Source organism: Hyphomonas sp., assembly GCF_041689225.1.
In the GTDB taxonomy this organism is placed as follows: domain Bacteria; phylum Pseudomonadota; class Alphaproteobacteria; order Caulobacterales; family Hyphomonadaceae; genus Hyphomonas.
This window is the reverse complement of sequence record NZ_JBDNGN010000091.1, coordinates 1-43,661: the sequence shown is the minus strand read 5'-3', so window position 1 is coordinate 43,661 and position 43,661 is coordinate 1. Positions and strand designations below refer to the sequence as shown.

46 protein-coding genes and 1 tRNA gene are annotated in these 43,661 nt (G+C 61.6%); 17 read left to right on the top strand and 30 right to left on the bottom strand.

All coding sequences use genetic code 11. The features are described from left to right. Window positions 1-186 precede the first annotated feature (186 nt). From ACESNB_RS08610 to ACESNB_RS08560, 11 genes are all read right to left on the bottom strand, one after another. Entirely contained in the window at window positions 187-963 is a 777-nt protein-coding gene (locus ACESNB_RS08610) for a sulfite exporter TauE/SafE family protein (RefSeq protein WP_373006312.1), read from the bottom strand. A 10-nt stretch (window positions 964-973) separates the two neighbouring features. Further along, on the bottom strand, window positions 974-2,173 hold the full coding sequence (locus ACESNB_RS08605; RefSeq protein ID WP_373006310.1) for a molybdopterin molybdotransferase MoeA: 1,200 nt from the start codon (window positions 2,171-2,173) through the stop codon (window positions 974-976). After that, the gene (moaC, locus tag ACESNB_RS08600) at window positions 2,170-2,652 is read right to left on the bottom strand and encodes a cyclic pyranopterin monophosphate synthase MoaC (RefSeq protein ID WP_373006308.1); all 483 of its coding nucleotides are present in this window, start codon (window positions 2,650-2,652) and stop codon (window positions 2,170-2,172) included. Before moaC ends, ACESNB_RS08605 begins: the two co-directional genes overlap by 4 nt. A gap of 5 nt (window positions 2,653-2,657) precedes the next feature. Beyond that, the gene (gene moaB, locus ACESNB_RS08595) at window positions 2,658-3,188 is read right to left on the bottom strand and encodes a molybdenum cofactor biosynthesis protein B (RefSeq protein ID WP_373006306.1); all 531 of its coding nucleotides are present in this window, start codon (window positions 3,186-3,188) and stop codon (window positions 2,658-2,660) included. Between the two features lie 4 nt (window positions 3,189-3,192). Beyond that, window positions 3,193-3,651, bottom strand: coding sequence for a molybdenum cofactor biosynthesis protein MoaE (locus tag ACESNB_RS08590; protein WP_373006304.1), 459 nt, complete (start codon window positions 3,649-3,651; stop codon window positions 3,193-3,195). Window positions 3,652-3,653: 2 nt separating this feature from the next. After that, on the bottom strand, window positions 3,654-3,902 hold the full coding sequence (locus tag ACESNB_RS08585; RefSeq protein ID WP_373006302.1) for a MoaD/ThiS family protein: 249 nt from the start codon (window positions 3,900-3,902) through the stop codon (window positions 3,654-3,656). A 3-nt stretch (window positions 3,903-3,905) separates the two neighbouring features. Further along, window positions 3,906-4,937 (bottom strand): GTP 3',8-cyclase MoaA, encoded by a 1,032-nt coding sequence (gene moaA / locus ACESNB_RS08580; RefSeq protein ID WP_373006300.1) that lies wholly within the window; start codon window positions 4,935-4,937, stop codon window positions 3,906-3,908. Further along, window positions 4,930-5,529, bottom strand: coding sequence for an NTP transferase domain-containing protein (locus tag ACESNB_RS08575; RefSeq protein ID WP_373006298.1), 600 nt, complete (start codon window positions 5,527-5,529; stop codon window positions 4,930-4,932). Before ACESNB_RS08575 ends, moaA begins: the two co-directional genes overlap by 8 nt. Beyond that, window positions 5,522-6,478 carry an XdhC family protein gene (locus tag ACESNB_RS08570; RefSeq protein ID WP_373006296.1) on the bottom strand — a complete coding sequence of 319 codons (957 nt, stop codon included), beginning with the start codon at window positions 6,476-6,478 and terminating at the stop codon, window positions 5,522-5,524. Before ACESNB_RS08570 ends, ACESNB_RS08575 begins: the two co-directional genes overlap by 8 nt. A 32-nt stretch (window positions 6,479-6,510) precedes the next feature. After that, window positions 6,511-6,861: a winged helix-turn-helix domain-containing protein gene (locus ACESNB_RS08565; protein ID WP_373006294.1), complete on the bottom strand. Its 351-nt coding sequence runs from the start codon at window positions 6,859-6,861 to the stop codon at window positions 6,511-6,513. Window positions 6,862-7,254: 393 nt separating this feature from the next. Next, on the bottom strand, window positions 7,255-7,590 hold the full coding sequence (locus ACESNB_RS08560; protein WP_373006292.1) for a hypothetical protein: 336 nt from the start codon (window positions 7,588-7,590) through the stop codon (window positions 7,255-7,257). 22 nt (window positions 7,591-7,612) lie between these two features. Between ACESNB_RS08560 and ACESNB_RS08555 the strand changes: the two genes are divergently transcribed. After that, entirely contained in the window at window positions 7,613-8,086 is a 474-nt protein-coding gene (locus tag ACESNB_RS08555; protein ID WP_373006290.1) for a universal stress protein, read from the top strand. A 20-nt stretch (window positions 8,087-8,106) separates the two neighbouring features. Here the strand turns inward: ACESNB_RS08555 and ACESNB_RS08550 are convergent, their stop codons facing one another. After that, window positions 8,107-9,849, bottom strand: a complete 1,743-nt coding sequence (locus ACESNB_RS08550; protein ID WP_373006288.1) for a PHA/PHB synthase family protein — start codon at window positions 9,847-9,849, stop codon at window positions 8,107-8,109. Window positions 9,850-10,007: 158 nt separating this feature from the next. Here ACESNB_RS08550 and ACESNB_RS08545 point away from each other — a divergent pair, with 158 nt between their 5' ends. The 13 genes from ACESNB_RS08545 to ACESNB_RS08485 all read left to right on the top strand — a co-directional run bounded on the left by ACESNB_RS08545 (window position 10,008) and on the right by ACESNB_RS08485 (window position 21,754). Beyond that, window positions 10,008-10,442, top strand: coding sequence for a hypothetical protein (locus tag ACESNB_RS08545; protein WP_373006286.1), 435 nt, complete (start codon window positions 10,008-10,010; stop codon window positions 10,440-10,442). Then, complete coding sequence (locus ACESNB_RS08540; RefSeq protein ID WP_373006284.1) at window positions 10,439-11,647, top strand: LL-diaminopimelate aminotransferase; 1,209 nt, start codon at window positions 10,439-10,441, stop codon at window positions 11,645-11,647. Before ACESNB_RS08545 ends, ACESNB_RS08540 begins: the two co-directional genes overlap by 4 nt. A 104-nt stretch (window positions 11,648-11,751) precedes the next feature. Then, the gene (locus tag ACESNB_RS08535) at window positions 11,752-13,035 is read left to right on the top strand and encodes a homoserine dehydrogenase (protein ID WP_373006282.1); all 1,284 of its coding nucleotides are present in this window, start codon (window positions 11,752-11,754) and stop codon (window positions 13,033-13,035) included. Window positions 13,036-13,089: 54 nt separating this feature from the next. Further along, the gene (gene glpX, locus ACESNB_RS08530; protein ID WP_373006280.1) at window positions 13,090-14,043 is read left to right on the top strand and encodes a class II fructose-bisphosphatase; all 954 of its coding nucleotides are present in this window, start codon (window positions 13,090-13,092) and stop codon (window positions 14,041-14,043) included. An 81-nt stretch (window positions 14,044-14,124) separates the two neighbouring features. Then, the gene (gene recJ, locus ACESNB_RS08525; RefSeq protein ID WP_373006278.1) at window positions 14,125-15,918 is read left to right on the top strand and encodes a single-stranded-DNA-specific exonuclease RecJ; all 1,794 of its coding nucleotides are present in this window, start codon (window positions 14,125-14,127) and stop codon (window positions 15,916-15,918) included. Window positions 15,919-15,997: 79 nt separating this feature from the next. After that, window positions 15,998-16,072: transfer RNA gene (locus ACESNB_RS08520), tRNA-Glu, on the top strand. A 133-nt stretch (window positions 16,073-16,205) separates the two neighbouring features. Then, the gene (locus tag ACESNB_RS08515) at window positions 16,206-16,718 is read left to right on the top strand and encodes a cold shock domain-containing protein (RefSeq protein WP_373006276.1); all 513 of its coding nucleotides are present in this window, start codon (window positions 16,206-16,208) and stop codon (window positions 16,716-16,718) included. A gap of 62 nt (window positions 16,719-16,780) precedes the next feature. Beyond that, a complete protein-coding gene (locus ACESNB_RS08510) occupies window positions 16,781-17,236 on the top strand; it encodes a DUF192 domain-containing protein (protein ID WP_373006274.1) in 456 nt (151 codons plus the stop codon). Between the two features lie 13 nt (window positions 17,237-17,249). Continuing rightward, window positions 17,250-17,663: a PaaI family thioesterase gene (locus tag ACESNB_RS08505; RefSeq protein WP_373006272.1), complete on the top strand. Its 414-nt coding sequence runs from the start codon at window positions 17,250-17,252 to the stop codon at window positions 17,661-17,663. Window positions 17,664-17,755: 92 nt separating this feature from the next. Then, window positions 17,756-19,174 (top strand): cytochrome ubiquinol oxidase subunit I, encoded by a 1,419-nt coding sequence (locus ACESNB_RS08500; RefSeq protein ID WP_373006270.1) that lies wholly within the window; start codon window positions 17,756-17,758, stop codon window positions 19,172-19,174. A gap of 10 nt (window positions 19,175-19,184) precedes the next feature. Beyond that, complete coding sequence (cydB, locus tag ACESNB_RS08495; protein WP_373006268.1) at window positions 19,185-20,234, top strand: cytochrome d ubiquinol oxidase subunit II; 1,050 nt, start codon at window positions 19,185-19,187, stop codon at window positions 20,232-20,234. Continuing rightward, window positions 20,227-20,388, top strand: coding sequence for a DUF2474 domain-containing protein (locus ACESNB_RS08490; RefSeq protein WP_373006266.1), 162 nt, complete (start codon window positions 20,227-20,229; stop codon window positions 20,386-20,388). The genes cydB and ACESNB_RS08490 overlap by 8 nt, the downstream gene beginning before the upstream one ends. 97 nt (window positions 20,389-20,485) lie before the next feature. Continuing rightward, window positions 20,486-21,754: a cytochrome P450 gene (locus ACESNB_RS08485; RefSeq protein WP_373006264.1), complete on the top strand. Its 1,269-nt coding sequence runs from the start codon at window positions 20,486-20,488 to the stop codon at window positions 21,752-21,754. Between the two features lie 21 nt (window positions 21,755-21,775). Here ACESNB_RS08485 and ACESNB_RS08480 read toward each other — a convergent pair whose 3' ends face one another. Then, a complete protein-coding gene (locus ACESNB_RS08480) occupies window positions 21,776-22,948 on the bottom strand; it encodes an alpha/beta hydrolase (RefSeq protein ID WP_373006262.1) in 1,173 nt (390 codons plus the stop codon). 81 nt (window positions 22,949-23,029) lie between these two features. On the opposite strand from ACESNB_RS08480, the gene ACESNB_RS08475 reads away from it, so the two are divergent. Next, window positions 23,030-23,725, top strand: coding sequence for a VOC family protein (locus ACESNB_RS08475; protein WP_373006260.1), 696 nt, complete (start codon window positions 23,030-23,032; stop codon window positions 23,723-23,725). On the opposite strand, the gene ACESNB_RS08470 is transcribed toward ACESNB_RS08475, so the two are convergent. From ACESNB_RS08470 to ACESNB_RS08455, 4 genes are all read right to left on the bottom strand, one after another. Continuing rightward, entirely contained in the window at window positions 23,722-24,888 is a 1,167-nt protein-coding gene (locus ACESNB_RS08470) for a CaiB/BaiF CoA transferase family protein (RefSeq protein ID WP_373006258.1), read from the bottom strand. The genes ACESNB_RS08475 and ACESNB_RS08470 overlap by 4 nt on opposite strands. Window positions 24,889-24,931: 43 nt before the next feature. Next, window positions 24,932-26,554 carry an acyl-CoA synthetase gene (locus tag ACESNB_RS08465; RefSeq protein WP_373006256.1) on the bottom strand — a complete coding sequence of 541 codons (1,623 nt, stop codon included), beginning with the start codon at window positions 26,552-26,554 and terminating at the stop codon, window positions 24,932-24,934. A 98-nt stretch (window positions 26,555-26,652) separates the two neighbouring features. Further along, on the bottom strand, window positions 26,653-27,438 hold the full coding sequence (locus ACESNB_RS08460; RefSeq protein WP_373006253.1) for an SDR family oxidoreductase: 786 nt from the start codon (window positions 27,436-27,438) through the stop codon (window positions 26,653-26,655). Window positions 27,439-27,530: 92 nt separating this feature from the next. Beyond that, entirely contained in the window at window positions 27,531-28,142 is a 612-nt protein-coding gene (locus ACESNB_RS08455; protein ID WP_373006251.1) for a CocE/NonD family hydrolase, read from the bottom strand. Between the two features lie 140 nt (window positions 28,143-28,282). Between ACESNB_RS08455 and ACESNB_RS08450 the strand changes: the two genes are divergently transcribed. Then, window positions 28,283-29,518, top strand: coding sequence for an acyl-CoA dehydrogenase family protein (locus ACESNB_RS08450; RefSeq protein WP_373006249.1), 1,236 nt, complete (start codon window positions 28,283-28,285; stop codon window positions 29,516-29,518). 5 nt (window positions 29,519-29,523) lie between these two features. On the opposite strand, the gene ACESNB_RS08445 is transcribed toward ACESNB_RS08450, so the two are convergent. The 13 genes from ACESNB_RS08445 to groES all read right to left on the bottom strand — a co-directional run bounded on the left by ACESNB_RS08445 (window position 29,524) and on the right by groES (window position 42,056). Beyond that, window positions 29,524-31,383 carry a hypothetical protein gene (locus ACESNB_RS08445; RefSeq protein WP_373006247.1) on the bottom strand — a complete coding sequence of 620 codons (1,860 nt, stop codon included), beginning with the start codon at window positions 31,381-31,383 and terminating at the stop codon, window positions 29,524-29,526. A 98-nt stretch (window positions 31,384-31,481) separates the two neighbouring features. Beyond that, complete coding sequence (locus ACESNB_RS08440; protein WP_373006245.1) at window positions 31,482-31,850, bottom strand: hypothetical protein; 369 nt, start codon at window positions 31,848-31,850, stop codon at window positions 31,482-31,484. A 183-nt stretch (window positions 31,851-32,033) separates the two neighbouring features. Next, complete coding sequence (locus ACESNB_RS08435; RefSeq protein ID WP_373006243.1) at window positions 32,034-32,216, bottom strand: hypothetical protein; 183 nt, start codon at window positions 32,214-32,216, stop codon at window positions 32,034-32,036. Continuing rightward, a complete protein-coding gene (locus tag ACESNB_RS08430; RefSeq protein ID WP_373006241.1) occupies window positions 32,213-32,995 on the bottom strand; it encodes a hypothetical protein in 783 nt (260 codons plus the stop codon). The genes ACESNB_RS08435 and ACESNB_RS08430 overlap by 4 nt, the downstream gene beginning before the upstream one ends. Then, window positions 32,992-33,747, bottom strand: a complete 756-nt coding sequence (locus tag ACESNB_RS08425; protein ID WP_373006239.1) for a hypothetical protein — start codon at window positions 33,745-33,747, stop codon at window positions 32,992-32,994. The genes ACESNB_RS08430 and ACESNB_RS08425 overlap by 4 nt, the downstream gene beginning before the upstream one ends. Then, entirely contained in the window at window positions 33,744-34,523 is a 780-nt protein-coding gene (locus tag ACESNB_RS08420) for a hypothetical protein (protein ID WP_373006237.1), read from the bottom strand. Before ACESNB_RS08420 ends, ACESNB_RS08425 begins: the two co-directional genes overlap by 4 nt. Next, window positions 34,520-35,260, bottom strand: a complete 741-nt coding sequence (locus tag ACESNB_RS08415) for a hypothetical protein (RefSeq protein WP_373006235.1) — start codon at window positions 35,258-35,260, stop codon at window positions 34,520-34,522. Before ACESNB_RS08415 ends, ACESNB_RS08420 begins: the two co-directional genes overlap by 4 nt. Further along, the gene (locus ACESNB_RS08410) at window positions 35,257-35,913 is read right to left on the bottom strand and encodes a hypothetical protein (RefSeq protein WP_373006233.1); all 657 of its coding nucleotides are present in this window, start codon (window positions 35,911-35,913) and stop codon (window positions 35,257-35,259) included. Before ACESNB_RS08410 ends, ACESNB_RS08415 begins: the two co-directional genes overlap by 4 nt. 164 nt (window positions 35,914-36,077) lie before the next feature. After that, window positions 36,078-37,439 (bottom strand): PepSY-associated TM helix domain-containing protein, encoded by a 1,362-nt coding sequence (locus ACESNB_RS08405; protein WP_373006231.1) that lies wholly within the window; start codon window positions 37,437-37,439, stop codon window positions 36,078-36,080. A 4-nt stretch (window positions 37,440-37,443) separates the two neighbouring features. Then, window positions 37,444-39,450, bottom strand: coding sequence for a TonB-dependent receptor family protein (locus ACESNB_RS08400; protein WP_373006229.1), 2,007 nt, complete (start codon window positions 39,448-39,450; stop codon window positions 37,444-37,446). Between the two features lie 72 nt (window positions 39,451-39,522). Then, window positions 39,523-39,957, bottom strand: coding sequence for a hypothetical protein (locus ACESNB_RS08395; protein ID WP_373006227.1), 435 nt, complete (start codon window positions 39,955-39,957; stop codon window positions 39,523-39,525). Between the two features lie 116 nt (window positions 39,958-40,073). Next, window positions 40,074-41,708 (bottom strand): chaperonin GroEL, encoded by a 1,635-nt coding sequence (gene groL / locus ACESNB_RS08390; RefSeq protein ID WP_373006225.1) that lies wholly within the window; start codon window positions 41,706-41,708, stop codon window positions 40,074-40,076. Between the two features lie 57 nt (window positions 41,709-41,765). Further along, window positions 41,766-42,056 (bottom strand): co-chaperone GroES, encoded by a 291-nt coding sequence (groES, locus tag ACESNB_RS08385; RefSeq protein WP_373006223.1) that lies wholly within the window; start codon window positions 42,054-42,056, stop codon window positions 41,766-41,768. Window positions 42,057-42,271: 215 nt separating this feature from the next. Here groES and ACESNB_RS08380 point away from each other — a divergent pair, with 215 nt between their 5' ends. Further along, complete coding sequence (locus ACESNB_RS08380) at window positions 42,272-43,456, top strand: DUF3137 domain-containing protein (protein WP_373006221.1); 1,185 nt, start codon at window positions 42,272-42,274, stop codon at window positions 43,454-43,456. Window positions 43,457-43,661: the final 205 nt, after the last annotated feature.

Genomic DNA, 43,661 nt, shown 5'->3' with positions numbered 1-43,661 from the left:
GCGCTGGCGACGCACGCAAGCCTCAAGCTCAATACGGTCTGATGAGGAAAGAAAGCCGGTGCGGATCATGGGCATAGCTGAATCGTTCCAAGCCCAGCCGTCAAGCCATCAAATTCGGCTTCCGCAGGACTCGGAGTATATTGTTTCGAGCGGTTTGAAATGCCGTGCCGGGGCCTTGCGTAACGTCTAACCAACCAGACCTGAAAGGCTGGTCCAGCGCAGGAGCAGTCGACAAGCAACATAAAGAATCAAAACCGCCGTAAGGCGCTTGATCCAATTGGCCTGAAGGCCCTGGGCCGCGAACCATGAGCCGATTTGTCCGCCGACAAGCACCGCAGGCAGCAGCGGCCAGTAAGGCAATACAAGAGAAAGGACATCGGTGTCCTGAAGCTTCATGATCTGTCCGGTGAGGCCGGAAAACGAGTTGGCGAGGATGAAGAGGCTGCAGGCCGCCGCAATCTGGCGTGGAGGCCCCCATTTCAACATGTACAATACCGGTGCCAGGAAGATGCCGCCGCCGATGCCGACTAGGCCCGACACAAGGCCAATGCTCCCACCGACGGCGAGACCGATGATGGCGGAGACTTTGTTTTCATTCTCATCCGACGTTGCTTCCGGGGCGGATTGGAATACGAGGTGCAGGCCTGACAACAAGAGCGCCCCGCCGAGCAGGCCGACAAACATGGTTTCTGAAACCGGCAAACGCCCGCCAAGCCAGGCTGCGGGAATGGATGCGGCAAGGAAGGGAACGAGACGCGCGATCCGCAGGTGCCCCGCCTGCCAGAACCGAATGACCCCGCCCGTGACAACGATGATGTTGCAGCCCAGCGCGATCGACGGCAGAATCCGGTAGTCGGTCCCATTCAGGACGAGCAGGGCATTATAGGTCGATCCGCCACCGAAACCGACCGCAGCATAGAAACTGGCAGTAATGAAAAAGAGGATCGCTAGCAGGATGGGCAAGGGGCGGGACCTATTCGAGCGGCGCGATCATCAGGACTTCGACGAGATCGCCTGCCGCCACAGGCGGCGCATCGGCAAGCCTGCGGATCAGGGCATTGGCCGTCAGGAACGGACGAATGAGCGAGCTGTCCTGATTGACGGCGGCCTCCACGCTGAGCACGCCATCAGTGTCGGCATGCACGCACGCGCGGAGATAGGTCTCTCTGCGCCCCGGACCCGGCAACGCGCTGACGGATCGCGCATTGAGAAGCGCGCGTCGCATTCCGCCTTCGATCAATGGCCTCAGGAACAGGTGAGCACAGACGAAGGCTGACGCGGGATTGCCGGGCAGCCCGAGGACGCGCCGGTCACCCCGCGTGGAAAACCATGTCGGTTTGCCTGGCTTGACGGCGACTTTTTCGAAGACGGGCGTGAAGCCGGCGTCAGCGAAAGCGGGCCGCATCAGGTCATGATCGCCGACGGATGCGCCACCGACCGGCAGGAAAATGTCGATACCCGGTGCCGCGCCGATCCTGGTGCGGATCGAGTCCATCGCGTCATCGGCGACGCCCAGGTCAACCGGCTCGCCGCCCCATTGCCGGATAAGCGCGCCCAGCCCTTCGGGATTGGAATTGACGATCTGTCCGGGTTCAAGGGCCGATCCCGGTTCGCGCAATTCATCACCATTCGCGAGGATGCCCACGCGGGGACGCCGATAGATGCTGAGCGTCCCATGATTGGCTGCTGCTGCAATGGAGAGCCCTGCCGGGCCGACCAAGCAGCCTGCGCTGAGCAATTCGTCGCCTTCGGCAAAGTCGATGCCGATAGCGCGGACGAATTGCGCTGTATCATAGGCCTTGTGACAGACCAGCGTATCGTCGTTTCGGTCTACGTCTTCCTGGATGACCACGTGGTCGGCACCTTCGGGAATGACAGAGCCGGTAAAGATGCGCAGGGCGTCACCTTTTCCGACGGTGCCTGCGAAAGGTCGGCCAGCCGGGGCGTCGCCGATGACGCGCAATCGCGCGCCGGGCGCGCCGACATCCGACAGCTGAACGGCATAGCCGTCCATCGCCGACACGGCTGCAGGCGGCCGCGATACCTTTGCCGTGACAGGGGTGGCCAGCCTTGCGCCGAGCGCAGCAGCCAGGGGTATTGTCTGGACCGGAAGGGTGAGGGCATGTTGCGCGAGAAGCGCCAGCGCCTCGTCGACGCTGATCAATCCGCTCATGACGACGGTTTCCGGTAGTCGCGAGACTTCCCGCCGGTCTTTTCGATCAGTTCGATACCTTCGATGACCATCGACTTGTCGATGGCTTTCAGCATGTCGTAGAGGGTGAGACAGGCAACGGACACGGCAGTGAGCGCTTCCATTTCCACGCCCGTCCTGCCGGTCGTCTTAGCCGTGGCGATCACGCGCAAGGCATCCGCATCACTGTCGCGTTCGATGGATACCGTCACGCTGGTCAGGGGCAGGGGGTGGCAGAGCGGGATCAGGTCCGAGGTGCGTTTGGAGCCCATGATGCCTGCCAGTTCGGCAATGGCAATCGGATCGCCTTTCTTGGTGTCGCGGCTGAGCGCCCGCTGCAACGTGTTCGGCGCCATGCGCAAGAGTCCCGCCGCTATCGCGGTACGCTCGGTCTCCACTTTGCTGCCAATGTCCACCATGCGGGCGCGGCCATCGGGGCCGATGTGAGACAGGTCGTTCATATCGTTCAACGCTCCTGCAGGCGCGGCATGAGTTCGACGAGGTTGCAGGGCTTGTGGCGGCTGTCGAGCTGCAACGAGATAACCTTGTCCCAACCATCCTTCACCGCGCCATTCGAGCCCGGGAGGCAGAAGATGAATGTCCCGCCCGCAAGCCCTGCGACGGCGCGCGACTGCAGTGTCGAGAGCCCGACGCTCTGGAAGCTGGCCTGATGGAAGATGACGGAAAAGCCGTCGATGGTCTTTTCAAACAATGGTGTGACCGCTTCGGGCGTGACGTCGCGCCCGGTGAGGCCCGTCCCGCCGCTGGAAATGACCACATCGACATCCGGATCTGCGATCCACGCCGATACCGTGCTGCGGATCGCGGTCACTTCATCGGCCACGATTCGGTGGTCTGCCACTTCATGGCCCGCCGACCGGATGCGATTGGCCAGCAGGGTGCCGGACGTGTCGGTCTCAACCGTTCGCGTATCGCTGACGATCAGAACGGCAATTCGTACCGGGATGAATTCCAGGGATTCATTTATGCCATGCATCAGTTCAGGTTCCTGTCTTTGACCAGCGATCGCGGTCTGCGTAATCTTCAGGTCGCGGTTCGACCCAGTGTGCGCCAGAGTCCGTCGTTTCCTTTTTCCAGAAAACGGCTTCGGTCTTGAGATAGTCCATCAGGAAATCGGCGGCTTCGAAAGCAGCGCGCCGGTGTGCCGAGGCGGTCGCGACGAACACGATGGGTTCTCCCGGTGCGAGGTCGCCCGTGCGATGAATAACCGTTAGCGCATCAAGTGACCAACGTGCGTTCGCGTCCGCTGCTGCCTTTGCGATGCCGCGCTGGGTCATCGGGGCATAGGCCTGCAGGTGGAGCATCTTCACCTTGCCGAGCTTGCTGGTGCCCCGGACGAGGCCGGAAAAACTCACAATTGCGCCTGCGCCGATCGCGCGTTTTTCAAAGTCGCGAAGCGCTTCTGCCGCATCAAAAGGGGAGTCCGTTAGCGTGATCACGCTCACCCTCCGCCGACCGGAGGCAGGAAAGCGATCTCGTCGCTATCGGCTATGGGCCACGGCTCAGACACGATCGTGTCGTTTATGGCGACCCGAACGGTCTTTTCCAAGAGAATGCCGCCTAACTGACGGTCATTGTCCAGCCATGACCTGAGAGCAGACGTGTCAGCAATGTTGGCAGGCAGGGCGAGTGTTTCGTTGCTGGTGCCGAACGCATCCATAAGCCGCCCGAAGAAGAGGAGACGTGCCATCGCTCAGCCTCCCGTCGTGGACATGTGACGCGGAAGCGCTGGCGCGCTTCCGCGCCGTTTGATTTCGAAATCGTGCTTTTCCGGCTTGGCGAAAAGCGCCTTGTCGAGAGCGGCATCAAGCGCCACGGACGGGTCTGCCGCCTCGCGCAGGGCGGAGCGCAGGTCAACATGGTCATCCTGCCCGAGGCACATGTAGATGCGACCTGTGCACGTGACGCGAACCCGGTTGCAACCTGCACAAAAATTGTTGGTAAGCGGGGTAATGAAGCCAAGTCGTCCCCCGGTTTCCTTGACGCGCACATAGCGGGATGGTCCGGCGATCGGATCGCGACTGGTTTCCTCGGTAAGGGTCCAGCGCGTTTCCAGAACGTCGCGAAGCATCGGCAGTGGAATATATTGGTCGATACGGTCTTCGCCCGTGTCGCCAAGCGGCATGACCTCGATCAGTGTCATATCCATGCCGCGCGCGTGGGCCCATTCAACCATGTCCGGTATTTCGGACACATTCTGGTGCTTTAGCGCGACCGTGTTGATCTTGATCTTGAGGCCGGCTTCAAGCGCAGCATCGATGCCGTTCAAGACCTTTGAAAGGTCGCCGCGCCGGGTAATCTCCGCAAAGTTGGCAGGGTCCAGAGAGTCCAGTGAGACATTCACCCGGCGTACGCCGGCGCGCATGAGGCCGTCGGCATGGTCAGCCAGCAGCGTGGCGTTCGTCGTCAGGGTCAGCTCGTCCAGCCCCTGGCCCTTGAGGCGCCCGAGACGGTCGATCAGGTATCCGACGTCCTTGCGGACGAGCGGTTCTCCGCCTGTCAGCCGAATCTTGCGAACGCCCCGTTCAACGAAAGCCGTCGCGACCCGGTCCAGTTCATCCAGCGAGAGAAGCTCTGCCTTCGGCAGGAATTTCATGATTTCGGACATGCAGTAGGTGCAGCGCAGGTCACAGCGATCAGTCACAGACAGGCGCAGGTAAGTGACCTGCCGCCCATATCGGTCAATCAGCGGGGCCTTTCCCGGAAGTACCAAACCGTCAGCCATTCAGCAGCTCCTCTGCGCGTTGAAGGTCGAGGCCGCAATCAATGTCCATCAGCAAGTCAGGGGCGGCCGCCACGACTTGTCTCGCCGGGATGGTCTCGAAGATCCGGCGTGCCCCACGGTCTCCCGTAACAGCCGCCAGTTGGTCGAAGTGATCACAACGGAACACGGCAGGGGGCGAAAGCCTGCCTCCCGTTTCCGACATCGCCGCGCTGGCGCCTTGTGAAAGAGCTTGCGCCAATCCTTCAAGATGCGTGTCCGTCACGAACGGCATATCGCCAAGCAGGATCAACACGCTGTCGGCCTCTGTCGCGTCGCGGACATATCGGCTGCCGATCGCCAGTGTGCGGCCCTGACCGTCCTCAGGTGCCGGATTGAGGACAATCTCGAAGCCCAGGGCTTCAAGGCAGGCCGCGCGTGCACCCTGGTCCGTGCCGACCACGGCGACACGCTTGGCAACGGGGCGATTGGCGAGGGCGCCAGCGGCGCGCGCGAGCACGGGACGGCCATCAAGATCGGCCATCAACTTGTCACCCGTGCCGAACCGGGAGGACAGGCCGCTTGCGAGCAGCAGGATTGCAGTGCGATCAAACATGGACTGCCTCCTTTGTGTGGAAGGCATCAACGATCTCGGCAAGTGTGGAGATGGCGAGCATCGACGCATCGCGCATGGATGGCACGAGACCGACAGGCCCCCGGATTCGTTGGATGTCGCGTTTGGACATCCCAGCCGCTCTCAGGCTCTCGCATCTCTTGGCATGGGTTTTTGCACTGCCGACAGCGCCAATGAAGAAGGCCGACCCACCCAGCGCCTGTTTGAGCAACGCAGCTTCCCAGTGCGCATCATGGAACATCAATACGAACGCCGTCGAGCTATCGTCTTCGACGGGCGCGAGACTGCACGGCGTGGTGAGGCGCTCTGCGCGTCCGATACCCGCAGTTCGAACTGCTTCGAAGTCGGCTTCGTCGGGGAGCTGAAGGTGCAAATTCAACCCGCTGGCAGATGCGAGCCGCGCCAGCGCGATACAGTCGGCGCCGCGACCAGCGATCCTCAACGACAGCTTCGGATAGTAGACCGTCTGGAACAGGGGCGCCTCACCGGGTGCGACGTCGAGTTGGATATCACCCGCGGCCAGCACGGCGAACCGCATAGTCTTTCTGTTGTCGAGCCGTTCGTGCATCCCGGCGATCGTTTCCAGAGTGACGTTCGGCACAATTAGGATTTCGATGGCGCCGCCGCAGGGCAGGCGGATATCGAGGAAGGGTGAGCCCGCGCCGTATCGCAGTTTGCGCAACTGGCCGGAATTCAATGCCTCCATGGCGTTCAGGCGGACATCGGCATCGATACAACCGCCTGAGACATAGCCTGCAGAATCGCCTCTCCGGGATACAGCCATCAGGGCGCCGGGGGTCCGCACCGCGCCGCCTTCGGTCGCCGTGACGATGACAAGCGCAACCTCGGCACCCGATTTCGCAAAGCCGAGCGCTGCGCCGAGCACGTCCTGGGGGTGCTCATGTGTTACCAGGGGCGAGGCTGAACGCATCCCATCGTTCTAAATGGTGATTTATATCGATACTAGCCCCTTGGAGGCTTTATCATCGATGCGATCTCGCTGCGGCTCGCTTTTGTTGCCCGCGCCGCGTGCTGGCAAAGCGCATCATACAATGCGAGCACTTTGAGCCCCTGTTCAGTAAGCACGGCGCCGCCGCCATCCTTTCCGCCATGGCTCGACTCAATCAGGGGCGAGCAAAATAACACGTTCATGCTCTCGACCAGTTTGAGCGCGCGCGGATAGGACATGCCAAGCGCGCGCGCAGCGCCGGCAATGGAACCGGACGTTCGTATCGCTTCAAGCAGGGCAGCCTTTCCCGGGCCAAACCGGCCCCCGGTAGGGGTATCAAGGCGTATGCTCAGCTTCAATTTCATATCGGGATGTCCTGGTTGCCGGCGCTGTTGCCACCTCGAAGGATGCCGGCTCAATCCCATACAAATTTCCCTCGGCGGTCTGTCAAACGAAAGGTGACTGAAACTTGCCGCTCTCCCGAGCCAGAGCGCGCCTTGCTCGTCGCTAAGGGCTCGCGCGTTCGGGAAAACGGAGGCTGGTTCATTTTTGTCTCAAAGGTTGGATTTGATAGAGAACAACAACTGAACGCTGAGCGACTGTAGGCTGAACGTGTTGGGAGATCTCGATGAAAACGATATTAGTGCCGTTGACAGGACAACACGATCTGGAAAGTCCGGTCGAGGTGGATCGATTGGTACTGGACGCCGGTTTCGATCTCGCGCGCCGGTTCGAGGCGCATGTCAAAGTCGTATCGCTCATTGACCAGCCAACAGCATCATCAAGGAAATGGCCGATTTGGTGGCCCAGCGGCGGTGCAGGCGAGCTTCTGGACTGGATTGGCCGCGTCGGCGCGGGCAGCCGCAGCCGCGATTCCGTTTCTGCGCGCAGCGCGGGAGATTACAGTGTTCTGTTGCGATGAGGCCGGGAAAGGCGACGCCGATCCTGCAGACATGGTTGAGTATTTGGAATGGCGCGGACTGGAGGCAGGCAGTTCCAATATCAAACTCGGGGACCAGCGCCACGGTCAGGCGATCATCGATGCGGCACTGGAGCGAAATTGCGATCTTGTCGTTTTGGGCGCTGGTCTGCATTCGCGCACCCGATAAATCGGAGGTGCAGCCCCATGCGGACATGCTGGAAGGCGTGCTGATGGGCGGCGGTCGTCCGGTTCTGGTTCTACCCGCAGACTGGACCGGCGAGACAGTCGGTAACCGCGCGGTCGTTGCTTGGGATGCCAGTCGCGAAGCGGCTCGCGCCCTGCATGACAGCATGCTGGTCCTGTCGGATGACGCGAAAGTCTGGATTGCAGCGGTCGACGCGAATCCGGGTGAAACAGGTTACGGTCAGGCCCCCGGTTGGGATGTCGGAGCGCACGTCTCCCGGCACGGATACAAGGTCGAGGTCCGCAACGAGGACAGTACAGGTCGCTCAGTTCCGCATGTCCTTCTAGATCTGGCGACATCCTGTGACGCTGACCTGATCGTCCTTGGCGGCTATCGGCATTCGCGTCTTCAGCAATCCGTCCTGCCGGGCGTGACCCGAACATTGCTGCGCACATCGAAGGTCCCGCTTTTGCTGTCACACTGAACGGGCACCGCCACTGGACGCTATTTCAACGGTAGTTTGATGTCCTGGAGGCGCACGCGAACGTAAGAGCCGGGCGCGGCGCCAAGGCCCATGTCCTTCGGCGCCACAGCGGGCTTCTTCTTGCCGGACTTTGGCCGTAGCCAGTCCCACCAATACGGCCACCAGGAACCCGGGTGCTCCTCGGCCGTCTCCAGCCATTCGGCGCCGGTCGGCGTGATCGCGCCGCCAGTCCAGTGCTGGTATTTCTTGCTGGCCGGATGGTTCACCACGCCGGCAATGTGACCGGAGCCTGAGAGTACGAATTTCGTGTCGCCGCCGAACACGGTGGCTGTGCGATAAACGCTCTCGAACGGACAGATATGGTCATCGCGGCTGGCCTGCACCATGACCGGGATCTTGACGTCCTTCAGGTCGATTTTTTCGCCAAGCAGGTTGAAATGACCGCTGGACATATTGTTGTCGGAATAACAGTCCTTCAGGTAGCGCTTGTGCACCTCGCCCGGAATGTTGGTCTGATCGGCATTCCAGTATAGCAGGTCGAACGGGCGCGGAGCCTTGCCCAGCATATATTGGTCGATCACGTAGCGCCATACGAGGTCGATCGGGCGCAGCCAGTTGAAGGTCTCGTACATCATCGCGCCAGGCATCACGCCGCCATTGTCGTCGATGACGCTTTCAAGATAGGCGCGGCCCGGGCCGTCGGTGAAGACTTTCAGGTCACCCGCCAGTTCGAAGTCAGATTGCGAGGCAAAGAAGGTGGCCGATGCGATGCGATCGTCATCATGCGCAGCCATGTGCGCCAGCGTGCCCGACAGCAGCGTGCCACCGATGCAATAGCCGACCGCATTCAGCTTCTTGGAGCCGGACGCCTGAAGTGCCGCCTCAACCGCCGCGTAGACGCCGTTCTTGCTGTAGTCGTCCCAGGTATAATCCTTGGTCACGGCGTCGGCTGAGCGCCACGAGACGACGAACACGGTCAGGCCCTTGTCGACCAGCCAGCGGATCATCGAATTTTCTTCGCGCAGGTCGAGAATGTAGAACTTGTTGATCCAGGGTGGGAAGATCAGCAACGGCCGCGAATAGACAGTTTCCTGCGTCGGCGCATATTGGATCAGTTCGATCAGGTCATTGCGGAACACCACCTTGCCGGGCGCCGTAGCAATGTTCTTGCCGATCTCGAACGGGGTTTCGTCGGTCTGGCTGATGTGCAGCTTGCCGCCAGCTTTCTTAACGTCGGCGCGGGCCAGCCGGATGCCGTTCAGCACGCTCTCGCCGCCGCTCTCCATGAAGGCGCGCAGGGCTTGCGGATTGGTGCCGAGATAATTGGTCGGCGACATGATGTCGGTCAGTTGCTGGGTGAAGAACTTGGCGCGCAGGTGGATATTGTCCGGCAGGTCAGGCGCGTGGTCGGCCAGGCCCATCAGCCAATTCTTGTTCACGTCATAGGCCTTGCGGATGAATTTGAAGCCGGGGTTGGTCTGCCATTCCGGGTCGGCAAAACGCTTGTCGGTTTCTTTCGGCGGTTCTGCGCCGACTACTTCGGTGGCCATCTCCTGCCACAGGTTCATCCAGCCTTTCATCAGTTCCAGATTGGCGTTCATGAGGGCCATCGGATTCTGGGCGAGGCTCTTGCCAACGGCACGGAAGGCATCGCCAGCCCCCATCGGGTCGCCCTGGGCCACGGTTCCGATCGGTCCCGATCCCATCAATACGTCGCTGATCAGTGACTGCGATTCTGTATTGGCCAGCGCAAGCGTTGTCATTAACACCTGCATTTGCAGGGGATTTTGCTCGGCGATCAGGGATCCAAGTGATGGAAGTGCAGCTTTTTCTGTCTTATTGCTGCTCATCGGTCCCAATATCGCCTGTTTGTTGATGCGTTACTATTAATCAGAATGTTTGTGATTTAGTGAGTTTAACCATGAAAAACACGGCGATTCCCCTCTTAGGCGTGTCATGCCTGCTACTCGTTGGGTGCACCAACTCGTTCACGAACGTCCGCGACGCCGTCAATCAGGCGCCGGACTGGTATGAGACCCGTCGCCAGGAGATCCGCGGCGAGGGGTATCCGGAACTGGTTGAAGTCCCCACAATCGCCCCGGGCGAGTTGCCCGGCAAGACATTGCCGGCGTCCGCCAAGCGCGTGTCTGCGCTGTCGGCAGAGTTCGCTGAAACCGCGCGAGCGGAATTGCCGGCCAATGGGCCGGCCGAAATCGCCGCCGTCGGGGCTGAGATCCGCCAGCAGTTTGCAGGCTTGGAAGAGTCCTCGAACTTTCTTAATGACGCCGAGATCGCTGCAATCAGGAACAGCTTCAATGTCCCGCGCGTCACCCAGGGTCTGAAAGGCCAGAGATGAACACCGAATTTCACAAGATCAGGCGCCTTCCTCCATACGTTTTCGAGCAAGTGAACAGGAGCAAGGCAGCCCTCCGCGCGGAAGGTGCTGACATCATTGATCTCGGCATGGGAAATCCCGACCTGCCGACCCCCAAGCACATTGTCGACAAACTGGTCGAGACCGCTCGCAAGCCCGACGTGAATGGTTATTCCGCCTCGCGCGGTATTCCGGGCCTGCGCCGTGCCGTCACTGACTATTACAAGCGCCGTTTCGACGTCACGCTCGACAAGAACAAGGAAGTCATCGTCACGCTGGGCTCCAAGGAGGGCTTCGCCAACCTTGCACAGGCCATCTCCGCGCCCGGCGACGTCATCCTGTCGCCCGATCCGTCCTATCCCCTGCATTCCTTCGGCTTCATCATCGCCGGCGCTTCGATCCGCGCCGTTCCGGCGCCGTCGCCCGAGGAATACCTTCGCAACCTTGAAAAGGCTGTGAAACATTGCGTCCCGCCGCCGACAGCCATGGTGCTCTGCTATCCGTCGAACCCGACGGCCGAAGTCTGCGATCTCGAATTCTACAAGGACGCCGTCAAGTTCGCGAAGAAACACGATCTCTGGATCCTGTCCGACCTTGCTTACAATGAAATCTACTTCGAGGAGCCGACGCCTTCGATCCTGCAGGTCGATGGGGCGAAAGACATTGCGGTCGAATTCACGACCATGTCCAAGACCTATTCCATGGCTGGCTGGCGCATGGGCTTCGTTGCGGGCAACGAAAAACTGATCGCGGCCCTCGCGCGCGTCAAATCCTATCTCGACTATGGTGCCTACACGCCGATCCAGGTCGCGGCTGTCGCCGCCCTCGACGGGCCGCAGGATTGCGTCGACGAGTTCCGGCAGATCTACAAGCATCGTCGTGACGTGCTGGTCGAAAGCTTCGGCCGGGCAGGGTGGACGATCCCGAGTCCCAAGGCATCCATGTTTGCTTGGGCACCCATTCCGGAACCCCTGCGCCATCTCGGCAGCCTTGAATTCTCGCTCATGCTCATGAACGAAGCACACGTGGCCGTGGCGCCCGGTGCCGGTTTTGGCGAGCATGGTGACGGCCATGTCCGCATCGCCCTGGTCGAGAACGAGCAGCGCATCCGTCAGGCTGCACGCAACATTCGCAAGTTCATGACCAAGCATGGCGTGAAAGAGCTCTCGGCCACCGCCGCCGAGTAAACAGGGTGCAGCGGGCACACGCCCGCTGCAATTCCCCCCTTAGGCCCTTCGCATTTGCGCCCAACTGGTCTATCCACCGCCCGACATGAACCGGAGGGCCATTCGTGGGGCCATTGAAAATTGGAATTGCAGGACTCGGCCATGTCGGCTGTGGATTGATCGAACTGGTTGAGCGCCAGGATAGATTGCGCTTGCCCGGAAAGGTCGAAATCACGGGAGTCAGCGCGCGTAGCAAAAGCCGCAACCGCCCTGTCGATACGGACAAGTATCGTTGGTTCGACGACGCGGCGACGCTCGCTGAAGACGCCGATGTCGATGTCTTCATCGAGCTCATCGGCGGATCTGATGGGCCAGCCAAGTTCGCAGTTGAAAGCGCCCTCAAGGCCGGAAAGCATGTCATCACGGCCAATAAGGCCCTGATGGCCAAGCACGGCATGGCGCTCGCCGCGCTCGCTGAGGAAAAAGGCGTCGACCTCCTGTTCGAAGCGGCTGTTGCGGGAGGTATCCCTGTCGTGCGCGTTCTGCGCGACAGCCTCGCTGGCGTCGAGATCAAGCGCGTGGCGGGAATCCTCAATGGCACCTGCAACTTCCTGACAACGACAATGCTGGAAACGGGGCGGTCCTATGATGAGGTCCTCGCCGAGGCCCAGAAGCTCGGCTATGCTGAAGCTGACCCGGCGCTCGATGTGTCCGGCATGGACGCCGCCCACAAGGCTGCCATCCTCTCGGCCATCGCCTTTTCCGCCGATCTCGACTTTTCCAAGGTCAGCGTGTCGGGTGTCGACCAGATCGACTTGCTGGACTTGAAGCTCGCCGACCGTCTCGGCCTGCGTATCAAACTCATCGCCGAAGGCGTGCTCACCGAGAACGGTGTCGTTTGCCGCGTCGAGCCGATGGCCTTGTCGGCCAACCACCCGCTTGCGCGCGTCAATGGTTCGCTCAACACGGTCCGCATCGAAGGCGACCCCGTGGGCGCCATCACGCTGACTGGCCCCGGCGCCGGAGCCGGTCCCACGGCCAGCGCGGTCATGGGCGACGTCGCCAAGCTCTTCCGCCCTGCGATCCGCCCTGCCTTTGGGCGCGCCGAGCACCATGTGGAGCGCCCCTTCGTGGCCGCGACGGACGACGAGACGTCGGCCTTCTTTCTGCGTGTCCGCCTGGCCGACAAGCCCGGCGCGCTGGCCGCCCTCACCGAAGCGCTCGCCGCAGAAGGCGTCTCCGTGAACCAGCTGCTGCAGGATTCAGCAGACGAATCCGGTGCCAGCCCGGTGGCCATTGTCACGCACCGGTGCGCGCGCTCGCACATGACAGCAGCCCTCGCGAGACTTGGGAAACTGACCGTGTTAATGGACGCGCCGCGCCTGATCCGAATCGAAACGGCAAGCTAATTGCTCTAACAAATCGCGCTATATTTGGAAAAGCGCGACAGGGGATAAAAAGCCATGAAAAACAACGTTCTGACACCGGGTCTTGCCGACGCAATGGTCCGCGTGACCGAACTCGCAGCCATTGCTGCGGCTAGGGAAGTCGGTCGCGGCGACGAAAAGAAGGCAGATGCCGCAGCAGTAGATGCGATGCGCACAGCCTTCAACGCCGTCGACTTCAAGGGCCGTGTCGTCATCGGCGAAGGCGAGCGCGACGAAGCGCCGATGCTCTATATCGGCGAGGAAGTTGGCACCAATAACGGGCCCGAGATCGACATTGCGCTTGATCCGCTCGAGGGCACGACGCTCACCGCCAAGGCGATGGCCAATGCCCTCGCCGTCCTGGCCATCGCCCCGCGCGGCGGCCTGTTGCATGCGCCTGACACTTATATGGACAAGGTCGCCGTCGGCCCCGGCTACCCGGAAGGCATTATCAGCCTCGATGCGACTCCGGCCGAGAACATCACCGCGCTCGCCAAGCACAAGGGCGTGCCGGTCTCGGAAATGACCGCCTGCGTGCTCGACCGCCCGCGCCATGAAGAGATTATTGCCAGCCTGCGTGGCGTCGGTGCGCGCATCGCCCTGATCACCGACGGCGACGTCGCCGGTATCATCGCCACGACCGACCCGCAGACCGGCATCGATTTCTATGTCGGCTCAGGCGGCGCGCCCGAAGGCGTTCTCGCGGCAGCGGCCCTCAAATGCGTCGGCGGCCAGATGTATGCCCGTCTCGTCTTCCGCAATGATGACGAGAAAAAGCGTGCGACCCGCGTCGGCATCACCGATTTTGGCCGCACCTATTCGCTCAACGAGCTGGCGTCGGGAGAGACGGTGTTCTGTGCCACCGGCGTCACCAATGGCAGTCTGCTCGACGGCGTGAAGCACGGCACTGGCCGCGTCCACACGCACACGCTGGTCATGACGTCGACCGACGGCATGGTCCGTCACGTCCGGTCCGACCGTAAGGCCTGAGTTCAGCACGGGCAGGTCACAGCCGCCAATTTCTGCGTTAGGATGAGCTTCCCGATTCTCTGAGAGGAAGCTCATCCCGCCATGGCCCAAGCCGCGCGCCAGACCAGTTCCCGCCTTTTCGCTGTGGACCTGTCCGCCACGGGTCGGTTCTGGACGCTCGCAGAAGCGGACGAGGCACTCGTCCGGCGCCTTGCCCCCAGTGTCGGCGGATCAGATCTCCTGGCCCGGCTCCTGGCCTCGCGCGGCGTCGACCCCGCCGAGGCCGCTAGCTACCTTGCACCGACACTCCGCGACTATTTCCCGGATCCTTCCAGCTTTGCCGATATGGACAAGGCTGCGGCCATCGTCCTCGATGCCATTCTCGCGAAGAAGCGCGTCACCGTCTTCGCCGACTATGATGTCGACGGGGGGACGTCCTCAGCCATTCTTGCCCGCTATTTCCGCGGTTGGGGACAGGATATCGGCCTCTACGTGCCGGACCGGCTGGAAGAGGGCTACGGTCCGTCGCCCGCCGCCTTCCGCCATCTCAAGGACACCGGGTCCGACCTCGTCATCACCGTGGATTGCGGCGCCGCTGCGACGCTCGCCCTGAACGAGGCCGAGGCCATCGACCTGCCGGTCGTTGTCATCGACCACCACCTCATGTCGGGCGAACATCCACCCTCGGCAGCCCTCGTGAACCCCAACCGGCCCGACGACACATCCGGCTGCGGCCACCTCGCCGCCGCTGGGGTCGTCTTCGTCTTCGTTGCTGCGCTCAATCGGCTGGCCCGCCAACGCGGCCTCGCGCCTGCTGACGGCCTGCCGGACATCATGCCTTTTCTTGACCTCTGCGCGCTCGGTACGCTGTGCGACATGGCTCCGCTGCACGGCGTCAATCGGGCCTTCGTGCGCCAGGGCCTCACCACGATGGCCCGTGACCAGAACCCCGGTCTTCGCGCGCTCGCGGATGTCGCCGGCATCGGCAAGACTGAAACAGTCTATCATGCCACCTTCATGCTCGGCCCGCGCCTCAATGCCGGCGGCCGGGTTGGCGACCCCTGGATCGCTGCCAGGCTCCTCGCCACCGATGACCGGCAGGAAGCCGTCGAACTCGCCGAACGCCTCCATGCGCTCAATGAGGAGCGGAAAGCCGTCGAGAGCGCCATCCTCGACCTGGCCATGGCGCAGGCCGAGCAGGCGCTGGCGCGGAATCCCGAGCGCGGCATCCTCATTGCCAGCGGCGAGGGCTGGCACCCCGGTGTCATCGGCATCGTCGCCGGGCGTCTCAAGGAACGCTACCACCTGCCCAGCATTGTCATCGGCTGGGGGCAGGGGCTTGGCCCCGTCGCCAAAGGGTCTGGCCGCTCTGTGACGGGCGTGAATATCGGCGATGCCATCACCATGGCCGCGCGCGAAGGCATCATCCTCTCGGGTGGCGGCCACGCGATGGCGGGCGGTCTCAGCCTCGAGCCCGAACAGGTCCCGGCCTTCGAAGCATGGATGGTTGCGCACATGGCGCAATTCTCGGCAGAGCGTACAGCGGCGCTGGAACTCAGGATTGACGCTGTGCTGGCTCCCGGTGCCGCCAGTCCGGCCCTTGTCGATCAGGTCGCACAGATCGGCCCATTCGGCATTGGTTCGCCCGAACCGGTCTTTGCGCTGCAATCAGTCCATGTCACGGGCGTCCGGCAGGTGGGCGCCAATCATGTCCGCTTTATCGCCGAAGACGCAGGCGGGCGCCTCGAATGCATTGCCTGGCGCGCAGCCGACACGCCGCTCGGTCAGGTTCTGACAAACGGTGCCCGCGTGCATCTCACCGGGAAACTCAAGGCCGACGAGTGGAACGGGCGTCGTCGGGTGCAGCTGGACGTAGCCGACGCGGCTGCCGACTGAACAATCTGCATTTGTCGCTGCATCACGGGTTGCCCTCGCCAGAAACAGCCGCTATATCGCCACTTCTCAAAACCGGTGCGGTCCCTTCGTCTATCGGTTAGGACGTCAGGTTTTCAACCTGAAAAGAGGGGTTCGACTCCCCTAGGGACTGCCAGGTTTTTCTCCGCAATCAAAGGTTTGATCCGTGGAGTCCGAACTTTCCTATTTTTGGTGTGAAGATCGCGTGACAAGCGCGCTCTCGCATTTTAGGTTACTTCCTTGGGGAATTTGGGTTGATGACGAGAGCTGTGGCAAAATCTGAATCAGACATGCCGGGCGTTGAGCCCGTGGTGCGCGTGATCGGCCGTGTGAAATGGTTCGACGGCGCCAAAGGCTATGGATTCATCATTGCGGAATCGACCTCCGACGCCTCACTCGAGGGTGATGTCCTGCTGCACGTTTCCTGCCTGCGCGATTATGGCGAAACCTATGCGGACGAAGATGCCCGTATTGTCTGCGACGCGGTCAAGCGCGAGCGCGGCTGGCAGACCGCCCACATCATCGAAATGGAGCGGCCACGCGCTGCGGTCGCACGCGAAACGGGCGAGGAGCCCAACTATACGCCGGTGACCCTGAAATGGTTCAACCGCACGCGCGGTTACGGCTTCGTGCATCGTGACGGTGTCGAGATCGACATCTTCGTGCATGCGGTGATCCTGAAAAAGGCGGGCTATGACGATATCGAGCCTGGCACCCTGCTGGATGTCGTTATCGAGAACGGGTCCAAGGGCGAGCATGTCACGTTCGTGAAACTTGGTTAAGGGCACGATTCAGAGCAGCAAGATCGCTTGCCGACCTCCGAATGCGCGGCTAAACCACACGCATGACCCGTTTGATTGCCACCTTCTTCGCCGCCGCGTTTTTCCTTGTTCAGGGCGCCTTCGCCCAGCTGGAAACCAGCCCGCTTGTCATCGATACAGGTGATTCCGTCCACCGTTTCACGGTTGAGCTGGCCGATGATGCCGACGAGATCCGCACCGGCCTGATGAACCGCGCGGAAATGGCGCCGAATGCCGGCATGCTGTTCGATTTCGGCCAGCCTCGCGAAGCCAGCATGTGGATGAAAAACACGCTGATCCCGCTGGACATGTTGTTTGTCGCGCCGGACGGCAAGGTGATAGCCATTGCCCGCAACGCCGTTCCCGGCTCGCTGCGCACGATCAGTCCCGGCGTGCCGGTCAAGGCTGTGCTGGAGCTGAATGGCGGTCGCTGTGCAGCCCTTGGCATCGAGCCGGGCGACATCGTCCAGCACGCCCTGTTTGGGAACGTTAGCGAATGATCCGCAAGGCGTTATGAATCCGCCACCGCCGGGCTTTGCGCCGACTCCGTCGCGCGGCAAGTTCACCTTGCATAACGGTCCCACGTACCGTGCTACGGCTGACGGCGACATCCGCACCGGCATGTGGGTGCTCGACCGCCACTGCAACGGCATGGGTTTCCTGCATGGCGGAATGATCTCCGCTTTTTCCGACAGCGCCCTGGCCTGGGCCGTCTGGAGCGCCGCCGGTCGCATGTCCGTCACCATCAAGCTGACCCTGGAATTCATGGACATCGTGCCCGAAGGCACATGGCTGGAGGCGCACCCCGAAGTCACAGCCGTAGACGGCGATCTCGTGCATGTCCGGGCGCGCCTGGTCAAAGCCAATGGCCATCTTGCCGCCCGCGCCGATGCCGTGTTTCGCTCACTGCGGCGGCGCACCACCTGAGGCAGGTTGGCGCGCGATAACGCTGGGGGCGCGCGCCAGCGTGAACTATGTTATCCTAATCAGGATGAGTTGTTCCCGGGGATAAGACACCAATGGAATTGGACGCCCTTCTCCTGTCGCGAATCCAGTTCGCTTTCGTCATCGCCTTCCACATCATGTTCCCGGCCTTCACCATCGGCTTGGCGGCCTTCCTGGCTGTCTGTGAGGGCCTCTGGCTGAAAACCGGAAACGAAGTCTTCAAGCGGCTTTACCTGCACTGGGTGAAGATCTTCGCGCTCGCCTTCGCCATGGGAGTCGTCTCTGGCGTGGTCATGAGCTACCAGTTCGGCACGAACTGGAGCGTCTTTTCCGAAATCGCCGGCAGCGTGATCGGTCCGCTGCTCGGCTATGAAGTGCTCACAGCATTCTTCCTTGAGGCCACATTCCTCGGGGTCATGCTCTTCGGCTGGAACAAGGTCGGTCGCAAGCTCCACTTTGTTGCCACCTGCGCCGTCGCAATTGGCACGACCATTTCCGCGTTCTGGATACTGTCGGCCAATAGCTGGATGCAGACACCGGATGGCTTCGCCATTGATCCTGCAACGGGCAATTTCTACGCCACCGACTGGATCAAGGTCATCTTCAATCCCAGCTTCCCGACGCGCCTCGTCCACATGCTGCTCGCGGCCTATATCACGACAGCCGCCGTCGTCATGGCCGCTGGCGCCTGGCAAGTCATCTGCGGCCGCGTCACCACGCCCACCCGTTGGCAGATGCGCATGGCGGCCGGCACGCTCGCCCTCCTCATGCCGATCCAGATCATGGCCGGTCACAAGTCCGGCGAAGTCGCGCATGAATACCAGCCCGCCAAGATCGCCGCCGCCGAGGGCTGGTGCGAAAGCGCTCCGGTTCAGGGCACGATGCTGTTCGCCTGGCCGGCCGACAATGAATGCGGTCATGATGGCATCACCATCCCCGGCACCAGCCCCTACCTGTTCCCCAATGCGCCCAAGGGCGAAGACCTGAAAGGCCTCGACGCCTTTGCAGCGGAAGATACGCCGCCTGTCTGGCTCGTCTTCTACAGCTTCCGCATCATGTTCGCCGCCGGCATGGCGATGCTTGGCATCGGTCTCTGGGGATGCTTCCTGTGGTGGCGCGGCAGCATCGACCAGAAGGGCCTTTTCCACTGGCTGGCGGTGCCCGGCGGATCACTCGGCTTCATCGCGGTCATCACCGGCTGGATCGTTGCCGAAGTTGGCCGCCAGCCCTACACGGTCTACGGCGCCCTGCGCACGGTCGACAGCGTCTCGCCCGTGTCCACGGCGCAGGTCGCGACCTCGTTGCTCGTCTTCATGGTCACGTATGCGATCATCTTCACCGCCGGTACCGTCTATATGGCGCGCATCGCCACACGCGGCTTTGACGACGCTCCGATGGGCAAGCCTTCACGCGAGCGTCGCGCGCCGGGCTCGCCGCTCGGCGCCGTCGACGAGCCCGCCGAGACCGGCGAAGATATTGTGGCAGCGGACTAGGAGAGAACTGATGGCACTCGACCTTCCACTGATTTGGGGCATCATTCTCGCTATCGGGGTCTTCATGTATGTCCTGCTCGACGGCTTCGACCTCGGCGTTGGCATGCTCACTTTCGTCGCCCGCAGTGACGAAGAGCGCAACATGATGACGGCCACGATCGAACCCGTCTGGGACGGCAATGAGACATGGCTGATCATTGGCGGGGGCGGGCTCTTCGCGGCCTTCCCCACCGCCTATGCCATCATCATGCCGGCCTTCTACCTGCCGGTCCTGATCATGCTGGCCGCGCTGATTTTTCGCGGTGTCGCGTTTGAATTCCGCCACAAGGCCGTGCGACCGACGACGCAGAAATTCTGGAACGGCGCCTTCTTCGGCGGGTCTGCCATAGCAGCCTTCTCGCAAGGCCTGATGCTGGGCGGCATGATCCAGGGCATCAATGTCGAGGGCGGCGCCTTTGCGGGCGGCGCATTCGACTGGCTGACGCCTTTCTCGCTGCTGGTCGGCGTCTCCGTCATCATCGGCTACCTGATGCTGGGTGCCTGCTGGCTCGTGTTGAAGACGGAAGGCGAGCTATTCTTGCGCGCGCGCAAATGGGCCCGCCTCGCGCTGGCCGGTGTCGCCATCTGCTTCCTCGCCGTCAGCCTCGCCACACTCGCCGTTGATCCGTCGGTAGGTGAACGTTGGGGCTTCTCAATGACGCAGATCGACTTCGCGCGCCTCCTTCCGCTGTCGCCGGCGCCGCTGGCTGGCATGGTCTTCTGTGCATGGCTCTGGCGTGATCTTTCGATGTCGACCGGCCAGGGGGATGCGCCGGACTGGCGGCCCTACCTGCTTGCCGTCGGCATCTTCCTCAGTGGCTATGTTGGCCTCGGGTTCAGCCTATATCCCTATATCGTTCCGTTCGAATGCACGATCTGGGAAGCGGCGGCCCGCGACAATTCCCTCGCCTTCATGCTGGTCGGGGCAGGGATCATGCTGCCGATCATCCTTCTGTATACGGCTTATGTTTATTCTCTATTCTGGGGCAAGGTAAAGCCGGGCGATGGCTACCATGCCTGACCCCGTCTTCCGCCCGGTCGAACCTCTTCCGGACGGTGCACCCGAAGGCCCGCTCGCCAAACGCGTCGCTTGGTTCGTCGGCATTGCCATTGTCTCGATGCTGGTTGTTGCGGCGGTGGCCTATGCCCTGAGGGCGCTGCTGTTCATCGGATAGAACCTGATAGATCGCGGCTATGGCGTTCTGCCACCAATCTGTTTTAATGGTGGCAAGGGCGGCCCCTGAGGACCAGGCCCGTTGAGGGAGATACCAAATGACTGACCTTGCCACCAGAACCCCTGTCGACACAGATCCGATGACCATGCCGCTCGAAGACATGGACGTCAGCAATATAGAGCTTTGGCGGACCAACAGTTTCTGGCCTTACTTCGAGCGCCTGCGGCGCGATGCACCCGTTCACTATTGCAAGGAAAGCATGTTTGGGCCGTATTGGTCGATCACCCGTTTCAACGACATCATGGCTGTCGACACGAACCATCAGGCGTTCTCATCCGAGTCGGGGCTCGGCGGCATTACAATCCTCGATCAGGATGCCGATATCCCGCTGCCCATGTTCATCGCCATGGATCCGCCCAAACATGACGTCCAGCGCAAGACAGTCAGCCCGATTGTCTCGCCGATGAACCTGTCAGTCATGGAGCCGCTGATCCGCGAGCGCGCCGCACGCATTCTCGACGAGCTGCCGGTTGGGGAAACCTTCGACTGGGTTGACCGTGTCTCCATCGAACTGACCACACAAATGCTGGCAACCCTGTTCGATTATCCATTCGAGCGCCGCCGCGAACTGACCCATTGGTCTGATGTGGCCACGACTATTCCGGGGCCCGGTGAACTCGTGGAGACCCGTGAGGAAAAGCGGGCCGAGCTGATGGAATGCCTTGCGTCATTTACAGACCTCTGGAACGAGCGGGTCAACGCGCCGCCGCAGGGAGACCTCATATCCATGCTCGCGCATGGCGAGGCCACCCGCGACATGAGCCCGGAAGAATACCTCGGCAACATCGTCCTGCTGATCGTTGGCGGTAACGACACGACCCGCAACAGCATGACCGGCAGTGTCGTGGCGCTCAACCAGTTTCCGGAAGAGTACGCCAAGCTGCGCGCAAATCCGGACCTGATCCCGAACATGGTGTCGGAAACCATTCGTTGGCAAACGCCTCTGGCTCACATGCGACGCACCGCCACGCAGGACGTGGAAATTGGCGGCAAAACGATTCACAAGGGCGACAAGGTCATCATGTGGTACGTCTCGGGCAACCGCGACGACACGGTCATCAAGGATCCCGACAACTATATCATCGACCGGGAACGGGCGCGCCAGCACCTGTCCTTCGGTTTCGGCATCCACCGCTGTGTCGGCAATCGCCTCGCCGAAATGCAGCTCAGGGTCATATGGGAAGAAATCCTGAAGCGCTTCCCGGTCATCGAGGTCGTCGAAGAGCCGGTCTACGTGCCGTCACCCTTCGTGAAAGGATACCAGCGCCTGATGGTCCGCATCCCGGAGCGAAACGCGACAGTGTGATCCCAAGCTCCCGGCTCTGGATCAGGACGGCACGGTGCCCCGGAACAGTCGGCGGGCCCTCAACCAGTCCGACACAGTCTTCACGGCTGTCGGCAACAGGTCAGGGCGCTCGATGTAATAGTGGTCGGCGTCCTTGATCGTCACCATCTGCTTGTCTTCCGATCCCACAGCGTCGAACAGCCTCTGCGCATGGCTCGGCGTGCAAGCGAGGTCAGCCGAATTGCTGATCACCAGGACAGGGCAGGAGATGCGCGACGCATTGCCCGTGCCGTCGGCCCGGCTCTTGTCATAGCTCCACTGCGACAGCCATGAGCGCAGCGTCGTGAACCGCCCGAGCCCCACCGGCCCGTCATTGGCAATCTTCGGGTCACCCAGGTAGCATGTGCCGGGCATGCGATCGGACGGGTCTTGCGTGGGGTCCAGCCAGCGCACGTCGCTCATCGTGCCCTGCACCACGAAACAGCGCTCTGCATCCGGGTCGCCGCTCGCTTTGAGTTCCGCCAGCTGCGCCAGCACGCGGTCCGTTATCCGCCGGTTGCGGGCAATCTGCGCCGCCCGGAACCGCGTCACGAAGTCCTGTGTATAGGGTGGCTGGTTCGGGCAGTCCGCCGCATAGATGTTGAGGTCAGCGTCCCGCTCGAACGGCTTGTCCTCGTCAAGGATGGACGGATCAATCCATTCCGTCATCGTGTGCGACCGGCTGATATGCGCCGCCAGCAGCAGGATCGCGTCCGCCGGGATCAGGCCCGCGCCGGCAAGGTCTGCCGGGTCGCCCGCCGGGGTTTTGGTGATCGTCGGATGCTCGGCCTGGTCCTGGTAGAACAGTGACAACGAGCCGCCCCCGGACCACCCCCCCAGCACCACCTTGTCATAACCGAACCGTTTCTTCGCGTCGGCGATGCAGGCGCCGAGGTCCAGCACGCATTTCTCCATGATCAGCGCCGTATCATTCCCCCGATAGCGCGGATTGCAATAGATGACATGGTGCCCGGCATGGGCCAGCGACGTCACCAGCGGCAGGAAGCTGCCGCCGCCGATCGGATGGCTGAAAATGATGACCGTTTTCGCTTTCACGGCATCCGGGCGGATGCGCATACATTCCACGAACACCTGTCCCGCCGGGCCGCCATAGGTCTCTTTCAGCCGTCCTGTATCTGCGTGAACAAATCCGTAGGGTTCCCTTACGATAGTCATTCTGCGTTCCTTGCCCTTGTTTTTTATGAAGCGCATACTTGCTCAAAGAACGATCAGGGGAAAGCAGGAAAGGCCCGAGGAATGACCCAACAGTCCCGGCCGCAACCCAGCGGCATACATCACATCGCCATCATGGCATCCGATATAAAGAAGCATATCGCCTTCTTCTCGGAGGTCATGAACTTTCCGCTTGTCGCGCTGTTCGACATGCACGGCGTGCCCGGCGGGCTCCACGCCTTCCTCCGCATGAACGATCACAGCTTCTTCTCCATCGTCCAGCTGCCGGATGTCGACAAGATACCGGTCACGCTCGGCGTCACCCATTCCGGCAATGGCGCGCTGCCCAGCGCCGCGGGCACGATGCAGCACCTCGCCTTCCGCGCAGATGATGAAGCCGGCCTCCTTGGCATGCGTGATCGCCTGCGCAGCCATGGTATCAATGTCATCGGCCCGCTCGATCATGGTTTCTGCCAGTCGATCTATTTCGCGGGGCCAGACCAGCTGACGCTCGAGGTCGCCGCGCCGGTCACTACGGTCGATCCGAAACAATGGATTGATCCCGTGGTTCTGGAAAAGGCGGGAATCTCGGTAGCAGAAGCCGAGGCCTACAAGGCGCCCGCGCCTTATGCGGGGCAGGGGAACGAGCCCCAGCCTGCCTATGATCCGGCCAAACCGCACATGGTCTACCCGCCGGAAATGTACCAGGCCATGCTGAAAATACCCGATGAGGTCATCGCCAGTTCCGCCAAGTTCCCGGGGCCGCCTGTCCCAGCCTAGGCCGGTCGTCCGAGCCAGCGTTCCAGGATGGTCGCCGTGTCCTCGCCGACGCTGCGAGGCGCAGGCTTGCGGATTGATCCCGGCGTGGCCGAGAATTTCGGGAACGTGTTCTGCATCGTCACCGGTCCGAGGGCCGCGTCCTGAAGCGTCACGACAGACTCCCGCGCCGCATAATGCGGATCGGCCAGCATATCCTCGGCATCGAATATCTTGCCCGACGGCACGCCATGTTCCAGCAGCAGGGATTCTAGTTCCACCACCATCAGCGTGCGCGTCCAGTCCGCAATGATCGCGTCCAGTTCCGCCTGGTGTTCCCCGCGCGCCAGGTGCGTCGCATAGCGTGGGTTCAGCGCCAGTTCAGGCCGCCCCATCGCATCGCACAATCGTTTGAAGATCGGGTCCTGATTGCCGCCGATCAGGAAGTCGCCATCCTTACACGGATAGACATTCGATGGCGCAATCTTTGGCAGGATCGCCCCCGTCCGCTGGCGCATGAAGCCTGAGGTCGAATAGTCCGCCACATAGCTTTCCATCACCTGCAGAACGCTTTCATAGAGCGCCACGTCGATCACCTGGCCTTGGCCTGTCTGGTTACGGTGGTGCAGCGCCGCGAGAATACCCATGCAGCCATAGGTCGCTGCCAGTGAATCCCCAATCGAAATACCGACGCGCGACGGCATCCGGTCCGGCTCGCCGACAATCCCGCGCAAGCCGCCAAAGCCCTCGCCGATTAAGCCGAAACCCGGTCGCTGGGCGTAGGGCCCTGTCTGGCCATAGCCCGACATGCGCGAGACGATCAGGCCCGGATTGGCCTTGCGCAACTCCACCGGATCAAGGTGCCACTTTTCCAGTGCGCCGGGCCTGAAATTCTCGACCAGAACATCGGCCTTGCCAATCAGGTCGCGCGCCAGTTGCTGGCCCTCTTCGGTGCGCAGGTCCACGGCGACGGAATACTTGTTTCGGCCAATCACGCGCCACCAAGACGGCTTGTCGCCCTGGCCCCATTCGCGCATCGGATCACCCTTGCCGGGTGGCTCGATCTTCACGACTTCCGCGCCCATGTCGCCCAGCAACTGGCCACAGAAGGGCCCCGCGATGAGCTGCCCCATCTCGACGACTTTCAGCCCATGCAGCGGTCCGTTTGGTTTCGGCGTATCTGTCATGACTGCCTCTACCGCATTCCGCGTCGCCGGGGCAACAAGCCGCCTAGGCTTTCACGCCGGCCTGCGCCTCTGCGAACGCCTTGATCGTTTTGTAATCGGCCTTGCCGTTTACAGCGCGGCCAAGGTCTGCCTTGAAGAAGATGCGCTTGGGTGACTTGAACCGTGCGATCTTGGTCGCTACGAAGGCGCGCAGCTCGTCTTCGGACACCTCGCCGTCCAGCGAGACCACCGCCGTCACGGCCTGGCCCCACTTGTCGTCCGGCAGGCCGACCACCAGCGCGTCGCGCACGGCATCGTGCAGTTTGAGCGCTTCCTCGACCTCTTCGGGATAGACTTTCTCGCCAGCGGTATTGATACAGTTCGAGCCGCGCCCGAGCAACGTCATCGACCCATCGGCCTCCACCGTGCACCAGTCGCCCGGAATGGAATAACGCATGCCATTGATCGTCGGGAATGTCTTCGCCGTCTTCTCCGGGTCCTTGTAATAGCCCAGCGGCACCGCGCCGCCGCGCGCCACGAAGCCAGCCTCGCCGCTGCCCGGCTGGATTTCGCGATGGTCCTCCGAGAACACCTTGCATTGCGGGCCAAGTTCGAATTTAGAGGTCTTCACTTCGCCATCCGCCGTCATCGCCGACGAGCCGAAGCCCACCGCTTCCGACGCGCCGAAACTGTCCATCATGGCTGCCTGCGGCATGTGCTTCAGCAGGCCGCGCTTGATCTCGCTCGACCACATCACGCCTGATGACACGACCGCGACGACGTTGGACAGGTCATACTTGCCGGGATTCTCGTCGAGTTCCTTCAGCATCGGCTTGCCGAAGGCGTCGCCGACAATCGCCATATTGGTCACGCCGTTTTTCGCGACCGTCTCCCACAGGTTCTGCGGGCTGAAATTCTGGTTCTCGGTCAGCGTCACGATCGTGCCGCCATTCAGGATCACGCCCATCGCCGTGAACAGGCCGGTGCCGTGCATCAGCGGGCAGGCGGGAATGATCCGCGCATGCCGACCGATTTCCAGTGCGTTCGCCACATGTTCGGCCAGGTCCTTGGGCACGACGCCGCCCGCCTTGGCCACGCCCTCCATGCCGGCCTGCCGCCAGATGCCATGCGACCACATCACGCCCTTCGGCATACCCGTCGTGCCGCCGGTGTAGAGGAACAGGAGATCATCGCCCGACCGCTCAATGCCCAGCGGCGAGGCATCGCCCTTGCTGGCGAGGTCTTCATAGGCCACGGCAAAGGCCGGCACGCTGTTGCCGCCAATCTGCACCCAGGCGATCACGCCCGGCAGGCGCGCCCGCACGCGCTCCACCTGCTCGATGAATTCCACGTCATAGAACACGACGGTGGAATCCGAATTGTCGAAAATATAGACTAGTTCGTCGTCGAGATAGCGGTAGTTGACGTTCACATGCGTCAGCCGCGCCTTGAAGCAGGAGGCCAGCGCTTCGGTATATTCCGGCTGGTTGCGCAGGTAGAAACCGGCCTTGTCGCCGGTCTTGGCGCCGATCTCGCGCAGGTTCCGTGCAAGCCGGTTCGACCGCGCGGTCATCTCGGGCCACGAGACCTCCCGATCGCCATGGATCAGGGCCGGGGCATCGTCGCCCAGCACCTCGCCCAGCGCATCAAGCATATCCCCGAAATTCCAGTCAAAAGCCTTGGCCACGGTGTTTCTCTCCCTGATTATATTTTGAGCAAGTGTAAGGCTTTGCCGCGAGGGCAGCAAAGCCTGAAACGTGAATGGACGCTGCGTCTTCCGTCAGATCAGCGCGGGGCCATCCGGATCGCCCCGTCAAGGCGGATCGTCTGGCCGTTGAAATAGCCATTGGTCGCAAACTGCATCGCTAGCGACGCAAACTCTTCCGGCTTGCCGAGTCGCTTGGGGAAGGGCACCGATGCGGCAAGGCTGTCGAGCACCTTCTGCTGCGCGCCCAGCATCAGCGGCGTCGCAAAGATGCCCGGCATGATCGAGTTGACGCGGATGCCGAGGTCCATCAGGTCACGCGCCAGCGGCAGCACCAGCCCGTTCACGCCGGCCTTGCACGATCCATAGACCACCTGTCCGATCTGCGCATCCATGGCGGCAACCGAGGCCGTCAGCGTGATCGCGCCGCGCTCGCCATCCTCGGTGATCGGTTCGGCATTCGCCATGCCCAGCGCCGAGATCGACGCGACACGATAAGAGGATATCAGGATGCCCTGCGCACCGAACGCATAGTCTTCGGTCGGCAGGCGCTTGAACGCGTGGCTCTCCTTGTCAAAGCGCAGCGTCTTGCCGCCCTTGGCGGTCATGGCGCAATGCACGGTCACGCGCTCCTGCCCATGCGCCGCACGGGCCTTTTCAAAGCCGTCGAGCACCGATTGCTCGTCCAAGATGTTCACCTTGCAGAACAGGCCGCCAATCGCCTTGGCGACGGCCTCGCCCTTTTCCTCATTGATGTCGAAAATCGCGACAGGGGCGCCCGCCTTGGCAAAGGCTTCGGCGGTGGCCCGACCAAGGCCGGATGCGCCGCCGGTAACAACGAGCGGCGTGGTTTTACTGATCTGCATGGGGTCTTCCTCCGGTTCATGTTTTGCCGGATTTGTAGACCCACTCCTGCGTCCTGAAAACGCCTGCCGCAGCGACAGGCCGTTATGTCAGCTCATTCCGGCAGCGCCACCACGGGCAATTCCACCCGCGACAGCGCCATGGGCCCGTGATGCACGGCATTCGTCGCCACCGCTGTTTCGATCGTTGTGTGCGGGTCGCCCGCCGTGTTCAGGCTGCGCGCGTAAGTGGGGAAGTTACTCGACGAGACTTCCACCCTTACGCGGTGCCCCTTGAGGAACACGTTCCCTGCCAGCATAGGCGGCGGCGTGATCGCATAGGTCTCGCCTTCCGACAGGAAGCGCCCCCGCTCATGCTGCTGCACCACCGCATACCCCGCCGCGAGGAAGGCATCATACTGGTTGCCCTTGAGGCTCAGCTCTCGCGCATAGGGCGTGCGGATCAGAACGGTCGGGAACTTGCTCGCCGCTTCCGGCAGGTACACATCCGTATCCAGCCGCGCCCCGTCCCGCATCGCCACCTGCACATGCCCCATCCGCACCTTCGCAGCGGGCAGCACCTCAGTCGCCGCAACAGTCGCCGCAACAGGCGCAGCGGCTGGCTCGGGCGCGGCAGGCGTGGCCGCCGGTTCCGGCGCCGCCACGCAAGCGCCCAGCGCCAGCGCAGAACAGGCGGCCATCAGGCGACGAAGACGGATCTTTTGCATGAGGGCAGCTCCCATAAGTTTACCGGTGAAACCCTAGCGCCTGTCGGCAAGCACCGTCCAGAGCCTGACCATGCGGCACCTATAGGCAAGCGCCCGCTTCCGCCTTAGCCTCTTGTCCAGAAAACAGGGAGTAAATGACAATGGCCATCGATTTCACCATTCCGGACGACGCCAAAGAAGTCCGCGAGCGCGTGCGCCAATGGGTGCAGGATGAATGCATCCCTGCCGAGAAAGCCATGGATGCCGGCAAGCCGTACAAGACCGTGCTGGCCGAACTGCGCAAGAAAGCCCGCGCCCAGGGCCTCTGGCTGCCCTTCATCCCGGTCGAGCATGGCGGCATGGGCCTCGGCCCCCTCGCCAATGCGCTCGTGCAGATGGAACTCGGCCAGAGCCATCTCGGCGCCCTCTCGATGAACTCGCAGGGCCCCGATGACGCGACCATGCTGACGCTGCTCGCCCACGGCACGGATTTCCAGAAAGAGAAATACCTGAAGCCGCTGTTCAATGGCGACAAGCGCATCTGCTACTCGATGACCGAGAAGGCCGCCGGCGCCGATGCCACCGGCATGCAGACTTCCGCGGTGAAAGACGGCAAGGGCAACTATGTCCTCAACGGCGAGAAATGGTTCTCCAGCGCCGCCAGCGCCGCCGACATTGCTGTCGTCATGGCCAAGACCAATCCCGACGCGCCGCGCCACCAGCAATACTCCACCTTCATCGTCGAACTGCCAAACCCCGGCTACAAGATCCTCCGTGACATCCCGACAATGGCCGTGCACGGCGCGCATTATGAAGAGATGGGCGGCGGCCATGCCGAGGTGAAGATCGAAAACCTCATCGTGCCGGAAGAAAACCTGCTCGGCGGCGAGGGCGGCGGCTTCTCCATGGGCCAGCACCGGCTCGCTTATGGCCGCCTGCGCCACGGCATGCACAATGTCGCCATGGCTCAGCGCGCGCTGGATCTGGCCACGGAACATGTCACAAAGCGTTCCACCTTCGGCAAGGGGCTCGAAGACCGTCAGGGCGTCCAGTTCATGCTCGCCGAATGCGCCAGCGAACTCTACATCGCCCGCCTGATGCTGATGCATATTGCCTACAAGGCAGAGAACGGCCTCGACCTGCGCCAGGAGAACGGCATCGCCAAGGTCTTCCTCGCCAACATGGTGCACAAGGTCGTTGACACCGCCATCCAGCTCCACGGTGCGCTCGGTTACAGCCTCGATACGCCGCTCGCCGCCTGGTACACGCACATCCGCTCCCAGCGCCTCGTCGACGGCCCGGACGAAGTGCACAAATGGATCACCGGCAAGAACGTCATCCGCGCCTACAAGAAGGATGGCACGACAGCGGCTGCCGCTGGCGGCGACCTGCTCTAGGCGGGCTATTCCCCGCTATTGCATACGAAATCGTCGGCCCCGACTGGTTTGCACCAGTCGGGAAAGCCGCGCGATTTCCAGAGGGCGAGGACGCCTTGCTTGCGGACCTCCGCTTTCCAAGCCGGGTGCTGGTATACGCTGGCGGGCCTGAGGAGGAAAAGCACTGGTTCGCTCTGGTATGCTTCGTCCCAGACAGGTTGCATCAAGGCAATCGTCAGGTCCGGGTCTTTCAGCAAAATGGTGATCGTGCCTTGCGTATTCGGGTTCGACGCAAACGTGGCGCGAAGCGCTGGCGCGCCCGCTTCGTCCTGCCTGGCGGCGGACAGGGCCGACTTCACATCCGCCATCGCGTCGGACGGTACCAGCCCCCTGTCAACTGCCATCTGGAACATCGCCTCGGCTTCGTCGAACAGCCCGTCCTTCAACAAGGTTCGATAGGCATTCATGTAGCCGTAGATCATGTCAGGGGCGATCTCCCGGACTTTTGCATATTGTCTCAGTGCTTCTGCCGACGGATCGGGCACGTCCGGACTTGCGCCGCCAAAGGCCATCGTATTGCCGAGCGTATTCCGGTAGATGGACACTAGCGGATCACTCCCGACCGCTCGGTGCGCAAGGCTTCTGGCTTCTTGGCGATAGCCCAGGGCTAACAGCATTTGCGCTGCGAGGTCGAGGACAGCCGCGTTGTCAGGGGCAAGGTCAACCGCCTTGTCCAGCTCTGCTGCGCCAGGGATGAGGTCGCCTGAATAGAGCATCAGCGATGCGCGGCTTATATGGGCTTCGGCATTGCTTGGATCGAGGGCAATCGCCCGTTCCGAGGCCGCAAGTCCGATCGCGCGCCACTGCTGCCAATCGCCATCTGGCGGATAGCCCGGCTGGTAGGCTTCGTAGACGACATAGGTATTACCGATCAGCGCCCAGGCAGGCGCAAAGCCCGGATCGCGCGCCGTGACCTCGTGCAACAGCAACAAGGCGGCATCGAGATTGTCCTGGCCACGCGCAATGTAGAGCTGGCGTGCCTTCAGGTATTTCTCGTAGGCTTCAATGTCGTTCGTCCGGTCAACAATCAGTGACTCGCCTGATTTGAGGCCCAGCGACAGGGCAAGTTCATTGGCGACAGACTTTGCAATATCATCCTGGATGTCGAACACGTCCGTCAGTTCACGGTCATAGGTCTGCGACCACATATGGAAACCGTCGTCCGACCGGATCAGCTGCGCTGTGATGCGCAGCTTGCTGCCTGACTTGCGCACGCTGCCTTCCAGTACGTGATCGACGCCGAGCTGGCCGCCGATCTCGCGGAGGTCGTCATTCTTGCCTTTGAAAGAAAAGCTGGACGTGCGCCCGGCCACTTTCAGCTTCGGGATACGGACGAGGACGTTCAGGATTTCTTCGGAAATGCCATCGGAAAAGTATTCCTGATCCCCGTCCGGGGAGAGGTCGATGAAGGGCAGGACAGCGACGGAGGCCCCGGTGCCGACGGCGCGGGCTGCAACCGCACTGGCGGCCTGGCCGGCTTGCGGCACCAGCCGGTCTCCGATGATCATCACGGCAACCAGCGCCAGGCCGGCGATGATGACATAATCAAGTCTTCGGCCCGTCCGCTGGGTGATGCTTTCGCCGTCGGCCACCGCCATGGTTGGCTTGATGCCCTCGGGCGTCATCTCGAAGGCCCAAGCGAAGATGATCGCGATCGGCAGGCCGGTCAGGATCAGCGCAATGAACACTTTCAGGACCCAGGCTGGTGCCTCGAACGTCGGTAAGATGGCCACGCCAATCTGGATCAGCAGCCAGCCGACAACGGCGTAGACGCCCGCCACCCGCAATACATTCCGGCGGCGCAGTTCCCGAAAGAATTGGTTCAAGATGGTCCCCACCTGCTTCGCCTGTAACGGGTAGCATGCTTGGGATCGAAAGCAACATAAAGGGGTATGGGCTCTTAAAAGCCCGCAACACCTTCATCTCAACGCTTGCTGAGGCTCTCGTCCAGCATGGGCAGGAAGGCTTCAAACCGGTCCAGTATGGGGCGATACGCGCGCTGGCGTTCCCGTGTCGTATAGCTGATCGCCGATACGGCTGAGGCCGTGAGGGGATTTTGGCAGAGTGTCTCGATGTCAAAATCCACGCCGACGAAATCGCCAAGGAATGGGTCGGCATATGTTCGGGTCAGATTATACTGCACCTGCTCTTCGATGATGAAGCGATAGTGTTCCGTCAAGCGCGAGGTCTGGTCAAAGCCGGCGGAGCGCCACTCCACCAGAGCGACGATACCGGCCAGCTCTTCCTTGATCTCATCATTGCGAATGATGTCGATCGTCCCCGCCGCAGCCATCTCATCGACAGTCCGCCTAAAAAAGCGGGGCGGATTGATGTAGCCGAGCGTGTCCGCGCCGCGCTGGAACGCCTCTGAATCCTCAGGCGCGACGGCGCAGCCCTTCAGCGATTTCAGGATAACGGCCTGATCGGACAGCTGCTGGTTAAGGAACCTGATATCCCGGGTTTGGCCCGCGACGCTCTAGGCGAAATCGTCCTTCAGCCGGATGAGGTATTCCTGCTCCTGCGCCTGCTCAATTCGCGCCGCATTCCAGTTATTGACCCGCAGGCCGATAAACACACCGAACACAACGATCAGCGTTTCCACCGCGAACGTGAACCAGTCCTGCTTGCGAAAGGCATCAGTGATGCGCCGTAGGATCATGGCGTGATTTCCGCTTCGAACAGCTTCTTCAGCCCCAATGTCCTGATCACCGATTCAAGATCAAACGTCCTTCCCGACATTTGAGCGTTGCGCAGCTTCAGGGCTCTTGCGATCTCGGGGTCACTCCGAAGTGCCAGCACGCCGTCTGCCATCTCTTCCGGGCTGACGGTGAGTGTGCAGGGATAATCTATTGTCAGCAGCCCGACAGCTGAGCTATTGCTGTCATACTCCTTGTCGCCGCAATTCTTGTTGAGATCATAGTGCAATGACGGTTCAATCGTCATGCGGAAGAGGTCACGGTAGCGCGATGACTGCCCCTCTGAAAGGATGATGGAAAAAATCGGTGTGTTGTAAATGCCGATCGCGGTTTCGCGCAGGCCGACATCGGAAATCAGCGCCAGCGAACCCGATGCCACGATCTCGTCAAAGGCCGCCCGGCGGCGTTCATACCAGTTGTACTGGCTCGCGCGGTAAGCGTTGATCAGGATGGTTTCATCATCCATGATCGACTGTCCTGACAGCCCCAGATAGGCCACATCGCCCGCTCTGGACGCAATTGAATTGTATTCGAGGAGGGCGGTTGCGTATTCAAGTTCAGCGTGCAGTTCCGCCTTCAGCCTTTCGGTATAGACTGCGGCGCGGGCGCGGTCCTGGCGCGCTGCATTCCAGTTATTCACCTGCAAACCGATGAACACACCGAACACCACAATCAGCGTTTCCACGCCAACGGTGAACCAGTCCTGCTTGCGGAAGGCGGTGGTCAGACGGCGGAGGATCATGGTCGCGCCTTCGTGCCGGAAAGAGCGGCTGTATAGGCGTCGAGCCTGTCGGCGACCTGGGTAACGTAGATCAAGTAGAGGTGCTGGGTGACCGCTGCATTGCTGACCAGCGCGATGACTTCGGTGTTGCCGCAAACACGCTCCGGTGTGGTTATCTGGTACTGATCTAGACCTGCCACGATGTCCCCTCCGGGGCGGAGCTCCAGCTCATCCTCGGTCATCAGGCGGAAGCCCGCCGCTGTGTAAGCGGCTTTCTCGGTCTCCTGCTTGACGCGGACATACCGCTGCCACTGGTTGTCCATGAACGCCATCTGGTCTGCCATTTCGCGGACACTGGCGCGGATCTCAGGCGACCCGATCAGCGAAAGCCGGCCCGTCTCGAGCGCCTCATTTGCCGATGACAGCGAAAATCGGGGCGGCGGAAAATCTCCGATGCCCAGGATCAGCGCCTTCGTCTCATCATTCATGACAAGACAGGTTTCGCTGTCGCCCAGCCGGACAGCGAGACGCTTCGCCTCGGTCAGGATCAATTCGTTCAGCGCAAGATAGGCGGCGATCTCGGCGCGCGTTTCCTCTGCTTCAATGCGCAGCCGCGACGACAGGTCAGCTGCATCATTACGCGAGACCCGCCCTGCATTCCAGTTATTCACCTGCAAACCGATGAACACACCGAACACCACGATCAGCGTTTCCACGCCAACGGTGAACCAGTCCTGCTTGCGAAACGCGGTGGTCAGACGGCGGAGGATCATCGGGCGGCCTCCCCATCGAAGAGAGATGTCAGGCCGAGGGCATCTTTCGTCCCATCCAGGTCAGAGAGCCGCCCGCCTAGCTGGACGTTGCGCAGGCGCAGGGCGCGGATTAGATCCTCATCTGCGCGAAGCGCCATAACGGCAGCGGTGATTGATTCAGGATCGGCATTCAATTCGCAAAGATAGTCGAGAGAGTTGGCCCCGCCAGGAACATAGGCGCTCGCGACGATCCGGTCTCCACACTGCTCGCCCAGCTGAAACTGCAGGTCCGGTTCGACGATCATGCGAAACAGCTCGCGGTAGCGCGACTGACCTTCGGCCATCACTGTGTCGAACAGCTCCGTCGCAAAAACAAGCGTGGCGGTCTCACGCAGCTCCCGGTCGGCGATCAGGTTGAGTGCGCCGGAATTGATGATTTCGTCGTAGGTCGACCGTCGCCGCTCGTAAAAGATATACTGGCTTGCCCGGTAGGCGTTTATCAGGATGGTTTCGTGAGGGATGTCGGACCGCGCAGACAAGCCCTCATAGGCGGTGTTGCCCGCCGAGAATGTGGTCGCGTAATAGTCAGTGATTGCATCGACAGTCGCCATCTCGGCAAGAAGAACAGCCGTCAGTTGCGCCGAATAGTCGGCCCCGCGCTCACGGTCGCCCTTCGCTGCGTTCCAGTTGCTGATCTGCATCGCCAGCAAGACACCGATCACTACGATGCTGAAATCCAGTCCCACGGCGAACCAGTTCTGGTCTTTCACATGCTCGGTCAAGCTGCGGAGGATCATTTGGGCGCATCCCCTGTTGTTGAACCCAGTTCTGCTTCAAGCGCCGCTTTCACCTGCTGCTGAAAGTCATAGCGGCCCTGAATGACGACTGCGGCGTAGGCATAGAAGCGGGGCGTATTGTCCAGAAAGTCATTCACAAAAGCCGGATTCTGGGCCATCGCAGGAAAGTCGCAGATGCTTTCCTTTCGCGCCGCCGGGGACAGCCGGATGAACTCGGGATACTTCCGGGAGAGGACCAGCCGGTCGATCTGGATGTCATGGCGCAGCTGTCCATACTCCCCCATGGCCTGGGAAAACCGGACAATCTGCATCCGGAGCGCCTCATTGGAGACGAGCAGGATGCGACCTGTCGATATCAGCTCACTGACCGTCGGAGGAAGCGAGATGTCTGCATCAAATATATGCGAGGTAATAACGGCCGCGCAGTGATCTCCAGCGGGCTCCGGGGCAATGGCCTGCGGCGTGCCAAAGGCTGCGAAATAGCCTGAAACCTTTTCCAGTCTCTTTGCTCTGGCCAATACGTCAGCGCGCTCGCTCTCCTGCTCGCCAATCGTGACGGAGACTTCCTCATGCAGGCGCAGGAGATAGGCCCGCTCCAGTTCGCGCTCAATACGCGCCGAATTCCAGTTGGCAACCTGCATGGCGACAAACACGCCGACCACAACAATAACAAAATCGAGCCCCACCGCGAACCAGTTCTGGTCTTTCACATGCTTGGTCAGACGGCGCAGGATCATTGTGGCGTCTCCGGCTCAGCGGCCGCTGTTCCCGGCACGGGCAGTCTCAAACTGTCGAGATAGTCGGCGAGGAAGTTCTCGTCGGTCGCTTCGACAATCGGGCCGGCCACTTCCATCATAGGCGTGCCTTCCCAGCCGGGGGCCTGAAGCGACCACCAGTGCTTGGCAAAGCGGCTGCCGAAATAGTAGCGGGCCGAGTTGAGCACGTGCTGACGGGCATCTGCCCGGCTGGCCAGTCCAGCCGCCTCCATCTGGAAGCGATGGTCCCATTGCAGCATCAGCGCGACCAGGATGGCGTCCATTGTCCGCATCTCCGGTTCGGTCAGGTCTTCCGGATGGCGGATGGACTTGACCCAGACCTCCGAAATTTCCGGCTTGGCGATATTGAATTCGATTTCGGCGAGGACATCATTCTTCTGCTGTTCCATCGCCGCACGCGACAGTGCCGCGTTCTGGCGTACTTCCACGATCAGGATGACGAGCCCTAGCAGCACACCGATATTCGCGCCAAGAGTCAGCCATGTATTCAGCCGTTCGGTGCGGGTCCGGGAGGGAATGGCGTCAACCGGCGTCGCGACGACCTCCGGTTCAGGCGCTGCTTCACCCGGCGCGCCGGGCGACCGCAACCGCGTCAGGAACTTTGGCAACTTCACGCTGCCATCGCCCCAGGTGCCGGGACGCTACGCGCTATGAATTGAAATTGTCCCACGCTTGTCCCCCCACGAAACAGATGTTGGGGTAACTATGGTATGAATCCTCCCGATTGTCTCGCTTCAAGTCCAGGATCGACAGGGCGCGTGCCGAAACCGAAATGGGATCAGCGCATCGCCGTGTATGCACTCCATGTCTTGTCGAGCCCAATCGCGACCAGAAGCGTGAGGCCCGCCATGGGCAGGAACAGGCCCAGCGCGATCACCAGGCCGATTACGCCAGCTGCCAGTGTCCGATCCGTCGGCATCGGTGGCACGCCGATGCGACCCTTCGGTCGCCGGCGCCACCACATCACTCCGCCCGTAACGCTCAGCGCCATCACGCCCAGTGCAGCAATGACGCCCAGCACCTGGTTCATCCAGCCGAACAGCGCCCCCTCATGGAAGGCCACGCCAATCGCGGCCACCCGATCAGCCACATTGTGATCGGTGAAGCGGATCCGCATTATTTCCGCGCCGCTCCATTTGTCGAAATGCACCGTCTCCTGCGCCGGTCGATATTGCGGCATGGCCCGAACCGTCCAGACACCATTCTTGCCCCGTGGCGGCTGCACCTGCACTGGCGGCGTCAACTCTTCCGGCACCACCTTGTCCACCACGTCCTGCAGCGTGATACCGGACATGACTGTTCCGGCTGCCGCGATGCGCGCGTTCTCGGCGTCCGCGCTGCCCGTCGACCAAAGGTCATTGCCACCCATGTTGTGCCCGGCATGCTTATCACCGGATTGCAGCGTCACGAACCATTCCTGTCCGGTTGACTTCAACCCGGCCATGTCCTTAGCCCGCGTGAAGCCTGCGCCCCATACCTGCGTCCAGGGCAGGCCGGACAACAGCATCACCAGCACCAGAAGGCCGATCCATGCGCCAACCGCGCCGTGCACTTTCTTCCACGCGCCGCGCTTGCCGGACGGTGCGGCAAAGTCCGGCACGAAGGCCCGCCACCACGCCTCGCCCCGCGGCCACCACAGGTAAAGGCCGGTCACCACCAGGATGATCGTCCAGGACGCCATGATCTCCACCACCAGCGAGCCCCGGTCGCCGCCCAGCAGCGTGCCATGAATGCGGGAAACAAAATTCATGATGCGCCTGCCGGACGGTATGTCGTGCAGCACCGCGCCGCTCTGCGTATCGAGCCACAGGGTCCGGGCCCCGCCATCGCCCACCAGTTCCACCTCGGCGGTCCGGTCATCAGGTGCCTTCGGCAGAACGTATGTCTTCAGGGCCCATCCGGGATGGGCGGCAAGCGCGACCGCCACCAGGTCATCAGCCGGAACCGCAGCACCATCGACGCTTCGCGCCTCCGCTGTCGCATTGATCCGGCTTTCAATCGCCGCCTCCACCTGTGGCTTGAACAGGTAAATCGATCCTGTCACCGCCAGGATGACGACAAACGGGATCACCATAAGGCCTGCGAAGAAGTGCCAGCGCCAGATGCGGTGCTGAAGGCCTGATCGGGTCGCGCTCGCCATCCGCCTAGAACCTCGCTCTTATGCCGCCGAACAGGGCGCGCCGCTCGACCGGATAATAGATCGCAGATGCCGGGTCGGCCGTGATCACAGCGCTGACGTCCCCGATGGCGTTCTCATCGGTCAGGTTACGCGCATCAAGGAACAGGTCCATGGTTTCGGTGATGCTCCAGCTCGCGGTCGCGCCCAGCAGGACGTAGCCATCCAGCTTTGTCGTGTTATTGTAATCGGCACACGGACCGTCAATAACCCATTCCAGGCTCGGAGATGCATGCAGGCTATCCGTGCCGATCCGCAGTTCGGCGCGGTAAACGTGCTCGGGCACAACGGGCAGTGTGTTGTCGCCATACTGGCCGTCGCCGCTGAAGGTAAAGTCCGACCATGTATAGACCTGCCGCAGGTGCAGCCAGTCGTTCAACGCCAGCGACAGTCCCGCCTCGATACCCTGGTGCACGGTTTCATCGGCATTGAACGTCGATGCCGGAACGTCCGGGCCAATGGTGTATTGCAGCAGCTCGCCGTCCAGTTGCGAACGATAGATCGTGATGTCCCATTCGGCCATGCTGGCGCGGCCGCGTGTGCCGGCTTCCAGCGTCCAGGCAGTCTGCTTTTCCACTGGCACGAAAGCGGCCAGCTGCGCCAGTTCGCCAAAACCGGGGAATTCAGCCGACTTGCTGAGATTGCCATAGAACTGGATATCGGGCGTCGCCTGGTACAGCGCGCCGAATTTCGGCGAGAAGGCATTGAATGCCTTTTCGCCTTTCACGCCGGTCGGGCCGCCGGCGAACATGTTGTACTTTTCAAATTGCTCGCGCTTGCCATTGGCATAGATGCCGCCACCGATCAGGGTCAACTTGTCGGTCGCGTGATACCGAAGTTCGGAATAGACATTGCTCGTAAACGCTTCCTGCGCGGCGTCGAAGGTCAGCGCGCCGCTGGCACCATTATTATTGACGTAGCGCTTGTAGTCGACTTCGCCGAAACGGGCTTCTGCCCCGACCGTTGCCTCGAACCGGTTACCTGCCCAATCCCAGCGGGCAAAGCCGCCCCGGTCCAGCGTCTCCTGGTCGATCACCTGGAAGATCGGGTGGAACAGTGACTTGCCATTCAGGAACACACCCACTTTCAACTGGCTGCTGCCAAGGTCGATCATCGTCTGGTTCTGCACGCGAAGTGAATCCACGTCGCGTCCCTGATCGCCAAAGAAGTTGCCGGTTTTCGGGTCAGACAGGGCGGGCGCCCGCGTCAACGCGCCGGGCAATTCCTGGTTGATCTGGTTGACACTGGCATAGAACCGCGTCGTCACCTTGTCATTGAACGCATAGCCGAGATTGCCGTGAAAGCGCACGGAGCCGCGGGCCGCATGGTCGCGGTCGCCGTCGGACGTGTCGGTGCTCAGCGCCGCCCAGCCATCCAGCTGGTCTCCCGCCACGCCGCCCGATACCAGGAGGCGCGCCGTATCATTGCTGCCCAAATCGCCGCGCACATACACGCCCGGCGCAGTGCGCCCGGTCGGCGTTACGCCATTGATCGCACCACCCAGCGTGCCTGACCCGAAACGCAACGCATTCGCCCCGCGAAACACTTCCAGGTGGTCGAAGAAGATCGGTTCCAGTTCCTGGAAGTCGCCATTGTCATCGGCCAGGTTGATCGGTGCGCCATCCTGCAACAGCGTCAGGCCGCGCATGTGATAACCGCGGCTCAGACCCGATCCGCGGATCGAGATCCGCACTTCCTGGCCATAGCGCGGCTGGGTGTAGACGCCGGGCGAGAAGGCCAGCGTATCGCGCAGGGAGACAAGGAACCGGTCGGCATAGTCGTCGTGCGAGACGATGTCCGCGCCGCCGGCTGTCTTGGCGACCAGCGCCTCGGCTTCCAGCGTTCTGGCATTGGAGGTCACGATGATCGTGTCCTGATAGAGCATTGCGTCATCCGCAACAGCCAACGGGGCATAACCGAGCATTGCCCCCAGCACGACAAGGCTCATTGCAGAGCCGTTTTTCAGGTTATTCATGGCAGGTTTTGGTTCTCTTCTGGCGCCGTCAGTGACGTGCGCCGGGTCTGACAAAATGGGTTTGGGTCTATGTCAGGTGAAGAGCGGCGGCCCGCGAGCGGGCAGGGGAGCAGTTATAGTGCGCGCGGCAGGCGGTGCCCGCGTTTGCGGCAGCGACCGGTCAGCCGCGTCCAGAACAACAGGGGCGACGAAAGCGGCGCTCTGGCCGGCCTGGTCGAGGATGGACGCCACGGCAAAGGCACATGGTGGCATGTGAGACGGATCGGAATGGTCGCCATCCTGTCCGCTGTCGGCAGGCTGGTCGTCGCCATCTAACCCTGCCACGCGGCGCGATTGCAGGTCGAGCGTTACGGTCCGGCCGGAACACAGCGCAATCGTGAACCCGCCATCCGCCGAGGGTGCGGCCATCCAGCCCGTGGGCACGGCAGCCCGCACCAGCAACGCCACCAGCATGACGCCGGCAATCGCCTGGAAGCGAAGGATACGAGGGAGCAGCCCGCGGCGCATCGCCCTGCCTTAATCGGTCCGGTCCGCCCCCGCAATTGCGACAGTGTCGCAGATGAAAAAACGGCCCCCCGTTTCCGGAGGGCCGCCTGTTCGTTTTGCTTGGCTTGGCGCCTGGACTAGAAGCCCATGCCGCCCATGTCAGGCATGCCGCCACCGCCGCCGCCGGACTCTTTCTTCGGAGATTCGGCAATTGCGGCTTCTGTCGTGATCAACAGGGCTGCAACCGAGGATGCGTTCTGCAGGGCAGAGCGAACCACTTTCACAGGGTCGATAACGCCCATGGCAACCAGGTCGCCATATTCTTCGGTCTGGGCGTTGAAGCCGTACGAGCGCGACTTGTTCGACAGGATGTTGTTGACAACAACCGAGCCTTCGACGCCAGCGTTTTCAACGATTTGGCGAAGCGGAGCTTCCAGCGCCTTGCGGACGATGTCAATGCCGGCTTTTTCGTCGTCATTGAGGCCAACAACTTGGATGTTCTTGGACGCACGTAGCAGGGCCACGCCGCCACCAGGAACAATGCCTTCTTCAACAGCTGCGCGCGTTGCGTTCAGCGCGTCGTCGACACGGTCTTTCTTCTCTTTCACTTCGACTTCGGTCGCACCGCCGACCTTGATCACGGCAACACCGCCAGCGAGTTTTGCCAGGCGTTCCTGCAGTTTCTCACGGTCATAGTCCGACGTCGTATCTTCGATCTGGGCACGGATCTGCGAGACGCGTGCTTCGATGTCTTTCTTCTTGCCGCCACCGTCGACGATGGTCGTGTCGTCTTTCGTGATCGACACGCGCTTGGCTTTGCCGAGCATTTCCATGCCGACGTTTTCCAGCTTGATGCCGAGGTCTTCGGAGATGACCTGGGCGCCTGTCAGGACAGCGATGTCCTGCAGCATGGCTTTGCGACGGTCACCGAAGCCTGGTGCCTTCACAGCAGCGATCTTGAGGCCGCCGCGCAGCTTGTTCACGACCAGCGTTGCAAGGGCTTCGCCGTCAACGTCTTCAGCGATGATCAGGAGAGGCTTCTGCGATTGGACAACCGATTCGAGGATCGGCAGCATTGGCTGCAGGCTCGACAGTTTCGACTCGTGAAGCAGGATGAGGACGTCTTCGAGTTCGACATTCATCTTGTCAGCATTGGTGATGAAGTAAGGCGACAGGTAGCCGCGGTCGAACTGCATGCCTTCAACGACATCAAGTTCGGTTTCCAGCGACTTGGCTTCTTCAACCGTGATGACGCCTTCATTGCCGACTTTCGCCATGGCTTCTGCGATCATCGCGCCGACTTCAGTGTCACCGTTCGCCGAGATCGTGCCGACTTGGGCGATCTCTTCGTTGGTTTTTACTTTCTTGGCGTGGTGGGCGAGGTCCTTGACGACTTCAGCAGAAGCCTTCTCGATGCCGCGCTTCAGGTCCATCGGGTTCATGCCCGCTGCGACGCGCTTCATGCCTTCGCGAATGATGGCCTGTGCGAGAACCGTGGCAGTCGTCGTGCCGTCACCGGCGACGTCGTTTGCCTTGGAGGCCACTTCGCGCAGCATTTGTGCGCCCATGTTCTCCAGCTTGTCTTCAAGTTCGATTTCTTTTGCAACGGTGACGCCGTCCTTCGTGGAGCGCGGTGCGCCGAAGGACTTCTCGATCACCACGTTACGGCCTTTAGGGCCGAGCGTGACTTTCACTGCGTTAGCGAGCGTGTCGACGCCCTTGAGCATCTTCTCGCGGGCTTCGGAGCCGAAAACAACGTGTTTGGCAGCCATAGTGAGTTACCTCTTTGAATAGTTTGAAAATTCAGGAAATTGCGACAGGGTGGGAGACTAGCTCGCCAGGACGCCCATGATGTCGCTCTCTTTCATGATGAGCAGCTCTTCGCCATCGACGGTGACTTCCGTGCCGGACCATTTGCCGAACAGGACGCGGTCTTTCGCTTTCACGTCGAGCGGAATGCGCTTGCCGGCGTCATCAAGCAGGCCTGCGCCGACGGCGACAACAACGCCTTCTTGTGGTTTTTCCTTGGCGTTGTCGGGAATGATGATCCCGCCCTTGGACTTTTCTTCTTCCTTGACGCGGCGCACGACGACGCGGTCGTGGAGGGGACGAAGTTTCATGATTGAGCCTCTCGCTTTTCTACGTAGGTTCTGGGGTTGAATGGGTAGCGCTGGCAGAGGGAGAGGGGAGGGCTTTGGCACTCACCTGCCCAGACTGCTAACGTTGGAGCGGAAATAGGAGTGACAGGAGGCTCCGTCAACAGGCGGACCGTGAATTTTTTTTGTTCACCAAGCGACCGTCGATGCTATGAAATCAGGCAAGTTGGGGACTTGGCATGACGCGAATCGAATATGACGCTTCTGGGAAACCCGTGAATGTGCCGGGCCTTGAGGCGATCGCCGGGAAACGCCCGGAATTCGCCCACGGCCCGCGCATCTGGGCCGAAACGCTGGCGCCCGCCCTTCACGCCCGCGAATCCGAGCGCCGCGAGTCCTTCCGCAAGGTCTGGCGCAAGACAGCCGTGGCCGCATTGATCCCCTGGCTGCTCCTGCTCGTCTTCGGCGTCATGAAGCCGTTCCTGTTCGGAGCATGGACGATCGTTCTGGTCTTCGGAACGCCGATTTCGATCATCCTGATCTCCGGCATGGACTGGCTGCGCGTCTACGCCATGAAGTCGGCCACCAAGGAACTCATCCTCGGCGCGGCCTGCCAGTGTTTCGGCTTCACCTACGAAACGCTCGCGCCCGACGTGTCGCGGGTCACCGATTACCGCAGCCTCATCGCTGCCGCCAAGGCGCATCAGGCGCGCTATGGCACACCCGGTGCCAAGACGGGCAAGCGCAAGCGCAAGCGCGGCGGCCAAACCCGCATCACCACGCCGTTCGGCAGTGCCAGCTTCGGCTCGTCCAATGCCACCGGCCCTGAAAGCCCGACCCCCGCCTATGATGTGCTCGAGGATGCCAGCCTCCTGCCGGGCCACGATTCCCGCCATTTCGAAGACCTGATCAAGGGCGAGCGGGCAGGGGCCGCCTTCTCGCTGGTCGAAGCCAAGCTGGAGACCAGCGGCGACATTGGCGGCACCGTGTTCCAGGGCCTCCTCTTCCATGTCCAATACCCAGGCGTCTTCCACGGCCGCACGCTCATGGCCCGCTCGCGCTGGTGGAAGCGCGGCAAGGCGGCGAAGGAACTCCAGAAGGTCAGCCTCGTCTCCTCGGAACTCGACCGGGCCTTCACCGTCTACTCAACCGATCAGGTCGAGGCCCGCGCCCTGCTGACTCCCGACCGGATGGAACGCCTGATCGCGCTCGAGCGCCACTTTTCCGGAGGAAAGCTGCGGGGCATATTCGAGGAAGGGCACATGACCATCGCCTTGGAGGCGCCCAACCAGTTCGAGGCTGGCTCCATCTTCAAACCCCTTGCAGACCCGGAGCGTTTCGCGACGGCCCTCGTCGAGCTCGGTCTCGTCTGCGACATGATCGATGGCTTCCTGACGCGCGACTGGGCGCAGGACAGGCTGTAGGACAAGCGTCCGTCTCTGCGCCCCCGCCAAATCGGTGTCATGATGGGGCCCATGTTCCCGCTCTACCAACAGGATATCGACCACCTCGCGCCCGAAGGCTGGCTGCGCATTGCCAGTCTCGTGGCCATGGCGCGGCGCCTGCTCTACCTGATGGCGCCAGATCTCACCGCATCCCCGGCGAACGCCGGGGCCTCAGGCGCCCTGC

Bases quoted from the DNA above. Each gene is read 5' to 3' on its own strand.
- moaA (WP_373006300.1), bottom strand. From the start codon at position 4,937: ATGGCTGACGGTTTGGTACTTCCGGGAAAGGCCCCGCTGATTGACCGA.
- ACESNB_RS08455 (WP_373006251.1), bottom strand. From the start codon at position 28,142: ATGCAAAAGATCCGTCTTCGTCGCCTGATGGCCGCCTGTTCTGCGCTG.
- ACESNB_RS08550 (WP_373006288.1), bottom strand. From the start codon at position 9,849: ATGACAACGCTTGCGCTGGCCAATACAGAATCGCAGTCACTGATCAGC.
- groES (WP_373006223.1), bottom strand. From the start codon at position 42,056: ATGAAACTTCGTCCCCTCCACGACCGCGTCGTCGTGCGCCGCGTCAAG.
- ACESNB_RS08605 (WP_373006310.1), bottom strand. From the start codon at position 2,173: ATGAGCGGATTGATCAGCGTCGACGAGGCGCTGGCGCTTCTCGCGCAA.
- ACESNB_RS08460 (WP_373006253.1), bottom strand. From the start codon at position 27,438: ATGCAGATCAGTAAAACCACGCCGCTCGTTGTTACCGGCGGCGCATCC.
- ACESNB_RS08570 (WP_373006296.1), bottom strand. From the start codon at position 6,478: ATGCGTTCAGCCTCGCCCCTGGTAACACATGAGCACCCCCAGGACGTG.
- ACESNB_RS08475 (WP_373006260.1), top strand. From the start codon at position 23,030: ATGACCCAACAGTCCCGGCCGCAACCCAGCGGCATACATCACATCGCC.
- ACESNB_RS08575 (WP_373006298.1), bottom strand. From the start codon at position 5,529: ATGTTTGATCGCACTGCAATCCTGCTGCTCGCAAGCGGCCTGTCCTCC.
- ACESNB_RS08415 (WP_373006235.1), bottom strand. From the start codon at position 35,260: ATGATCCTGCGCCGTCTGACCAAGCATGTGAAAGACCAGAACTGGTTC.
- ACESNB_RS08545 (WP_373006286.1), top strand. From the start codon at position 10,008: ATGAAAAACACGGCGATTCCCCTCTTAGGCGTGTCATGCCTGCTACTC.
- ACESNB_RS08380 (WP_373006221.1), top strand. From the start codon at position 42,272: ATGACGCGAATCGAATATGACGCTTCTGGGAAACCCGTGAATGTGCCG.
- ACESNB_RS08470 (WP_373006258.1), bottom strand. From the start codon at position 24,888: ATGACAGATACGCCGAAACCAAACGGACCGCTGCATGGGCTGAAAGTC.
- ACESNB_RS08480 (WP_373006262.1), bottom strand. From the start codon at position 22,948: ATGACTATCGTAAGGGAACCCTACGGATTTGTTCACGCAGATACAGGA.
- moaC (WP_373006308.1), bottom strand. From the start codon at position 2,652: ATGAACGACCTGTCTCACATCGGCCCCGATGGCCGCGCCCGCATGGTG.
- ACESNB_RS08490 (WP_373006266.1), top strand. From the start codon at position 20,227: ATGCCTGACCCCGTCTTCCGCCCGGTCGAACCTCTTCCGGACGGTGCA.
- ACESNB_RS08485 (WP_373006264.1), top strand. From the start codon at position 20,486: ATGACTGACCTTGCCACCAGAACCCCTGTCGACACAGATCCGATGACC.
- ACESNB_RS08565 (WP_373006294.1), bottom strand. From the start codon at position 6,861: ATGAAATTGAAGCTGAGCATACGCCTTGATACCCCTACCGGGGGCCGG.
- ACESNB_RS08500 (WP_373006270.1), top strand. From the start codon at position 17,756: ATGGAATTGGACGCCCTTCTCCTGTCGCGAATCCAGTTCGCTTTCGTC.
- ACESNB_RS08540 (WP_373006284.1), top strand. From the start codon at position 10,439: ATGAACACCGAATTTCACAAGATCAGGCGCCTTCCTCCATACGTTTTC.
- cydB (WP_373006268.1), top strand. From the start codon at position 19,185: ATGGCACTCGACCTTCCACTGATTTGGGGCATCATTCTCGCTATCGGG.
- ACESNB_RS08435 (WP_373006243.1), bottom strand. From the start codon at position 32,216: ATGATCCTACGGCGCATCACTGATGCCTTTCGCAAGCAGGACTGGTTC.
- ACESNB_RS08420 (WP_373006237.1), bottom strand. From the start codon at position 34,523: ATGATCCTCCGCAGCTTGACCGAGCATGTGAAAGACCAGAACTGGTTC.
- ACESNB_RS08505 (WP_373006272.1), top strand. From the start codon at position 17,250: ATGAATCCGCCACCGCCGGGCTTTGCGCCGACTCCGTCGCGCGGCAAG.
- ACESNB_RS08450 (WP_373006249.1), top strand. From the start codon at position 28,283: ATGGCCATCGATTTCACCATTCCGGACGACGCCAAAGAAGTCCGCGAG.
- ACESNB_RS08405 (WP_373006231.1), bottom strand. From the start codon at position 37,439: ATGGCGAGCGCGACCCGATCAGGCCTTCAGCACCGCATCTGGCGCTGG.
- moaB (WP_373006306.1), bottom strand. From the start codon at position 3,188: ATGCATGGCATAAATGAATCCCTGGAATTCATCCCGGTACGAATTGCC.
- ACESNB_RS08560 (WP_373006292.1), bottom strand. From the start codon at position 7,590: ATGCAGACCAGCGCCCAAAACGACAAGATCGCAATTTCGCTCCAGTGC.
- ACESNB_RS08395 (WP_373006227.1), bottom strand. From the start codon at position 39,957: ATGCGCCGCGGGCTGCTCCCTCGTATCCTTCGCTTCCAGGCGATTGCC.
- ACESNB_RS08510 (WP_373006274.1), top strand. From the start codon at position 16,781: ATGACCCGTTTGATTGCCACCTTCTTCGCCGCCGCGTTTTTCCTTGTT.
- ACESNB_RS08585 (WP_373006302.1), bottom strand. From the start codon at position 3,902: ATGGCACGTCTCCTCTTCTTCGGGCGGCTTATGGATGCGTTCGGCACC.
- ACESNB_RS08430 (WP_373006241.1), bottom strand. From the start codon at position 32,995: ATGATCCTCCGCCGTCTGACCACCGCCTTCCGCAAGCAGGACTGGTTC.
- ACESNB_RS08440 (WP_373006245.1), bottom strand. From the start codon at position 31,850: ATGGCTGCGGCGGGGACGATCGACATCATTCGCAATGATGAGATCAAG.
- glpX (WP_373006280.1), top strand. From the start codon at position 13,090: ATGAAAAACAACGTTCTGACACCGGGTCTTGCCGACGCAATGGTCCGC.
- ACESNB_RS08425 (WP_373006239.1), bottom strand. From the start codon at position 33,747: ATGATCCTCCGCCGTCTGACCACCGCGTTTCGCAAGCAGGACTGGTTC.
- recJ (WP_373006278.1), top strand. From the start codon at position 14,125: ATGGCCCAAGCCGCGCGCCAGACCAGTTCCCGCCTTTTCGCTGTGGAC.
- ACESNB_RS08400 (WP_373006229.1), bottom strand. From the start codon at position 39,450: ATGAATAACCTGAAAAACGGCTCTGCAATGAGCCTTGTCGTGCTGGGG.
- groL (WP_373006225.1), bottom strand. From the start codon at position 41,708: ATGGCTGCCAAACACGTTGTTTTCGGCTCCGAAGCCCGCGAGAAGATG.